This is a genomic window from Cupriavidus sp. 10L43_2, assembly GCF_056395265.1.
In genome coordinates this window covers 113,828-165,007 of record NZ_JBFTJE010000014.1, presented here as the reverse complement: position 1 = coordinate 165,007, position 51,180 = coordinate 113,828, and the positions used below count along the sequence as shown (strand labels likewise).

General features: G+C 68.3%; 43 protein-coding genes and 1 pseudogene (1 of these 44 running past the window's edge). 17 read left to right on the top strand and 27 right to left on the bottom strand.

Annotated elements, in window-relative coordinates; genetic code table 11:
* The 6 genes and pseudogenes from AC1DEL_RS19610 to AC1DEL_RS19585 all read right to left on the bottom strand — a co-directional run.
* Positions 1 to 1,385: T6SS effector BTH_I2691 family protein (locus tag AC1DEL_RS19610; RefSeq protein WP_477126146.1), on the bottom strand; the 1,385-nt coding region annotated here is incomplete at its 3' end.
* A 5-nt stretch (positions 1,386 to 1,390) separates the two neighbouring features.
* Positions 1,391 to 2,242, bottom strand: coding sequence for a DUF4123 domain-containing protein (locus AC1DEL_RS19605; protein WP_477109055.1), 852 nt, complete (start codon positions 2,240 to 2,242; stop codon positions 1,391 to 1,393).
* A pseudogene (locus AC1DEL_RS19600) lies at positions 2,239 to 4,586 on the bottom strand (type VI secretion system Vgr family protein). Before AC1DEL_RS19600 ends, AC1DEL_RS19605 begins: the two are co-directional and overlap by 4 nt.
* Before the next feature lie 224 nt (positions 4,587 to 4,810).
* Complete coding sequence (locus AC1DEL_RS19595) at positions 4,811 to 5,281, bottom strand: MgtC/SapB family protein (protein ID WP_092298156.1); 471 nt, start codon at positions 5,279 to 5,281, stop codon at positions 4,811 to 4,813.
* Between the two features lie 102 nt (positions 5,282 to 5,383).
* On the bottom strand, positions 5,384 to 6,079 hold the full coding sequence (locus AC1DEL_RS19590; RefSeq protein ID WP_092298159.1) for a transglycosylase domain-containing protein: 696 nt from the start codon (positions 6,077 to 6,079) through the stop codon (positions 5,384 to 5,386).
* A gap of 108 nt (positions 6,080 to 6,187) precedes the next feature.
* Positions 6,188 to 7,699, bottom strand: a complete 1,512-nt coding sequence (locus AC1DEL_RS19585) for a DASS family sodium-coupled anion symporter (protein ID WP_477126145.1) — start codon at positions 7,697 to 7,699, stop codon at positions 6,188 to 6,190.
* A gap of 290 nt (positions 7,700 to 7,989) precedes the next feature.
* Here AC1DEL_RS19585 and AC1DEL_RS19580 point away from each other — a divergent pair, with 290 nt between their 5' ends.
* Complete coding sequence (locus AC1DEL_RS19580; RefSeq protein ID WP_477159157.1) at positions 7,990 to 8,751, top strand: tyrosine-protein phosphatase; 762 nt, start codon at positions 7,990 to 7,992, stop codon at positions 8,749 to 8,751.
* An 18-nt stretch (positions 8,752 to 8,769) separates the two neighbouring features.
* Here the strand turns inward: AC1DEL_RS19580 and AC1DEL_RS19575 are convergent, their stop codons facing one another.
* Together AC1DEL_RS19575 and AC1DEL_RS19570 are read right to left on the bottom strand one after the other, a co-directional pair.
* The gene (locus tag AC1DEL_RS19575) at positions 8,770 to 9,993 is read right to left on the bottom strand and encodes an acetate/propionate family kinase (RefSeq protein WP_477108492.1); all 1,224 of its coding nucleotides are present in this window, start codon (positions 9,991 to 9,993) and stop codon (positions 8,770 to 8,772) included.
* A 40-nt stretch (positions 9,994 to 10,033) separates the two neighbouring features.
* Entirely contained in the window at positions 10,034 to 11,002 is a 969-nt protein-coding gene (locus AC1DEL_RS19570) for a phosphate acetyltransferase (RefSeq protein WP_092298171.1), read from the bottom strand.
* A gap of 275 nt (positions 11,003 to 11,277) precedes the next feature.
* Here AC1DEL_RS19570 and AC1DEL_RS19565 point away from each other — a divergent pair, with 275 nt between their 5' ends.
* The 4 genes from AC1DEL_RS19565 (at position 11,278) to AC1DEL_RS19550 (ending at position 15,533) form a co-directional block, all read left to right on the top strand.
* Positions 11,278 to 13,566 carry a DUF3141 domain-containing protein gene (locus AC1DEL_RS19565; protein ID WP_477159156.1) on the top strand — a complete coding sequence of 763 codons (2,289 nt, stop codon included), beginning with the start codon at positions 11,278 to 11,280 and terminating at the stop codon, positions 13,564 to 13,566.
* Between the two features lie 13 nt (positions 13,567 to 13,579).
* Positions 13,580 to 14,359: an enoyl-ACP reductase FabI gene (fabI, locus tag AC1DEL_RS19560; RefSeq protein ID WP_092298177.1), complete on the top strand. Its 780-nt coding sequence runs from the start codon at positions 13,580 to 13,582 to the stop codon at positions 14,357 to 14,359.
* Positions 14,360 to 14,398: 39 nt separating this feature from the next.
* A complete protein-coding gene (locus tag AC1DEL_RS19555; RefSeq protein ID WP_092298180.1) occupies positions 14,399 to 14,641 on the top strand; it encodes an RNA-binding protein in 243 nt (80 codons plus the stop codon).
* 85 nt (positions 14,642 to 14,726) lie between these two features.
* Complete coding sequence (locus AC1DEL_RS19550) at positions 14,727 to 15,533, top strand: TOBE domain-containing protein (protein ID WP_441644509.1); 807 nt, start codon at positions 14,727 to 14,729, stop codon at positions 15,531 to 15,533.
* On the opposite strand, the gene AC1DEL_RS19545 is transcribed toward AC1DEL_RS19550, so the two are convergent.
* From AC1DEL_RS19545 to modA, 3 genes are read right to left on the bottom strand one after another with little or no spacing between them, the layout of a single operon-like run.
* A complete protein-coding gene (locus tag AC1DEL_RS19545; protein ID WP_092298186.1) occupies positions 15,534 to 16,259 on the bottom strand; it encodes an ATP-binding cassette domain-containing protein in 726 nt (241 codons plus the stop codon).
* 13 nt (positions 16,260 to 16,272) lie between these two features.
* A complete protein-coding gene (gene modB / locus AC1DEL_RS19540; RefSeq protein WP_441591826.1) occupies positions 16,273 to 16,989 on the bottom strand; it encodes a molybdate ABC transporter permease subunit in 717 nt (238 codons plus the stop codon).
* Positions 16,990 to 17,016: 27 nt separating this feature from the next.
* Entirely contained in the window at positions 17,017 to 17,775 is a 759-nt protein-coding gene (modA, locus tag AC1DEL_RS19535; protein WP_477126143.1) for a molybdate ABC transporter substrate-binding protein, read from the bottom strand.
* A gap of 251 nt (positions 17,776 to 18,026) precedes the next feature.
* Here modA and AC1DEL_RS19530 point away from each other — a divergent pair, with 251 nt between their 5' ends.
* The 3 genes from AC1DEL_RS19530 to AC1DEL_RS19520 are packed head-to-tail and all read left to right on the top strand — an operon-like array spanning position 18,027 to position 21,541.
* On the top strand, positions 18,027 to 20,105 hold the full coding sequence (locus tag AC1DEL_RS19530) for a bifunctional 2',3'-cyclic-nucleotide 2'-phosphodiesterase/3'-nucleotidase (protein ID WP_477126142.1): 2,079 nt from the start codon (positions 18,027 to 18,029) through the stop codon (positions 20,103 to 20,105).
* Positions 20,105 to 20,932 carry a tetratricopeptide repeat protein gene (locus AC1DEL_RS19525; RefSeq protein ID WP_454756854.1) on the top strand — a complete coding sequence of 276 codons (828 nt, stop codon included), beginning with the start codon at positions 20,105 to 20,107 and terminating at the stop codon, positions 20,930 to 20,932. Before AC1DEL_RS19530 ends, AC1DEL_RS19525 begins: the two co-directional genes overlap by 1 nt.
* Positions 20,933 to 20,989: 57 nt before the next feature.
* Positions 20,990 to 21,541 (top strand): nucleoside 2-deoxyribosyltransferase, encoded by a 552-nt coding sequence (locus tag AC1DEL_RS19520; RefSeq protein WP_092298200.1) that lies wholly within the window; start codon positions 20,990 to 20,992, stop codon positions 21,539 to 21,541.
* A gap of 14 nt (positions 21,542 to 21,555) precedes the next feature.
* Here the strand turns inward: AC1DEL_RS19520 and AC1DEL_RS19515 are convergent, their stop codons facing one another.
* From AC1DEL_RS19515 to AC1DEL_RS19490, 6 genes are all read right to left on the bottom strand, one after another.
* Positions 21,556 to 22,161 (bottom strand): PqiC family protein, encoded by a 606-nt coding sequence (locus AC1DEL_RS19515; protein WP_092298202.1) that lies wholly within the window; start codon positions 22,159 to 22,161, stop codon positions 21,556 to 21,558.
* On the bottom strand, positions 22,158 to 23,810 hold the full coding sequence (locus tag AC1DEL_RS19510; RefSeq protein ID WP_092298205.1) for a PqiB family protein: 1,653 nt from the start codon (positions 23,808 to 23,810) through the stop codon (positions 22,158 to 22,160). Before AC1DEL_RS19510 ends, AC1DEL_RS19515 begins: the two co-directional genes overlap by 4 nt.
* On the bottom strand, positions 23,797 to 24,477 hold the full coding sequence (locus tag AC1DEL_RS19505) for a paraquat-inducible protein A (RefSeq protein ID WP_477159155.1): 681 nt from the start codon (positions 24,475 to 24,477) through the stop codon (positions 23,797 to 23,799). Before AC1DEL_RS19505 ends, AC1DEL_RS19510 begins: the two co-directional genes overlap by 14 nt.
* Positions 24,474 to 25,166, bottom strand: a complete 693-nt coding sequence (locus tag AC1DEL_RS19500) for a paraquat-inducible protein A (protein ID WP_092298211.1) — start codon at positions 25,164 to 25,166, stop codon at positions 24,474 to 24,476. Before AC1DEL_RS19500 ends, AC1DEL_RS19505 begins: the two co-directional genes overlap by 4 nt.
* Positions 25,163 to 26,266: an AI-2E family transporter gene (locus tag AC1DEL_RS19495; protein WP_092298214.1), complete on the bottom strand. Its 1,104-nt coding sequence runs from the start codon at positions 26,264 to 26,266 to the stop codon at positions 25,163 to 25,165. Before AC1DEL_RS19495 ends, AC1DEL_RS19500 begins: the two co-directional genes overlap by 4 nt.
* Before the next feature lie 271 nt (positions 26,267 to 26,537).
* The gene (locus AC1DEL_RS19490; RefSeq protein ID WP_092298217.1) at positions 26,538 to 27,668 is read right to left on the bottom strand and encodes an HPP family protein; all 1,131 of its coding nucleotides are present in this window, start codon (positions 27,666 to 27,668) and stop codon (positions 26,538 to 26,540) included.
* Positions 27,669 to 27,777: 109 nt separating this feature from the next.
* On the opposite strand from AC1DEL_RS19490, the gene AC1DEL_RS19485 reads away from it, so the two are divergent.
* Positions 27,778 to 29,583 (top strand): chloride channel protein, encoded by a 1,806-nt coding sequence (locus AC1DEL_RS19485; RefSeq protein ID WP_477126141.1) that lies wholly within the window; start codon positions 27,778 to 27,780, stop codon positions 29,581 to 29,583.
* Here the strand turns inward: AC1DEL_RS19485 and AC1DEL_RS19480 are convergent.
* Positions 29,571 to 29,993 (bottom strand): Lrp/AsnC family transcriptional regulator, encoded by a 423-nt coding sequence (locus tag AC1DEL_RS19480; protein ID WP_144197369.1) that lies wholly within the window; start codon positions 29,991 to 29,993, stop codon positions 29,571 to 29,573. The two genes, AC1DEL_RS19485 and AC1DEL_RS19480, sit on opposite strands and share 13 nt — an antisense overlap.
* 143 nt (positions 29,994 to 30,136) lie before the next feature.
* Here AC1DEL_RS19480 and AC1DEL_RS19475 point away from each other — a divergent pair, with 143 nt between their 5' ends.
* Both AC1DEL_RS19475 and AC1DEL_RS19470 read left to right on the top strand, forming a co-directional pair.
* Complete coding sequence (locus tag AC1DEL_RS19475) at positions 30,137 to 31,015, top strand: dimethylarginine dimethylaminohydrolase family protein (protein WP_092298225.1); 879 nt, start codon at positions 30,137 to 30,139, stop codon at positions 31,013 to 31,015.
* 13 nt (positions 31,016 to 31,028) lie between these two features.
* Positions 31,029 to 32,078 carry an ornithine cyclodeaminase gene (locus tag AC1DEL_RS19470; protein WP_477126140.1) on the top strand — a complete coding sequence of 350 codons (1,050 nt, stop codon included), beginning with the start codon at positions 31,029 to 31,031 and terminating at the stop codon, positions 32,076 to 32,078.
* A gap of 96 nt (positions 32,079 to 32,174) precedes the next feature.
* Here the strand turns inward: AC1DEL_RS19470 and AC1DEL_RS19465 are convergent, their stop codons facing one another.
* The 5 genes from AC1DEL_RS19465 to AC1DEL_RS19445 form a co-directional block, all read right to left on the bottom strand.
* The gene (locus AC1DEL_RS19465) at positions 32,175 to 32,774 is read right to left on the bottom strand and encodes a helix-turn-helix domain-containing protein (protein ID WP_092298228.1); all 600 of its coding nucleotides are present in this window, start codon (positions 32,772 to 32,774) and stop codon (positions 32,175 to 32,177) included.
* A 466-nt stretch (positions 32,775 to 33,240) separates the two neighbouring features.
* Positions 33,241 to 34,560 (bottom strand): sigma-54-dependent transcriptional regulator, encoded by a 1,320-nt coding sequence (locus AC1DEL_RS19460; protein ID WP_092298445.1) that lies wholly within the window; start codon positions 34,558 to 34,560, stop codon positions 33,241 to 33,243.
* A 31-nt stretch (positions 34,561 to 34,591) separates the two neighbouring features.
* On the bottom strand, positions 34,592 to 36,514 hold the full coding sequence (locus tag AC1DEL_RS19455) for a sensor histidine kinase (RefSeq protein ID WP_477126139.1): 1,923 nt from the start codon (positions 36,512 to 36,514) through the stop codon (positions 34,592 to 34,594).
* 207 nt (positions 36,515 to 36,721) lie between these two features.
* Positions 36,722 to 38,032, bottom strand: coding sequence for a dicarboxylate/amino acid:cation symporter (locus tag AC1DEL_RS19450; RefSeq protein WP_441591841.1), 1,311 nt, complete (start codon positions 38,030 to 38,032; stop codon positions 36,722 to 36,724).
* A 423-nt stretch (positions 38,033 to 38,455) separates the two neighbouring features.
* Positions 38,456 to 41,200: a diguanylate cyclase gene (locus AC1DEL_RS19445; protein WP_477126138.1), complete on the bottom strand. Its 2,745-nt coding sequence runs from the start codon at positions 41,198 to 41,200 to the stop codon at positions 38,456 to 38,458.
* Between the two features lie 324 nt (positions 41,201 to 41,524).
* On the opposite strand from AC1DEL_RS19445, the gene AC1DEL_RS19440 reads away from it, so the two are divergent.
* The 4 genes from AC1DEL_RS19440 (at position 41,525) to AC1DEL_RS19425 (ending at position 45,826) form a co-directional block, all read left to right on the top strand.
* Positions 41,525 to 42,406, top strand: coding sequence for a c-type cytochrome (locus tag AC1DEL_RS19440; RefSeq protein ID WP_092298237.1), 882 nt, complete (start codon positions 41,525 to 41,527; stop codon positions 42,404 to 42,406).
* Between the two features lie 220 nt (positions 42,407 to 42,626).
* Positions 42,627 to 43,085: a (2Fe-2S)-binding protein gene (locus AC1DEL_RS19435; RefSeq protein WP_092298240.1), complete on the top strand. Its 459-nt coding sequence runs from the start codon at positions 42,627 to 42,629 to the stop codon at positions 43,083 to 43,085.
* 13 nt (positions 43,086 to 43,098) lie between these two features.
* Entirely contained in the window at positions 43,099 to 45,357 is a 2,259-nt protein-coding gene (locus AC1DEL_RS19430) for a xanthine dehydrogenase family protein molybdopterin-binding subunit (RefSeq protein ID WP_477159154.1), read from the top strand.
* Positions 45,358 to 45,541: 184 nt separating this feature from the next.
* The gene (locus AC1DEL_RS19425; RefSeq protein ID WP_477126137.1) at positions 45,542 to 45,826 is read left to right on the top strand and encodes a winged helix-turn-helix domain-containing protein; all 285 of its coding nucleotides are present in this window, start codon (positions 45,542 to 45,544) and stop codon (positions 45,824 to 45,826) included.
* On the opposite strand, the gene AC1DEL_RS19420 is transcribed toward AC1DEL_RS19425, so the two are convergent.
* The gene (locus AC1DEL_RS19420; protein ID WP_477126147.1) at positions 45,823 to 46,656 is read right to left on the bottom strand and encodes a DUF1653 domain-containing protein; all 834 of its coding nucleotides are present in this window, start codon (positions 46,654 to 46,656) and stop codon (positions 45,823 to 45,825) included. The two genes, AC1DEL_RS19425 and AC1DEL_RS19420, sit on opposite strands and share 4 nt — an antisense overlap.
* Before the next feature lie 257 nt (positions 46,657 to 46,913).
* On the opposite strand from AC1DEL_RS19420, the gene groES reads away from it, so the two are divergent.
* Positions 46,914 to 47,204 (top strand): co-chaperone GroES, encoded by a 291-nt coding sequence (gene groES, locus AC1DEL_RS19415; protein ID WP_008644494.1) that lies wholly within the window; start codon positions 46,914 to 46,916, stop codon positions 47,202 to 47,204.
* 37 nt (positions 47,205 to 47,241) lie between these two features.
* A complete protein-coding gene (groL, locus tag AC1DEL_RS19410; protein ID WP_092298252.1) occupies positions 47,242 to 48,885 on the top strand; it encodes a chaperonin GroEL in 1,644 nt (547 codons plus the stop codon).
* Between the two features lie 107 nt (positions 48,886 to 48,992).
* On the opposite strand, the gene AC1DEL_RS19405 is transcribed toward groL, so the two are convergent.
* From AC1DEL_RS19405 to AC1DEL_RS19395, 3 genes are all read right to left on the bottom strand, one after another.
* Entirely contained in the window at positions 48,993 to 49,781 is a 789-nt protein-coding gene (locus AC1DEL_RS19405; protein WP_092298255.1) for a metallophosphoesterase, read from the bottom strand.
* 175 nt (positions 49,782 to 49,956) lie between these two features.
* The gene (locus tag AC1DEL_RS19400) at positions 49,957 to 51,006 is read right to left on the bottom strand and encodes a TadG family pilus assembly protein (RefSeq protein WP_255370924.1); all 1,050 of its coding nucleotides are present in this window, start codon (positions 51,004 to 51,006) and stop codon (positions 49,957 to 49,959) included.
* A gap of 27 nt (positions 51,007 to 51,033) precedes the next feature.
* Positions 51,034 to 51,180: the 3' end of a TadE family protein gene (locus tag AC1DEL_RS19395; protein WP_092298258.1), read on the bottom strand. Its footprint extends 321 nt past the window's final position; only the last 147 of its 468 coding nucleotides appear in the window; its start codon lies off the right edge, out of view — the gene reads right to left on this strand; it ends in the stop codon at positions 51,034 to 51,036.

Here is a 51,180-nt window from a genome sequence, read left to right as displayed (position 1 = left end):
AAGGTCTCCGCGTAGGCGTCGCCGCTTAGCGCATTGCTCCCATCGTGCGTGCAGTCGAGCTTGTTGGCGAGCAGGTTGCTCCGCATCCACGCGGCGTGGGCCTTCGCCAGGGGTTCGACGTGCTGGGCCTGGAGCGCGTCAGACTGCGTTTTGAACTCATTGCGCCACGCGCTATGGAGTTCCGGCTTGAAGCGGCGCAGATATTCGCCCCACGATTCATTCTGGGCAGACTGGATCGTCTGCGGCGAAGGATTCCGGATCGCCGCATCCATTTCCTGTTTTCTCTTGACGTCTTCCGGTGTGTCCGGCGGTGCGGCCATTCCCCCGCGCGACGCCGTGTCTTGGCTCGCAACTTCGTAGCTGACCTTGAGGTAGTCCGCAAGGACATCCGCCTTGTGGAACACTTGGAGTTTCACCTTTTCATCATTGGATTGCCGGAATGACTTGATGGCACCATCCAGTGCAGCCAGATTCCGGTGCGTGGTGGGATAGTTGCCGTAGCCGTTTTTCTTGTCGTACTTGCCGGCTGGCACGTACGTGTCCAGCAAGCGCTCCTGATGCCAGTGGATCAGGGCGGCGAGGTCCTGCGCAACGCCGGCCGGGTCGTCCAGTGCGATGATCGCGGCCTGCATGTCCGGGCTGCGACGCCGACAAGCTGATTGGGTGGCATCGGTTCGCCCTACGCGCCCACTAAAGTTGGGCGCGGAAGGCGGCATGAAGGCGCGGGGGCCGATGGGTGCCGATTTGGCGATAGCTACGTAGTCGGCCACGGTGGTGGCCAGGGCGCCGATCGGCACCGCATGGGGCGTGTTGCCCCGGGCGTTGCCGGCTGGCTTGCCTGGTGAGGTTTGGTGCGCCTTGGCCCACGCGCCCGCATCGAAGGCACGCATATGCAGTTCACGCAGCGGCTTGCCGGCGGCCCCCCTGTGCGCGTCCATGACGCTTCGCGTCCATTGCACGTCGGAGTAACCGAACCAGACGATGCCTGCCTGCGTGGCGTCCGGGATGCCGATGCATCCGGCGAGTTCCACGTGTCCGGCGTCACTGCAAGGCTTGAGCGATCTTGAGCTTTCCGATACGACGGTCGCCGCGGGAATGCTCCTGTAGTAGCCATCCTCTGAGATCCAGTAAGCGTCCATTCGATCGCGTTTTTCGTCATACACATACAGGTAGCCGCAGCGTAGCAAGCGGGTCGTGTAGCGCGCGCTGCCATGCAGCGTCAGGTCCTGCTTCTGGCCTTTGCCGACGCTACGGGCGGTGTCTTCCACCTTCAGTGGCGCGGTGACCGCCGGTAGCCCCATGTCGATGGGTGCTATCGCATAGCGCACGGGCAGGATGAGCAGGCCACGCTTGTCGCAGTAGCCGCATGTTTTTTCGATGGCCATAGACGTCAGGTCCCCAAGGTTCGAGTGTTCGAGGTATCGGCTGGCGGCAGGGGCTCGGTGATCATCGCGTGCCGCTGGGCCAGGTGGTCGTAGTCCTCGGGCGTCAGCATGACGGCGAGGTCCGGCTCAATGCGCATCGCTTGCGCCGCACGCTGCGCCCAGGAGAGGTCTCGCGGCAAAGCCAGGCGTGCGAGGACCTGGTTGACCAGGGCGATGCGCTGGGCGCGCGCCCATAGGTCGATCTCGATGGGCGTGAACCCGGCGATCCGTTCTTGCGGGATCTCGTCTAGCGTAGACCCGCCATTCGCCGCCATGTCGATGGCAAACCAGTTGCCAAACCATGGGAACGCCCATGTCGAGACCGGCGCGAGCAATACCGCCAGTTGGTCCGGATTCAGCAGCCAACAAAGATTGGCGAACACCCGAGGATCAAAGAATCGCCATAGCGCCCCCTGCCCAGACCGATTGCGAGTCTTGTCGATCGGCAGCACGAGCATCTGATTCGCCAGGTGAGACGCGAGCGCATCTACGGGAACGGGCGCCTTGAGATGCGCACAGATGCGCGGTCGCGACAGCGGCTCAAGCTGTTGAGCTTCGTACTCTTCGCCCACGATGGATTCCAGCCACTGCACTTGCCGTTCACCACACTGGCGCAGATCTATCAGCATCGGCAAGCCGGTGAGATCGCCGCTCCAGTTAGTCGGAACGCAGACACGTCCGTGGAGCGGAGTCAGCTCTTCGGTGGCGCGAAACGCGCCGGGGTCGAGCAACAGGTATCCACCATGGAAAAGTGAGGGCGGCTGGCATGTGGAAATTGCGCCGGCCGAAGGCGGCATGGTCTGGTTGGGGGTCGTCATGTCAAGGCCACACTGTTCTCACCCGCTCCCGCAGCGGCGTCGGCCGATTTACTACATGCGGAAAACCCAGGAAACTTTCCGGCGATGCTATCGGGGCCGTCCCACTTGAAGTTGGCCATCTTGATGGTCACCTGCGCTGGCGAGGCGATCGTCACGTTGCCGTTCTCCAGCTTGATGTAGGCGCCGCCGCCGTCGGTCAGCGTGACGGACTTCCTCGCCTGCAGCACGACGTGCCCCTCGCTGCTGCTGATGGTCATGTTTTGTTGAGAGACGAGTTCCATTTCGTCGTGTTGCGCCTGGATCTGGACCTTTCCCTTGCTCGCGAACAGCTTCAAACCCATCCTTTGCGCGAACAGCGAGATGGACTCGCCTGCCRCCACCGTGAATCGGCGTAGCGCACCGACGTCGGCATTCGCGCCCGCTGTCATCGTCAGGTCGGTGCCTGCGCTTTGCAGGATGGCGTCGGGGGTGATAATGGCGATGGAGGCGTTGGCCGAAAGCAGCATGACCGCCTGCTGCAGATCCTTGATCTGGGTCTGGAGCACCTCCTGCATTGCCTTCGCATCGGCGGCATCCGCCTGGGCAATCTGCGCGGCCTGCGCCAGTCCCTCCACGCGGGCCTGCGCGTCGCCAAGGCGCTTCATCGCCTCCTGTATGTCGAGTTGCGCCCCACCCGCTTTCGGTTGGTCATCGGTTGACAGCAGCAGCCCCTTCCCACCCCGTATCGCGCCCCAACCCGACGTGCGAAGCTCGAAACCCTCCCCGCGCGTCTTCCTCTTGCTATCCACCAGACACCCAAGGTTCAACTGGCTCTTGCCCGCATACTCGGTGGAAAGCTTGATGCCTTCCTGTCCCTCCCAGTCCTCGAAGCGCAGCTTGTTGTTGCTCTGCGTGCGGATCACGTTGCGCGAGAGCCAGCGGTCCTGGTTGGTGATCAGGTCCCCGTGCTGGCTGTTGTGCTGCACATGTGCGATGTAGGGCTTGTTGGGATTGCCGTCACGGAAAGCGACGTCCACGTAGGTGCCGTCCACCAGCGGGAAGTGGAAACCGGTCTGCCGCGCGCCGGCGAACGGCTTGGCCAGCGCCAGCGGCACGCTTTCGCCGCCCTTGGGCCATGCGTCGAAGTCGAAATCGAAGCGGACGATGTAGTGGCCGTGCTGGGTCAGGTAGGCGTACTTGTAATCGCCCGGCGATGTGACGCGCGCGCTCAGCGTGCCGGCAATGCGCGGCCATTTCGCCTCGTCCATCGGCAGCCGGAAGCGCCGGTCGGAAGGAATCGCCCGATACGTATTGCGATAGGCGGCGTCGCGGGCGCCGGTGTGGATGACCTCGGTGATGACCTGGCCATTGGGCGCGTCGGGCAGGGCCATGTCCATGCGCAGGATGCGCGCCGGGCAGAGCGCCAGCACGTTGCTCTCGCCGGCGTAGACCAGTTGTTCGGCAACCTTTGCCTCATGGCGCAGTTGCGCCTCCCATTTGGCATCGTCGAAGTCGAGGTGATGGGCACCGTAGACATAGGATTCGCCGTAGGTCGTCTTCTCCTTGCGTGCGACGTTGGCGTCGCCGGTAGGTCGTTCCCAGGCCTTGTCGGGGTTGAAGTCCGCCACCCGGAACGATGCTGGGATGGTCTTCGCATGGTCTTGAGCGCGAACACCGTTTCCTGCCCGGACTCCAGCCCCGCCGTCTCCCGGTACGGCACCCGCAGTTCCGGCTGGTAGAGGTAATGGTCGATGTCGTCACCGAAGACGATCATCTCGCCAAACTTGCCCGGGGTGAAATAGGAATAGATGCCGGATTGCTCCATCAGCAGCCGGATGTAGTCCCAGTCGGACATCCGATACTGCATGCGGAACGCAAGCTGCGGATACTTGCGCCGCAGCCGGAAGATGAACTGGTGACCCTTGAGTTCGTGCCGGCGCAGGATCGCCTCGATGATCTCCGGGAAGGTCTGCCGCTGGTAGATGCGGCTGGCCTGCGTGAGGCGCAGGCGTGCAACAAGGGGCTCTACCACGATCTCGTAGCCACAGAAATCGTGCGTCTGGCGGGTCTTGCTGAACTGCGTGATGCAGCCGGCGAATTGGCGTGGCAGCGCGCCGTCGGCCGGCTCGATGGAAAACGTTGCCGCTTTGCCCAGGTAGTCGGCCTGACTCAGTTCGAGCGGGTGCGTGAGCTGGATGGTGACGGCGTAGGGCTCGCCCAGGCGTTCCACGGCCTTGAAGGAGACCACGGACAGCCCCGCCGCGCTTGCCGCGCCGGGCACCGCCAGGAAATAGGCCTGACGCCCGGTCAGCCCCTCGTCCAGCGCGCCGCCGTAAGCCTTCAGTTCTTCCCCAAGATCCGCCATGCCTTTGCGCTCCGTTGTCAGCCTGATAAAGCCTGCTGCAAGGACAACGCGTCGTGCGACGCGTGCCTTGCGCGCCGCACGATAAACGGATTCTCAGGGGGTGGAAATGCTTTGGCTGGGGTAACTCAGAGGCGTTTGATCAAGGCTCAATCGCCATGCAGATTCAGGGTTCTTCTATATCTCTAGCCCGCCGTGCATGCTAGCGGGCGCGAAAGATCATCGTGCTACTTCTTGAGCCGATAGAGCACCTGCAGGATCACGAGCCCGAACAGCGTGCCGACCACGGCCGTGCTTTCGCGGCCGAGGCCGCAAGCCACGCCGATGGCGGCCACGGTCCAGATGCTGGCGGCCGTAGTCAGGCCCTGGATGTTTTCCTCGCTGTTGAGCTTGATGATGGCGCCCGCGCCCAGGAAGCCGATGCCGGACGCCACGCCCTGAAGCACGCGGCTCATGTCCGCGACCTCCATGCCCGCCATCAGCGGCACGAGCACGAACAGCGCCGATCCCAGCGCCACGAGCATGTGCGTGCGCAAGCCGGCGGCCTTGCCGGCCGCTTCCCGCTCGAACCCGATCAGCCCGCCCAGCACGATCGCGAGCGTGAGCCGCGTGAGAATGCGGGTCAGTTCCGCGACATCGGGGATATCGGCAAATTCCGAACGCAGCGTGCTGTAGACCTCTCCCCAGATCCCATCCATGGCAGGCTCTCCGTGATCGTCTTGCGGGGAGGCTAGCATGCAGGGCGCTGCGCGCGCAGTCGGGCGCCGGCTGACAGCGGAAGTGCCGAGGTCAGCCCAAATTCAGCGCAGGCGCAGCGGCTCGAGCAGCGCGGCGTCGTACTGGGCGCGCGATATACGGCCCAGTTCCATCATCCGTAGCAGGATATAGGTCTGCCGCTGCCGCGCCCGGCGCGGGTTGACCACGGGATTGTTGGCCGATGGCGCCTTGGGCAGGCCGGCCAGCATCGCGCATTCGGCCAGCGAGAGCTGGGCCACGGGCTTGGCGAAGTAGGTCTGGGCGGCCTCGTCGAAGCCATAGGCGCCCTGGCCGAGGTAGATCTTGTTCAGATAGATCTCAAGGATCTCGTCCTTGGTCAGCGCGCGCTCGATCCGGTAGGCCATCAGCACTTCGTAGAGCTTGCGCGTGTAGGTCTTCTGGCGCGACAGGAAGAAGTTGCGCGCCACCTGCATGGTGATGGTGGACGCCCCTTGGGAGAGGTCGTCCGAGAGATTGGCGATGCCGGCCCGCATCACGCCGACGTAGTCCACGCCGTCATGGAGATAGAAGCGGTCATCCTCGATGGCCACCACCGCCTCGCGTAGCGCCGGCGGGAACTGGCGTAGCTCGACATAGTCCGGCGTCTTGCGGAAGGCGGTCAGGGAGTCGAGCGACGGAAGCTGGCGGTCGGCCACCAGTACCGCGAAGGCGATGAGCAACGCACCGCCGAGTACGGCGAGCAGGACGAGTTTGACGAAGGCGGACCAGAGGCGTTGCATGGCGCATATTTTGCCATGGGTCCGATGACGATTCGGAAATTGCCGATCGCCCGCCTTAATTCGGGCACGGGTTTCGTGATGGGGGCGTCTTGTTGGCGGGGACGGCGGTCAGACCCAGCCGAGCCAGCGCCAGTACGTGGCCGCGAACAGCAGCATCAGGCCATAGCCGATGATCGTCAGCGGAATGCCCACGCGGGCGAACTGTCGGCCGTTGAAGGTGTCCGTGCCGAGGCAGACCATGTTCTGCGGCGCGTTGATCGGCAGGATGAAGCCGAAGCTGACCGTGAAGCCGAGCAGCATGGTCATGCCGACCTTGTTGATGTCGCCCGGCAGCGTCTGGAGCACCGAGATCAGGATGGGCAGCAGCGCGGCGGTCAGCGCGGTGGCGCTGGCGAACCCCAGATGGATCAGGATCAGGAACGCGGACAGCACCGCGAAGACCATCAGCACGCCATGGTCGGCAAGGCCGGAATGCGTGACCACGAACTTGCCGAGCCACTGGCCGGCCTGCGTGGTCAGCAGCGCGGTGCCAAGGCTGATGCCGACGCCGAACACGATCAGCGTGCCCCACGGCGTGCGCGCCTGCATGGTCTTCCAGTCCATCACGCCAAAGCGCGGCAGCATCAGGATCACCAGGCCGACGAAGGTGATCGTCGCGGTGTCGAAGCTGTGCAGCTTGCCCTCGGTCGCCCAGAACACCAGCAGGCCGATGGCGACGGCGGCGAGACGTTTCTGCGGGCCGGTCATCGGCCCGAGCGCGGCCAGTTCGCGCTGCACGGCTTCCTTGCCGCCGGCAATCGCATCGGTTTCAGGCGGCAGCAGCCAGCGCACGAGGAAATAGAGCACCGCCGACATGATGAGCGCCCACGGCGCGCCGGCGATCAGCCATTGCAGCCAGGTCACGCGCTCCCCGAGCAGCTTGTCCATGAAGCCGGCGGTCAGCAGGTTCTGCGCGGCGGCGGTCTGGATACCGACGTTCCACACGCTGGTGGCCATCGCCACCATGATCATGATGCCGGCGGCGGTATTGGACTTCTTGTCCACGCCGAACGCGGCAATCACGCCCATCATGATCGGCACCGTGCAGGCGCTACGCGCGGTGGCGCTGGGTACGACCAGGCTGAGGATGATCGTGACCGCGATGGTGCCGATGAGGATGCGGCGCGTGCTGGTGCCGATGGCGGAGAGCGTGACCAGCGCGATGCGCCGGTCGAGTCCCGTCACGGTCATCGCAGCCGAGATGAACAGCGCGGCCGCCACCAGCGCGAGCGCCGTGTTCGAGAAGCCGGCCAGCGCCATGCCCAGCGCGCGCGAGGTGCCGTAGTTGACCGTGGAATCGGCCACCGTCGGCGCGAAGCCGATCAGGCCCGCCATCAGCGAGGTGATCATGATCGCGCTGGTCTCGTAGGTCACCGCCTCGGTGATCCACACGACCACGGCGAAGGCGAGGATGGCGAGCATGCGCTGCCCGGCGATGGGAAGCCCTTCGGGCGTAGGTATCAGGAGTACCGCGGCGAGCACGGCGAGGGCGAGGTACAAGCCCCAGTGGAGGGTCACCTTGGGGGTGACGGGCGCCGACTTGGCGGCGGCAGGTGCAGCAGAGATATGCGAGTCAGGCATCTTGACTTCCTAAGTGGATGAGCCTGTCGACGCGGTCGTCACGCAGGGTCGCCGCGGTCGACCCACGCATTATGAGAAGCGTGCCTGCCCATGCCAAGGCACCGCGTCAGCGCGATTTGTCCAGGATCAAGCCTCTGCAAGATCAGGCATCGGGGGCGACACACGGTGCGTCACGGCGGCGCAACGGATGGCGGACATTGGGCGATTCCCGATGGCGCCGCGTGTCCTCGATCTGAAATAATTGGGGACGATGTTGAAAACCCTTCGATCACCCTTAACCGGACACCGACATGGTGACTCACGCAACACACATTCGTCCGTGCCTACCGCTGGAGACGATCAGCAACGCACGTGACCTCGGTGGCCTCGTCGGCGCGCATGGGCGCCGCGTGCGTCACGGCAAGCTCTTTCGCAGCGGCAATCCGGCGCTGGCCAGCGTGGCGGACCTGGATCGCCTGCATGCGCTGGGCCTCGACATGGTCATCGACTTCCGCTCGACTGGCGAGAAGTCCCCGYAGGAGGCCGCCTTCGGTGAGCGCTTCCGCTGGATTCCCGTGCCGGTGCTGGAGGGCAGCATGGCGATGGACGTGCTGATGCCGCGCCTGCGTGACAGCACGCCGGCGCAGGTCCACGCCTTTATGGTCGATGTCTACCGCGATTTCCCGGTGCGCTATCGCGACGCGTTCGGCGGCTTCCTGCGCAATGCGGAGACAGGCGGCACGCTGTACTACCACTGCACGGCCGGCAAGGACCGCACCGGCTTTGCGTCGCTGCTGCTGCTGTCCGCGCTTGGCGTGGCGCGGGACGACATCGTCGCCAACTACCTCGAGTCCAACCACTGGAACCGCCGCTTCAACGAGGCGATCCTCGCGCGAACCGAGGCGCTGGGCGTGCCGCCCGACGTCATCATGCCGTTGCTCGAGGTGCGGCCGGAATACCTGGAGGCGTCGATCGCCGCCATCGAGCAGGCGCACGGCGGCCTGGAGGCTTATCTGGCCGATGGTCTTGGCGTCGATATCGACCGCCTGCGCGGCCACTATCTCGAAGCCTGAGCCCGGCCGCCGCCGCTACTACAGTCCGCCGCGCTCGCGCAGGATGCGCGCGGTGGAGAGCGCAATCATGCCTTCCTCGTCGGTCGGCAGCACCAGCACGGGCACGCGGCTGTCGTCGCGGCTCACGCGCTGGGTGTTGGCGGCATTGGCCTGCTCGTCAAGGCGGACGCCGAACAGCCCGTCGAGGTAGGCGCAGATGCGCGCACGCACCTCGGCGGAGTTCGCACCGATGCCTGCCGTGAACACCAGCGTATCGAGCCCGCCCAGCGTGACGGCCAGCTTGCCGATCTCCTGCGCGGCGCGATAGGCGTAGAAGTTCACCGCCAGCACCGCACGCGGCTCGTTGCTGGCCAGCAGCACGCGCATGTCGCTGCTGATGCCGGAAATCCCCTTGAGCCCCGACTGGCCGTACAGCATGGCCTGGATCGCATCGGCTTCCATGCCTTGCGCGGCGAGCCACAGCACCGCGCCCGGATCGATATTGCCGCAGCGCGTGCCCATCGGCATGCCATCCAGCGCGGTCAGTCCCATTGTCGATTCCACACTCCGGCCCTCGCGCATCGCGCAGAGGCTGGCGCCGTTGCCAAGATGCGCCACGATGACACGGCCTTCGGCGAGGTCCGGCGCCACCTGCCGCAGCCGGCGCGCGATATACGCATACGACAGCCCGTGGAAGCCATAGCGGCGGATGCCGCGCTCGTAGTACTCGTACGGCAGCGCCATCAACTGCGCGAGCGGGTCGTGGCCGGCGTGGAAGGCGGTGTCGAAGCAGGCCACCTGCAGCAGCTCCGGCACGGCGGCGCGCACCGCACGGATCGCGGTCAGGTTATGCGGCTGGTGGAGCGGGGCGAGCGGGACGAGGGCCTCCAGCCGCTCGATCACGTTGTCGTCGATCGCCACCGCATCGGCGAAGTCTGCGCCGCCATGCACCACGCGATGGCCGACCGCCACCGGTGGCGTATCGCGCAGGCCCACGCTCAGCGTCAGCCGAATCAGGCGGAAGGCGGCATCGTGGTCGGCCACCTGCTCCACGGGAAACTGCTCATCGGCCACGACGCGGCCGTCGGCCATGCGCGCGGTCAGGCGCGGCGCCACGCCGATGCCCTCGATCTGCCCGTGCGCGGCCAGTTCGGGCTGGATATCGACATTGTGATGCGCCGACTCGGGCACCACGTAGATGGAAACCTTCACGCTCGATGACCCGGCGTTGACAACGAGGATCACGGGATGGACGGTACTCAAGATGATTCTCCTGGCGACTGTCTTGGCGCTGGCATCGCGCTCAGGCGGGCACAGCGGCGGCGGTGCGGCGCGCATGCGCAAGCAGCACGGCGATGGCGCAACTGCCGATGCGCGCGCGCACGCTGTCGGCACGGCTCGTCAGGATGATCGGCACCCGTGCGCCCAGCACGATGCCGGCGGCCTCGGCGCCGGCCAGGAAGGTGAGCTGCTTGGCGAGCATGTTGCCGGCCTCGAGGTCCGGCACGAGCAGGATGTCGGGGTCGCCGGCCACCTCGGAGTGGATGCCCTTGGTGTCCGCTGCGGCCTTGCTGATCGCGTTGTCGAAGGCCAGCGGGCCGTCGAGGATGCCGCCTTCGATCTGGCCGCGCCGGCTCATCATGCAGAGCGCTGCCGCGTCGATGGTCGACGGAATCTTGTCGGTGACGGTTTCCACGGCGGAGAGGATCGCCACCTTGGGCGTCTCGATGCCGAGCACGCGCACCAGGTCGATGGCGTTGCGGACGATGTCGGCCTTCTCGTTCAGCGTGGGGAAGATGTTGACCGCCGCGTCGGTGATGAACAGCGGCTTGTGATAGGTGGGCACGTCCATCGCAAACACGTGCGAGAGGCGCCGGCCCGTGCGCAGGCCGCTCGCCGAACTGGCCACCGCGTGCATCAGCTCGTCGCTGTGCAGGCTGCCCTTCATCAGCAGTTCGGCCTCGCCGGCACGCACCGCTTCCACGGCACGCGCGGCGGCGGCGTGGCTGTGCGGGACGTCGAGGATGCGGGTGCCTTCCAGCGACAGCCCGTGTTCCGCCGCGACATGGCGGATGCGGACTTCGGGGCCGACCAGCAGTGGCACGATCAGGCCGAGCCGAGCCGCCTCGAGCGCGCCATCGAGCGAACTGTAGTCGCACGGATGGGCCACGGCGGTGGGAATCGGCGGCAGGCCCGCGCAGCGCGCGAGCAGCATGGCGTACTTGTCGCCGGTCGGCGGCAACGCGGACGGGTCCAACGTAGGTGTGAGCATGGGCAGCGTTCCCTGGAACCAATATTCTGGAGTCGGGCAGGCATCCCCCGGGGGCCAAGGATGCTGCATTGCGCAAACGGCATCTGCGAGTATAGGTCGGGCGACGATGACACGCCAGCGTCATATCCGGCGCGGAAATTGCACGAATCTGCGCCATCGGTTGTCTTCGTCCGCCGAGGCTGGTAGATTTTTACTTGCTGCATCGCAACAGGCGCCTAGTACGCCGCTGCGACCCGTCTGACCACCTCCACACCTTCCCAGAGGGGAGAATCGGAATGAATGCACGCCAACCCGCCGGGAGCGGTCCCGCTCCCGCGCAAGATGAATCCGCATCGCCTCCGCCGTTCCCAGATCTCTCGGCAATCTCCGCTTACGCTGCCCATCCCCTGGCCCAGGCCGCCTGGGAGTATGGCGTCGACGCCTGGCAGCGCAGCATCCTCTTCCTCGACATCCTGCGCCGGCGCGGCAACGAGACGGCCGAGCACGAGCGCGGTGGCATGCCGCCCGTGCTGGTGTTCGAACATGAATTGCTGATGGACGGGCGCACGATGCCCAAGCCCGTCAATTACGCGCTGCTGCGCATCGTCCCGCCGGAGGCCAATCCGACCGATCCCGACAAGCGCCCCTTCGTGGTGATGGACCCGCGCGCGGGCCATGGCCCCGGCATCGGCGGCTTCAAGGCCGACAGTGAAATCGGCAACGCCATCCGTGGCGGCCATCCGTGCTACTTCATCACCTTCTTCCGCGATCCCTGCCCGGGGCAGACCATCGAGGACGTGGCGCGGCTCGAAGCCACCTTCCTGCTAGCGGTGGCCGAGCGCCATCCGAACGCGCCGGGCAAGCCGTTCGTGGTCGGCAACTGCCAGGCCGGCTGGGCGCTGCTGATCCTGGCCGCCGCCGCGCCCGACGTGACCGGCCCGATCCTGCTGGCCGGCGCGCCCGTGGCGTACTGGGCCGGCGTGCGCGGCAAGAATCCGATGCGCTACAGCGGCGGCCTGCTCGGCGGCTCATGGCTCTCCTCGCYGGCCGCCGACATGGGTAACGGCCGCTTCGACGGCGCGTGGCTGGTGCAGAACTTCGAGAAGCTCAACCCGGCCAACGCGCTCTGGGAAAAGCTCTACAACGTCTACGCCAAGGCCGATACGGAAGGCCCGCGCTTCCTCGAGTTCGAGCGCTGGTGGGGCGGCCACTTCCTGATGAACCGCGAGGAGATCGACTGGATCGTCCAGAACCTGTTCGTCGGCAACCACTTGACCGCCGGTGAGATCCACAGCGCCGATGGCGAGACCGTGATCGACCTGCGCAACGTGCGCTCGCCCGTGATCGTATTCGCGTCCTGGGGCGACAACATCACGCCGCCCCAGCAGGCGCTGAACTGGATCCCCGATCTCTACGCCAACGTGGACGAGATCGTGGCCAACCAGCAGACCATCGTCTACTGCCTGCATCCGTCGATTGGCCACCTCGGCATCTTCGTCTCGGCCAGCGTGGCCAACCGCGAGCACACCGAGCTGTTCTGCGCGCTCGACCTGATCGACGTGCTGCCGCCCGGGCTCTATGAAGCGAAGATCGAGGACGTGGCGCCGGGGACCTCGCACCGCGACCTGATCGAGGGCCGCTACCTGGTCCGCTTCGAGCGCCGCACCATCGACGATATTCTCGCGCTCGACGATGGTCGAGACGACGAGCGCCCGTTCGAGGTGGTGCGCCGCGTGGCCGAGATCAACCAGCATCTGTACGACACCTATGCGTCGCCGTTCGTCCGCGCCGCCGCCACCGAAGTCACCGCCGAGGCGATCCGCGAGACCCATCCCTCGCGCATGGAGCGCAAGCTCGCCAGCGACACCAATCCGCTGATGGCCTGGGTCGGCGCGCTGGCGCCGATGGTGCGCGAGCATCGCCAGCCGGTTTCGGCCGACAACCCGTTCATGGCGATGCAGACGGCGATGTCCGACCAGATCGTCACGATGCTGAACCAGTACCGCGACGTGCGCGATGCCTGGCAGGAGCAGTGGTTCGAATCGCTCTACGCCACGCCGTGGCTGCCGGCGATGCTCGGCATGGAGACCACGGCGCGGCGCGCGGAGTCGCCGGCCATCCACGCGCTGCGCGCGGAGGTGGCCGAACTGCGCAAGCGCGAGGCGCTGGCGCACGTGGGCGAGGGCACCGCGCTCGACGCCTTCACGCGCATCCTGGCCTACGTGACGGAGGGCAAGTCCGCCATCGAGGAGCGGCCGTTCAACCTGCTGCGCAAGCTCGCGCGCGAGAACCCGCCGGAGAAGCGCGTGACGCTGGCGCAGTTCAAGGACGCGGTCTGGCGCCAGAGCTATGTGGTGAGCCTCGATGCCGCTGCGGCGCTGCAGGCGCTGCCGGCGCTGGTGCCGGACATGAAGGAGCGCCGCCGCGTGATGGTGCTCGCGCATCGTGTGCTGACCGTGGGCGGGCCGCTCGATGACGACTGGCTGGCGCGCTATCGCCAGGTGGCCGCCGTGCTCGGCGCGGACCACAGCAGCCCGGCCACGCGCGACGCCGAGGCCGGTGCGGCCACCGATTCCGCCACCTGAGGAGGGCCGCGCCATGGTGCAGGTACCCAATCCGCCGCTGGCCGGCGCCCGTGTGCTGGTGGTGGGCGTGGCCAATGAAGACTCGATCGCCTGGGGCTGCGCGCGCGCGTTCCGCGAGCTGGGCGCCGAGATCGCCATGACTTACCTCAACGACAAGGCGCATCCGCACGTGGCGCCGCTGGCGGCGCAGGTCGCCGCCCCAATCTTCATGCCGCTGAACGTGGAGGACGAGACGCAGATGACTGCGCTGTTCGCGCGCATCGCCGAGGACTGGGGCCGGCTGGACGCCGTGGTGCATTCGGTGGCCTTCGCACCGAAGGCGGACCTCCAGGGCGGGCTGCTCAATTCGTCCGCCGAGGGCTTCGCCCGGGCCATGGATGTCTCGTGCCACTCGTTCATCCGCATGGCGCGCCGCGCGGTGCCGCTGATGACCGAAGGCGGCACGCTGTTCGCGATGAGCTACGACGGCGCCAACCGCGTGGTGCCGAACTACAACCTGATGGGGCCGGTGAAGGCCGCGCTCGAGGCCAGCTGCCGCTACCTCGCGCACGAGCTGGGGCCGCAGGGCATCCGCGTGCATGCGATCTCGCCAGGGCCGCTGAAGACGCGCGCGGCTTCGGGGCTCAAGGACTTCGACCTGCTGCTCGCGGAGGCCGCCGGCCGCGCGCCGCTTGGCGAACTGGTCGACATCATGGACGTGGGCTTCGCCACGGCCTACCTGGCGACGCCCTACGCGCGCCGGCTGTCCGGCAACACGGTCTACGTGGACGGTGGCGTGCACATCATGGCGTAGCGCGGCGGCGCAAGACTTTGGTAACCAGGAGAGGCTGTAATGCAGGTACTGATCCGTGGGCTGCATCGGGATGTGACCGAGGACATGCTGCGGGACAAGCTCAAGGGCTACGCGCCCGTGAACTCGGTGGAACTGGTGCGCGATGGCGATCCCAATCACCCGTGGGCCTGGGTGGACCTGGCGGTGGACCCCTTCACCGCATGGCGCCTGCTGCGCCAGCTCGACAAGCAATACTTCGCCGGCAGCGTGATGCGCTGGTACATCCCGGCGCACCAGAGCTGAGGAGGATGGCGGGGAGGGCGGGGAGGTCGCCGGGGGAACCGCTTCGCAGTACCATAGCCGCACCTCGGCAACCGTACACCTCCACATGCTAGAACTCCAAGGCGCCATCTGGTTTCGCGCCGGCACGCAGGACTGGGGCGGACGCGACCGCATCGCGCTGCTGGCCGCCATTGGCGAGCGTGGCTCGATCACCGCCGCCGCGCGCGCGGTGGGCATCAGCTACAAGGCCGCGTGGGACGCCATCGACGCCATGAACAACAGCGCCGGCGAGCCGCTGGTCTCGCGCGCCGCGGGCGGCAAGGGCGGCGGCGGCACGCGGCTGACCGAACGCGCCGAGCGGCTGATCCGCACCTACCGGGCGATGGAAACCGAGCACGCCCGCTTCGTCGCCTATCTCGACAAGCTGGGCGGGGCGATTTCCGACGCCAATCCCGATGACATCCACCTGATGAGGCGCCTTATGATCCAGACCAGTGCCCGCAACAAGCTGTTCGGCCGCGTGGCCGCCGTGCGCAGTGGCGCAGTCAATGACGAAGTCACGCTGACGCTCTCGGGCGGCCAGCAGGTAGTGTCGACGATTACCCACGAGAGCGTCGAGACGCTGGGCCTGGCGCCCGGCGCCGAGGCGTTCGCGCTGGTCAAGGCGTCGTCGGTGCTGATCGGGCTGCCCGATCCGGGCATGCGGCTGTCCGCCCGCAACCAGTTGCCGGGCGTGGTGGCCCGCGTGGTGCCGGGCGCCGTCAATGCCGAGATCGTGCTGGACCTCGACGGCGGCGGCACCGTGGCGGCCATCATCACCAATGGGTCGCTGGCGGATCTGGGGCTGAAAGAGGGCGTCCGCGCCCTGGCGATCTTCAAGGCCTCCAGCGTGATCCTTGGGACGATGGCCTGACTAGATGGCGTGCGCGGGCTGCTGCGGAGCGTAGACCGGCGGATGCTGCCTACCGCGCCCGCCGCCGTGGATGCGGCCGTCGCGGATCTCCAGCACGTGGTCGCCCAGTATTTCCACGTCCTTCGGGTCGTGCGAGATGACGACCATCGGCACGTCCAGGCTCTCCTGCAGCGCGCGCAGCTCGGCGCGCATCCGCGTGCGCAGCGCAGGGTCCAGGGCCGAGAACGGCTCGTCCAGCAGGACGATGTCCGGCTGCGCCACCAGCGCGCGTGCCAGCGCCACGCGCTGCTTCTGTCCCCCTGAAATCTGGATCGGATACTGGTTGACGATCTCGCGCAGCCCGAAGGCATCCACCCAGCGCGCAGCCTCGGGCGGCAGCGCGCGGCGCGCCGGGTTGCGCCAGCCCTGGCTGAGCCCGAAGGCGATGTTCTGCGCCACGGTCAGGTGCGGGAACAGCGCGTAGTCCTGGAACAGGTAGGCCACGCGGCGCTCCTGCGGGCGCACGTCCACGCCGGTCTCGCTGTCGAACAGCACGCGGCCGTTCAGGACGATGCGACCGCTGTCGGGCGCCAGCAGCCCGGCAATCGCGCGCAGCGTCAGGCTCTTGCCGGCGCCGGACGGGCCGAACATGGCGATGCGCCGGCTGTCGGAATCGAAGTCGATGTCGAGCGCGAACTGGCGGTCAGCCGTGACAATGCGCTTGCGGATGGTGACGTGCATGCTCATGGCGATCTCACCGTCAGCGCGTGGCCGGGCCGCGCCGGAAGCGGCGCCGCTCGTAACTATCGCCAAGACCGCGCGCAGCCGGCGGCACCAGCCGGCCGGCAATCACCAGCAGCACCACGCAGGTGACCGACGTCACCAACACCAGCAGGTTGGCGGTGTTGTCGTCGCCAGCCTGCACCGCCTCGTAGATGGCCACGGACAGCGTCTGGGTGCGGCCCGGCAGGTTGCCGGCGATCATCAGCGTGGCGCCGAACTCGCCCAGCGCGCGCGCGAAGGCCAGCAGCACGCCGGCCACGATGCCGCGCAGCGCCAGCGGCAGCGTCACCCGGAAGAAGATCCCGGTCTCGGACACGCCCAGCACCCGGGCGGCGTTCTCAAGCTGGTGATCCACGCCCTCGAAGGCAGCCCGCGCGGACTTCAGCACCAGCGGGAACGCCACCACCGTGGAGGCCAGCACCGCGCCCTGCCACGTGAAGACCAGCGTGATGCCGATCGATTCGAGCCAGGCGCCGAACACGCCGCGCCGGCCCACCAGCACCAGCAGGTAGTAGCCGAGCACGGTGGGCGGCAGCACCAGCGGCAGGGTCAGGATCGCATCGACGACATCCCGCGCCGACGAGCGCCAGCGCGCGATGCCATACGCCGCCGCCACGCCCAGCACGGCGTTGAGCAGCGTCGCCCATCCCGCCACCTTGAGCGAGAGCAGGAGCGGGGTCCAGATGCCATCCATGACGATGTGGGGATCCTGAAAAGGGGATTACGGCTTCTGGAAGCCGTACTTCGCCAGCACGGCCTGGCCGTCCGGCGACAGCACGTACTGCACGAAGCTGGCAGCCTGCGTCGGCTGCTTGGTCTGCGTGGTGATGGCGATGGGGTAGGTCACCGGCGTGCGGTTCGGCACGCGTACGGCCACCTTCACCTTGTCCGGCATGATGGCCGCGTCGGTGGCGAACACGAAGCCGGCGTCGACCTCGCCGCGCGCCACGTAGTCCAGGCTCTGGCGCACGTTCTGCGCCGGCACGCCCTTGGCGGAGACGGCTTCCCAGAGGCTTTCGGCCTCCAGCGCGCCCTTGGTATAGCGGCCCACCGGCACCGACGACGGGTTGCCATAGGCCACGCGCTTCACGTCCGCGCGGGTCAGGTCGCGCAGTGCGCCAATGCCCAGCTTGCTGTCGGTCGGCACGATCAGCACCACCTGGTTGGCGGCGAAATCCTTGCGCGAGTCCGGCTGGATCACCTTCTCGGCCTCGGCCTTGTTCATCGCGTCCTGGTCGGCGGAGGCGAACACGTCCGCCGGCGCGCCGCGCACGATCTGCTGCATCAACACGTCCGAGGCGCCGAAGTTCAGCACGACCTTGGTGTCGGGATGCACCTTCTCATACTGCTCGGCCAGCGTCTTGAACGCATTGGTCAGGCTGGCGGCGGCCGAGACCACGAGGTCGGCGGCAAACGCGGAGGGCGCAGCGCCAAAGGTCAGGGCGGCGGCGAAAACGGTGCGGCGGAGAAAGGGAGTCATATGAGAGGGGTAGGTCGCCTGGACGTCACAGGCGCAATATAAGTTGCTATATAGCGCTGCGTCAATCCGCCGGGCGTATAGCCATCTTCAGCCGGATCGAATAGTCCTGTGGGGCAATATGTGTTGTAAACGACACAAAATGACACAAGGCGGCCCATCCCGCGACTGTCACAGCATTGACGCCTTGGCTCACCAAAATCCCCAGCGCACAGCAGCACAACAAAAAACACGCAAAAAGGGAATCCGAGACCATGTCACACCGCATCTCCCGTCTGCAGTCCGCCACCCTCGCGGCGCTCCTGGCCGGCACGGTGGCCATCGTGGCCGCGTGCGGCTCCGACGACAGCCCCACCAACAACAATGGCGGCAATGGCGGCACCCCGGCGGCCACGGTGCCGGCCGGCACCAAGGCCACACTGGCGCTGCTGGAAACCACCGACCTGCACACCAACGTCCGTAGCTACGACTACTTCAAGCTGGCCGATGACCCGTCGCTCGGCTTCGAGCGCGTGGCCACGCTGATCAAGGCCGCCCGCCAGGAATTCCCGAACAGCCTGCTGCTGGACAACGGCGACACCATCCAGGGCACCGCGCTGTCCGACTACCAGGCGCTGGTGAAGCCGGTGGCCTGCAGCGAGACGCTGGCGATGTACAAGGTGATGAACGCCGCCGGCTACGACGGCGGCGGCATCGGCAACCATGAGTTCAACTACGGCCTGCCGTACCTGAGCCAGGTCACGGGCAGCCGTTTCAATGTCGATGGCCTGCCCGAGCCGGGCACGCAGACGGTCTGCGCCGGGCCGAAGTTCCCGCAGGTGCTGGCGAACGTCTACAGCGTGAAGACCCGCGCGCCGCTGTTCCAGCCCTACGCGATCCTGACCAAGACGGTCACCGCCACGGGCCCGGACGGCAAGCCGGTCACCGCGCCGCTCAAGGTCGGCATCATCGGCTTCGCGCCGCCGGCCATCCTGAGCTGGGACAAGCGCTGGCTCGACGGCAAGGTCTATACCGAAGGCGCGGTGGAAACCGCCCAGAAGTACATCCCCGAGATGCGCGCCAAGGGCGCCGACCTGATCGTGGTGATTTCCCACGGCGGGCTGGACGCCTCCACCTACTCGCCGGACATGGAGAACGGCAGCTACCACCTGTCGAAGGTGGCGGGCGTGGACGCCATGCTGATCGGCCACTCGCACCAGATCTTCCCGGACGCCACCAGCACCGTGCCGCAGTTCAACCTGCCCGGCGTGGACAAGGTCAAGGGGACGGTCAACGGCGTGCCGACCGTGATGGCCAACTACTGGGGCAAGCACCTGGGCGTGATCAACCTCGCGCTGGCCTATGACGGCAGCAAGTGGTCGGTGGACCGCGCCGGCACCACGGTCCAGGCGCGCTCGATCCAGAACGCCGACAAGACCTATGTGGCGGCGGACGCCTCCGTGGCAGCCGCCATCGACACCGAGCACCAGGCCACCATCCAGTACGTGAAGACGCCGATCGGCGCCACGAACTACCGCATGTCGAGCTATTTCGCCGATGTGGGCGACCCCGGCGCGATCCAGATCGTCAACATGGCCCAGGCCCAGTACGTGAAGGACTACCTCACCGTCAACCAGCCCGCGCTGGCCAGCCTGCCGGTGCTGTCGGTCTCCGCGCCGTTCAAGAGCGGCTTCGGCGGCGGCAGCGACTACACCGACGTCTCCGCCGGCAATCTGGCGATCAACAACGCGGCCGACCTGTACCTGTATCCGAACACGGTCTACGCGGTGAAGGTGAATGGCGACGAGGTCAAGGCGTGGCTGGAGACGGCCGCCAAGCGCTTCAACCAGATCAACCCGGTGCTGGCCACGGACCAGCAGTTGATCAGCAGCTTCCCGGGCTACAACTTCGACATGTTCACTTCGGCGGACATGCAGTACGAGATCGACGTCACCCAGCCGGTGGGCAGCCGCATCAAGAACCTGACCTACCAGGGCGCGCCGGTCACGGCAGCGATGTCGTTCATCGTCGCCACCAATAACTACCGCGCCAGCGGTGGCGGCAACTTCCCGGGGCTGGATGGCACGAAGACCGTGTACGCCTCGCCGGACGCCAACCGCGACGTGCTGATCGCCTATATCAAGAACGCGGCGAATGTGACGCGTGCAGCGCACGGCAGCGCGCGTAGCTGGCGCTTCACGCCAGTGACGACGGCTGGCAAGGTCGTGTTCAGCTCGGGCGTGGGCATGCTCCAGCAGGCGGTCGATGCGGGCCTGACCAACATCACGCTCGACAAGGCCGACGATGGCGCGAACAAGAACCTGTCGCAGTACAAGATCGACCTGAGCCTGTGATGACCGCCGCTGCCGCCACTGCCACCGCCACCGCTACCGCCACCTTCCCGCCCGCCTTCCGGCGCCGCCGGGCCCATCCGCTGTTCGCCGCCGCGCTGGTGGCGGTGACGGTGGCCGCAGCCGGCGTGGCCGGTGCCGCCGCGTGGCGCCACCATGCCGAGGCGCGCCAGGCCGAACTGGCGCAGTGGCAGCGCATGGCCAGCATGGCCGCCGATGCCGACGGGCTGTCGCGGCTGGCTCGGGCGGCAGATGCGGGCGAGACCGCCGCCCGCGCCGCGCTGGGCGAGACGCTGCTGGCCCGCCCCGATGCGCTCTCGCGCGCCGATGGCGAGCGCTGGCTGCGCCTGGCCGCCGACAGCGGCAGCGTGCGCGCCCACTTCGTGCTCGGCAAGGCGTCGATGCTGGGGCAACTGTCGGTGCGCCAGCCGGACCTCCCGCGCGCCTGGACCCACCTCGAAGCCGCCGCCCGCGCCGGCGATGCAGGCGCCGCGTACTACCTGGGCCTGCTGTGCCGGGGCGGTTATGGCCGCGCGCCGGACGCCCCGGCAGCCGTGCGCTGGCTCACCGTGGCAGCCGAGGGCGGCGTGGCGCAGGCCATGTTCCTGCTGGCCAACGCCTACCGCGACGGGGAGGGCGTGCCGCGCGACGACGCCCGCGCCGTGGACTGGTACGAAGCCGCGGCTGAGCGCGAGCATCCGGCGGCGCTCCAGGCCCTGGCCATGGCCTACCTCAACGGCGAACTGGGCCTCGCGCGCGACGACAAGGCGTACCGGCAGCACATGGCCGAGGCGGCGCACGCACTGCGGCACCCGGCGCTGACCCCCTGAGGTGGCTGGCATCCGGTAAGCTGGCATCCCACGACGGATGCCCACACCTCACGCCCCATGAAATCGATCTATCTCGCCGGATTCGACGTTTTCCGCAAGGACGCGCTCGCCCACGGCGCGCACCTCAAGGCGCTGTGCGCCCAGCACGGCTACGAAGGGTTGTATCCGCTCGACAAGGCTGCGCCGGCCGGCCTCTCCGGCCCCGACACCGCGCAGTGGATCTATGAGGCCAATCTCGCGCTGATCCGCCGCGCGGACCTCGTCATGGCCAATCTCGATGACTTTCGCGGCCCGGGCGAGCCGGACAGCGGCACGGCGTTCGAAGTGGGTTTCGCGGTGGCGCTCCAGAAGCCGGTGTGGGCCTATTCGGCCGATGCCGGCACGCTGCTGGACCGCGTGCGCGTGGGCACCGATGCCGATGGCGAGGCGCTCGATGCGCGCGGCTACGTGGTGGAGGACTTCGGCCTGTCCAAGAACCTGATGCTGGCCTGCAGCGTGCGGCTGGTGGCTGGCGATGCCGAGGCCTGCCTGGCTGCGATGGGCGAGGCGGACCGGCGCCGCGCCGCACGCCGGGCGCAGGCGCTGGAAGCCGGCGGCCCGGAAGACTGACTAATAGATAAGGGTCAGGGCCGCAGCGATTGCACGCCGGCGGCGATGTCGGCGGCGGTGGTCGCCACGATCTGGCGGTAGGCGGTGACCATGCCGTCCACCTGTCCCGGCGCGGGCAGCTCGGTCTGCGTGCGGCCGCTCAGCACCTTGCCGTCGGGCAGCTTGCGCACGGTCCAGGCGATGGTGGCGGCAGCGCGCTGGCCCAGATCGCCATCGAGCCGCACCACTTCCGTGGTCACGCGGTACACCGGCGTCACTTCCGACAAGCCCTGCTGGTAGGTATCCACCGCGCCGAGCCGCGCCTGCAACTGCTGGGACAGCGCGTCGCGCAGTTCGTCCGGCAGCGGCGACGACCAGCGCGACAGGTCGAGCAGCTTCAGCCCGCCTTCGCTGCCGTCCGCCACCACCAGTTGGGGTCGGTTCAGCCGCTCGGGCACCCGTACCGGGGCCACCTCGATCCAGATCGGAGTCGTGGCCGCCGCAGGCGCCGTGGCTTCGCCGTTCGCCAGCGTGTAGTAGCGCGGCTCGGGCGAGGCGCAGCCTGCCAGCACCGCCAGCGCGGCGAGAGCCGCCAGCACGGCCGGCGCCATCCTCATCTTGTCAGCAGATCGCTTCATCATGGTTTCTCCGCCTTGCCGCGCAGCAGCGCCTCGGGGTGGCGTTCCAGGTAGTCGGTCAGCGCGCGCAGGGACACAGCCGTGCGCGTCAGTTCCTGCAGCATTCGGCGCGTGTCCTGCTGCAACGGCGCGTCAGAGGCCAGCGTGCCGTTGGCCGCCGTCAGCGTGCGGCGCGCGTCCTGCAGCGCGGCCAGCACCTGCGGGGCCACGTCGCCGTTGAGCTGGGCCACGAGCTTGTCGGCGGAGGCCATCATCGCGTTCATCGAGGCCATGGCCGTGCGCAGGTCCTGCCCGATCTGGTCGAACGGCACCTTGTCGATGCGGTTGACGATATCGCCCAGCTTGGCCTGCAGGGCGTCGAACGTGCCCGGCGTGGTCGGCAGTTCCGGCATCGCCGCATTGAGGTCGATGTCGGTCGGCGGCGGCGCCTTCGGGAAGAAGTCGAGCGCCACGTAGAGCTGGCCGGTCAGCAGGTTGCCGGTACGTAGCTGCGCGCGCATGCCCCGCTTGACCAGCCCCTGCACGATGGCGCGCTTGCGCTCCTCGTCGGCCACGTCGCGTTCACGGAAGCCCATGCGCGACGGATAGAACTCCACCACCACCGGCATGCGGAACGCCTTCTTGTCGCGCACGTACTCGATGCCGATGGAGCGCACCGTGCCCACCACCACGCCACGGAAGTCCACCGGCGCGCCCGGCGTCAGCCCGCGCACGGACTGGTCGAAGTTGAGCACGGCCAGCGCGGGCGCCAGTTCATCAGGCTCCTTCATGGCCTCCGACTGATCGCCGGCGAGCAGGTATTGCGTGTTCTCGGCGGCGGCAGTGCGGGCCGAGGAGTTGTCGGGCGACTGGAACGCCACGCCGCCCAGCAGGACCGTCACCAGCGACTGCGTGGAGAGCTTGAGCCCGCCCGCATCGAGCTTCAGGTCCACGCCGCTGGCGTGCCAGAAGCGGGTATCGGCGGTGACGAGCGTGTCGTACGGCTTGTTGACGAACACCCGCAGCGTGATGTCGCGCCCATTCGGCTCAAGCTGGTAGGCCACCACCTGGCCCACCTGCACGCGGCGGTAGTAGACCGGTGAGCCGATGTCGAGCGAGCCCAGGTCCTGCGCGCGCAGCACGAACTGCCGGCCGGAGGCATCGGTGGTGACCACCGGCGGCACCTCCAGCCCGGTGAAGCTGCGCGTGCTGGACTGCGACTTGCCGGCATCCACGCCGATATAGGCGCCGGACAGCAGCGTCTCCAGCCCGGACACCCCGCTGACCGCGAAGCGCGGTCGCACCACCCAGAAGCGCGTGTCGCTGACGGCGAAGTTCTCGGCATCCTTGGTCAGCTCGATGATGGCCACCACGTGCGAGCGGTCCGGCGCCAGCCGCACGGACTTCACCAGCCCGATATCGACATCCTTGTAGCGCACGGCGGTCTTGCCCGGCGTCAGGCCCTCGGCGGTGCGGAAGGTCACCGTGATGTCGGGCCCGCGCGAGGCCAGCGTGTTGATCAGCAGCGAGATGCCCACCACGGCGGCGACGATCGGGATCAGCCAGACCAGCGAGGGCAGCCAGCGCGCCGGCTTGCGCCGCGCGGGCTGGGGCAGGCCGCCGGGGGGCGGCGGGGGCGGAAGGGGTGGAGCGGCGTTGTCAGTGTCGGGCATCGTTGGATTCCGGCAATTCGAGTGAGTCCCACAGCAGGCGCGGATCGAAGCTCAGCGACGCCATCATGGTCAGGACGACCACGGCGCCGAAGGCCATCGCGCCGCCGCCCGGGATGATCGTGGCGAGCGCGCCGGCGCGCACCAGCGAGGCGAGCAGCGCCACCACGAAGATATCGAGCATCGACCAGCGGCCGATGATTTCCACCAGCCAGTACAGCCTGGTCTGCTGGCGGATGCGCCACGACGTGCGCAGGTGCACCGAGACCAGCAGCAGCGTCAGGATCATCATCTTCAGCAGCGGCACGACGATGCTGGCGATCAGCACCACGCCGGCCAGCAGGTGCGAGCCGGACACCCAGAGGTAGATCACGCCCGAGAGGATCGTGTCGCGCTGGGTGCCGAGGATCGACTGCGTGACCATCACCGGCAGCAGGTTGGCGGGAATATAGAGAATATAGGCGGCCAGCAAGAACGCCCAGGTGCGCGCCAGGCTGGCCGGCTTGCGATGGTGCAGCGTGGCGCCGCAGCGTGGGCAGGGCTGGCCTTCCAGCGTACGCGGGCTGACCAGGTCGCAGGCGTGGCAGGACACCAGCCCGCGCGAGGTGGCCGTGGGCACCTGGGGCAGCGGTGCGTCGTCGTCGTTGTCGGGTAGCMTGAACGTCTTCATGGCGCTGGGCTCCGGTCACGGGGCGGCACCTCGTCCGCGCCGGGCGGCTCGAGGTAGTGCCACAGGTCGCGCGGATCGAACGACAGCATCGCCGCCAGCACGATCACCAGCGCGCCGAACGACCACAGCGCCACGCCGGGCAGCACCTGCGCCATGGTGGACAGCTTCACCAGCGTGACCAGCACGCCGATCATGAACACCTCGATCATGCCCCAGGGCCGGGTCTGGCGGATGCCGCGCACGATGCGGTCGAACCCGGGCGGCATCTGCCGGCGCGACATCGGCACCAGCAGGTAGCCCATCATCAGCATCTCGGAGAGCGGGAACAGGATGGTAGTGGCGAAGACCAGCAGCGCCACCGGCGCCATCTGGTCCGCGAACAGCGCCTGCACGGCGCCGATCAGCGTGGTCTGGGTGCGCACGCCCTTGAGGTCCATCTCGACGATGGGGAAGGCGTTGGAGATCAGGAACAGGATCAGCGCCGTCACCACCAGCGGCAGCAGGCGGCGGTAGGCGCGCGAGCTTTCGCGGTAGAGCGGGCCGCCGCAGCGCAGGCAGGCGGCGCGCTCGCCGGGGGCCAGCGCGGTGCGTTCGTAGAGCGCGTCGCAGTATTCGCAGGCCACCAGCCGGTGCAGATCCGGGGGCAGGTCCTGCGGGGTGTCGGGAGGAGCGTGCGGCGCCGGCGTCATGCGTCCGGAGTGAGGGTCTTGGGCGGCGTGGCCGTGACGGCGGTCATCGGCGGCCGTTCCTGCGTGCCGATGGTCCAGTCGCGCAGCAGCGCGTAGGCCACGGCCAGCACGGTCGGGCCGATGAACACGCCGAGGAAGCCGAAGGCCAGCGCTCCGCCCAGCACGCCCATCATGATCCAGATCAGCGGCAGGCCGGTGCCCTTGCTGATCAGCAACGGCTTGACCACGTTGTCCGCCATGCCGACCACGGCGCCGCCCCAGATCACCATGAAGATCGCCCAGCCGGTGTGGCCCGAGTGGTAGAGCCACAGCGCGGCCGGAATCCAGATCAGCGGCGGGCCCATCGGCACCACGGAGAGGAAGAAGGTGATGAAGCCGAGGATGGCGGCGCCGGGCACGCCGGCAATCCAGAAGCCGATGGCGGCCAGCACGGCCTGGATGAAGGCGGTGCCGAGCACGCCGTAGACCACGCCCTTGACCGTGCTGCCGGCCAGCGCCAGCAGGTGGTCGGCGCGCTCGCCCGCCACGCGGCGCATGCCGCCGCGCAGCCACTGCACGGCCAGTTCGCCGCCGGTATAGAAGAAGAACGCCAGGACGATGGAGAGCGCCAGCTGGCCCAGCCCGGCGCCAATCGACAGGCCCGCGCCCAGCAGCACATGACCGACCGGCGCGATCAGCTTGCGCAGGTTGGCCACCATCTCGGAGTCGGCGGTGATGACCTCCTGCCACGCGTTGGCGAGCTGGTTGCCGACGAAGGGCAGGCTGCTGAGCCATTCGGGCAGTTGGGGAATGCCGTGCTGGGTATAGCGTTCGACCAGCGCCTGGAGATCGTCCAGATGGCCGGAGAGGCTGGCGCCGGCATAGACGAACGGGCCGAGCACGATGACCGTGGAAATCAGCACGCAGATCAGGGCGGCGATGCCGCGCCGGTTGCCGAGCCAGCGCGTGAGTACGGTATAGGGGTACCAGGAGGCGTACGCGAGGATCGCGCCCCACAGCAGCGCGGTGGCGAACGGGGCGAGTACCAGCAGCGAACCGCCGATCAACACGATCAGCGCGAAGACGGCGGCGAGCTTTTCAATCAATTGTCCGGAACTCATCGGGCAGATCTCCAGGGGCGGCCGTGTGACGGAAACGCCGTAAGCATAGCGGAAATCGATGACAGCGCCGCCGGGGGCGCTGGCCTGGATGAGTGTAATGGGAGGCGGGATGTGGGGCGGAGACTTCGTGGAGAGGCTGGCCCTCTCCCCCGGCCCCTCTCCCGCAAGCGGGCGAGGGGAGACCCCAGATAGCGCTTGAGATGCCGGTGGTTGGCTCCCCTCTCCCTTTGGGAGAGGGGCCGGGGGAGAGGGCCGGCGCCTCAAGCCGCCATCACGGCTCCGTCACGCCCCGGCGCAGCAGGGCCGCCACGAGGTCCGTCTGGGTGACCATGCCGACCACGCAGCGGTTGTCGTCGATCACCGGCACATGGTGCAGCCCGCCGTCGGAGAAGGCGCGGCCCAGGTCCACGATGGGCTGGTCGGGGCGCGCGGTGACCACCGCGCGGGTCATCAGGTCGCGCACGGTGCCGTTCACGCGGCGCGAGTGCATGCGCTGGGCGCGGAAAAAGTCGGTCTGGGTGAGGATGCCGAGCAGGCGGCGCCGGCCGTCCACCACGGGCAGCGCCTTGATGTGATGGCGCGCCAGCAGCGCGGCGGCGTCCGCGGCGGCCTGGCCGGGGCGCACGGCCACCACGTCCCGCGACATGATGTCCCCGCACGCCACATCGCCAAAGCGGCGCCGATAGGCGCGCAGCTCGGCCTCCACGATGATGGCCTCGAGATCGTCTTCCTCGATGTCCAGGAACTCGCCGCGCGCGGCCAGCACGGCGTCCAGGTCGGCGCGCGTCACGCCCACGCGCTGGCTTGGCGGCACGTCGCGGGTGTGATGCTGCGTGGCGGCTTCGGGCGGCCGATGCGGATAGCGCCGCCGGGCGAAGTTGTTGAAGGCGAGGGCGGCCAGCAGCAGCAGCATCGAATTGATGGCCACCGGCATCACCACGAAGCCGAAGCCCAGCGCCTGCACAGCCGGGCCGCCCAGCACCGCTGTGACGGCGACGGCACCGCTGGGCGGGTGCACGCAGCGGAGTTGGAACATCAGGGCGATGGCGCCCGCCACGGCCACGCCGGCCGCCAGCCCAGGGTCCGGAATCCAGCGCGCGCAGGCCACGCCCACGGTGGCGGCGACCAGATTGCCGCCGATGATCGACCACGGCTGGGCCAGCGGGCTGGACGGCACGGCGAACAGCAGCACGGCCGACGCGCCCATCGGCGCGATGAACCACGGGTTGAAGCCCTGCAGGAAGCGGCGGCAGATCCACTCGGTCAGGAACAGGCCGATCAGCGCGCCAAGGCAGCTTTTCAGGCGCTCGCCAAGGCTCGCGGCGATCGGCATCGGCACGAAAGTGCGCAGCCAGGCACGTGCCTTGGCAACGGGTTGGGAAGTGTCGAATGCGGCGGGCATCGATATCGGGGAGCAGGGGCGCTCAGAATGCGGGGGGTCCGCAAATATATCATCGCATGATATATTGCGCCGGCCTCCGGACTGCGCCCCCCTGCCCCCGCTCCCCCTTATGCCTCCCTCATCACATTCCGACCCCGTCCCGTTCGAGAAACGCGACTACGCCGCCAACGGCCGCCTGCCCATGCTGGCCGGCATCGCGCTGGCCATCGGCGCGATCAGCACCGGCGCCGCCTTCGTGCTGGTCAATCTGATCCGCTTCTTCACCAACCTGTTCTTCTTCCAGACGATCTCCTTCGCGGAGCGCTCGCCGGCCAGCCACGCGCTGGGCCCCTGGGTAATCGTCGTGCCGGCCATCGGCGGGCTGATCGTCGGCCTGATGGCACGCTACGGCAGCGACAAGATCCGCGGCCACGGCATCCCCGAGGCCATCGAGGCGGTGCTGTTCGGCAAGAGCCGCATGTCGCCGAAGGTGGCCGTGCTCAAGCCGCTGTCGTCCGGCATCGTGATCGGCAGCGGCGGGCCGTTCGGGGCCGAGGGGCCGATCATCATGACCGGCGGCTCCATCGCCTCGCTGCTGGCCCAGTACCTGCACCTGACCGCCGCCGAGCGCAAGACGCTGCTGGTGGCGGGCGCCTGCGCCGGCATGACGGCGATCTTCGGCACGCCGGTGGCCGCCGTGCTGCTGGCCATCGAGCTGCTGCTGTTCGAGCTGCGCCCGCGCAGCCTGCTGCCGGTGGCGCTGGCCTGCGCCGTGGCGGGCTTCCTGCGGCCGTTCGTGTTCGAGGCCGGCCCGCTGTTCCCGCTCCAGACCGCGCCGGCCAGCACACTGGCGCTGGGTTCGTGCGTGCTGGCCGGGCTGCTGTGTGGCGTGCTCGGCGCGGGGCTGACGCTGGCGCTCTATCGCACCGAAGACGCGTTCGGCAAGCTGCGCCTGCACTGGATGTGGTGGCCGGCCATCGGCGGGCTGGTGGTGGGCATTGGCGGCTATTTCGAGCCGCGCGCGCTGGGCGTGGGCTACGACGTGATCGGCGACCTGCTCAACAACCGCCTCGCGCTGGAGGTGGCCGTGGCGCTGCTGGCCGTCAAGGCCGTGATCTGGATTGCCGCGCTGGGCTCGGGTACCTCGGGCGGCGTGCTGGCGCCGCTGCTGATGCTCGGCGCCGGRCTGGGCGTGGTGTTGGCGCCGGTGTTGCCGGGCGGCTCCCCGGCGCTCTGGGCGCTGGTCTGCATGGCCGGCGTGCTCGGCAGCGTGCTGGGCGCACCGCTGACCGCCATCGTCTTCGCCTTCGGCCTCACGCATGACAGCGAGGCGCTGCTGCCGCTGCTGCTGACCACGGCGGTGGCCTACGGTTTCTCGGTGCTGACCATGAAGCGGTCGATCATGACCGAGAAGATCGCCCGGCGCGGGCTCCATATCTATCGGGAGTACGGCGTGGACCCGCTCGAACGCGCCCACGTGGATGAACTGATGACGCGCGACGTAGTGACCATCGACGCCGAACTACCCGTGGCCGACGCCCTGCCGCGCTACTTCGGTGACCACGCCGCCCATCGCGCCTACCCGGTGGTGCGCGCGGGCCGGCTGGTCGGCATGCTCCATCGCACGGCCATCGTCGCGGCCCATGCCGGGGACGATGCGGGGCTGCGTTGCGGGGATCTGGTGGCGGGGCAGGGCGATGCCGCGCCCGCCGCGCTGCTGCCCGCGCTGACTGGCCGCGCCGCCGCCGGCCGCATGGCCGAACTGAGCGTGGCGCGCCTGCCGGTGGTGGAGAGCGTGGCGACGATGCGCATCGTCGGCATCGTCGCGCTACGCGACCTGCTGGCCCCGAGCGGCCATGTGATGCACGAGGAAACCCGCCGCGAGCGGCTGCGCGGGGCAGTGCGCGCGGTGCGCGGGGTCGGTCAGAGCTTGTAGCTGGTCAGCAGGATGCTGGTTTCGGTGGCCGAGATCCCCTCGATCAGCCGGATCCGGTCCAGCGTGCGGTCGAACTGCTCCAGCGTGTCCGCGCGCAGTTCGGCGATGATGTCCCAGCGGCCGTTGGTCGTATGCAGGGTCTGCACATTGGGCTCGCCGCGCAGGGCCTGCAGCACCTGCCGGGCGCGATTGCCCTCCACGGCCACCGTCATCCAGGCGCGGATGCGGTGCGGCTCGGCCTCTGCCTTGAGTCGCACCGTGTAGCCGACGATCAGCCCTTCCTTCTCCAGTTTGTCGATCCGGTTCTGCACCGTCGCGCGCGAGACGCGCAGCGCCTTGGCCAGCGCCGTCACGGGCGTGCGGGCGTTGTCGCGCAACAGGCTCAACAGTTGTTGGTCGGTGGCGTCCATCGGGGGCTCCTCTGGCGATTTGTCGCCTTATGCTGGCGAATTGTCGAATCGTGCGCGCATTTTGTCCATCTTGCTGACTATTTGTTGGCGCGGGCGGGCACCACAATGCACGCACGGCAGCCACAACAGACAAAGGAGCCCCCGTGACCGACCGCCCGACCATCCTCCTCATCGCCCCCACGTTCTATGACGTGTCCTACAGCATCAACCCGTGGATGGACCCGGCAGCCTGGGCGCGCGACCCGCGCGGCATGCATCGCCAGGCCCGGGCGTCGTTCGACGCGCTCCACGCCGCGCTGACCGCCGCCGGGTTTGCCGTCGAGGTGGCCGAAGGGGCGCCGGGCCAGCCCGACATGGTGTTCCCGGCCAACGCGGCGGTCGTGCTCGACGGCAAGGCCGTGCTGGCGCGCTTCCGCTACCCGCAGCGCCGGGGCGAAGAAGCGCCGTTCGCGGCAATCTTCGACGCGCTGCGCGCGCGCGGTCTGCTCGACAGCGTGATCACGCTGCCCGAGGGCTGCTATCAGGAAGGGGCGGGCGACTGCATCTGGGACGCGCAGCGCGGCCATTTCTGGGCCGGCTTCGGTCCGCGCTCCTCGCGCGAGGCCGCCGATGCCGTCGGCGCGCAGTTTGGACAGGAGGTGGTGGCGCTGGAACTGGCCACCGAGCAGAGCTATCACCTCGACGTCTGCTTCTGTCCGCTGGCCGGCGGCGAGGTGCTCTATTACCCGCCGGCGTTCTCGGCGGCGGCGCTGCGCACCCTGCACGCGCGCGTGCCGGCGGCACTGCGCATCGAGGCCACCGAGGACGACCTGCGCCACTTCAGCGTCAACGCCGTCAATCTGGACGACCACGTGGTGATGACCCGCACCACGCCGCATCTGCGCGGCGAACTGGGCCGGCGCGGCTACCGGCTGCACGAGGTAGACCTGTCGCCGTACATGCTCTCCGGCGGCGGGGCTTACTGCATGACGCTGCGCCTGGATCGCACCAGCACGCCCGCGCGCCGCGCCGTGGCCGCATGACCAGGAGACCGCCATGACGGCCAAAATGACAACCTTCCTGGATGCCGCCGACGCCGCCACGCTGGTGCGCCGCATCGGCGTCGCCCGGGCCATCGGCGAGGTCGCCGAGCACGTCCGCCAAGACTTTCTGCGCTGGCCGGCCTTCGAGAAATCGGCGCGGCTGGCCAGCCATTCGCCGGTGGGCGTGATCGAGCTGATGCCGGTCAGCGACGGCGCGCAGTTCGCCTTCAAGTACGTCAACGGGCATCCCGGCAACGCGCAGCAGGCGCTGCCGACGGTGATGGCCTGCGGCATGCTGGCCGATGTGCGCACGGGCTTCCCGCTGCTGCTGGCCGACCTGACGCTGGCCACGGCGCTGCGCACGGCCGCCACCTCGGCGCTGGCGGCGCGCGCCATGGCCCGGCCCGGTGCCCGCACGATGGCGCTGGTCGGCAACGGCGCGCAGGCCGAATTCCAGTCGCTGGCCTTCCACGCGATGCTCGGCGTGCGCGAGATCCGCGCCTACGACATCGACCCGGCGGCCACCGCGCGGCTGGTGCACAACCTTGCCGGCGTGGCGGGCCTGTCGATCGTGCCGGTGGGGTCGATCTCGGCCGCGCTGGCGGGGGCCGACATCGTGACCACGGTGACGGCCGACAAGACCCACGCCACCATCCTCATGCCGGACATGATCCGCCCCGGCATGCACCTGAACGCCGTGGGCGGCGACTGCCCGGGCAAGACCGAGCTGCACGCGGACATTCTGCACGCCGCGCGCATCGTGGTGGAGTACGCCCCGCAGTCCCGCATCGAGGGCGAGATCCAGCAATGGCCCGAGGCGCCGGTGCATGAGTTGTGGGAAGTGCTGTCAGGCGCCGCGCCGGGCCGGGTGTCGGCGGACGATGTGACGATCTTCGATTCGGTGGGATTCGCGCTGGAGGACTACGCCGTGCTGCGCTGGCTCCATGCCGCCGCGCGCGCCCATGGGGTGGGACGGCCGATCGCGCTCGTGGCGCTGCCGCCGGACCCGCGCGACCTGTACGGCTGGATGATGGCGTCCTGCCAGGAAGCCGTGGCGGCCTGAGGGGAAGGGGAGCGGGAGTGTACGGGGCTCTTACTTAATACCGGACGCGTGGTCTTGCTCCCCTCTCCCGGAAGGAGGAGGGGAGCCAGCCTGCGCTCAGGCGCCCACGCGCCCCATCATCAGCTGCGCGCGCAGGAAGCCCTTGATCTCTTCCAGCGACGGCGTCTTCAGGAACACCATGATGCCCCATTGCTGGAGTGCATCGGCCACGCCGTCATAGGCCTGGCGGTTGGTGATCACGGCGAAGATCACGCGTTGCCGCGCGAAGAAATTCTGGAGCTTCTCGATGGTCGCCGACTCGGCGTCGTTCAGCTCCTCCACGTAGTAGAGCACCACGCGCGGCCGGGCGTCGACCGAGGTGATGACCGTGTCGACCACGTCCTCGAGCACCTGGCTCTTGAGCGGCAGCGACCACTTGCCCAGCTGGGCGCTGATGCGCTGCGCTTCCTGGTGGTTCGGGTGAAACACCACAAGGTCGAGGTCGTGCTCGGCGGCCATGTCAGGCGTGGCGCGGCTCGCCAGCAGGCGATGGACGGTTTCCTTGTGAATGCGCCGATGGCCGCCGTTGGTCTTCCACGCGCCCAATTCGCCGCGTTCGACCATTTTCTGGACGGTGCCCAACGAGACGTTGAGAAGTTTTGCCGCGGTCCGCGTGCTGTAGTAGGGCTTTTCAGCCAGTTCCGGATCCAGTTTCATCCAATCACCCGTAGTGTCGATCGGCAGCACGGCGCCAGTTGCTCGCCGCGTGGCACCCTCGGACGCGCCACGCCGTTTTGATCCGGGCTGCCGGATTTACTGACCCTGACATTTGCGACCCGCTCCCCGGCCGGTCTTTGTTGCTTTTACGCGTGCGTGGGCTCAGGTGCCCGCGCGCGCGGTTGGAACCTGGCAGTCTGTGCCGCCTGTCGGTAGGGTTCCGCCATGCCAATAGTATGGCTTCATCGCGCTGTGCCGCCACAGGGAAACCCGTGGTTGGCGTCACACTTTTGTTGTTTAACGTACATCGGGCAGCTTCGGTGGACGGCACCAACGCTGCCGGTTCGCATTCTCGCCGGCATTTTTGCCCGCGTGCCAGTCCCAGCGCACCTCTCAAGGGACAGGTGCCAGGCGCGGCAGTTCCCCCGCTCGTACATTCGATACATTGCCGTCGACGGCGTGACGGTCAGTTCAGCCCGTACTTCCTCACCTTGTCGAACAGCGTGGTCTTGGCCACGCCCAGCGCCTCGCCGGCGCGGCTCAGGTTGCCATCGTGGCGGCGCAGCGCATCGGCGATCAGCGCGCGCTCGAACTGCTCCACGGCCTGGGGGAGCGGCAGCGCGTGCGGCGCGGCGCCACCCTGGGCGGGGTCGCAGCCCAGGCCGAGCACGTGGCGTTCGGCCAGGTTGCGCAGCTCGCGCACATTGCCGGGCCAGGGGTAGGCCACCAGCCGGGCCAGCTCGGCCGCCGTGGCCGGCACGGCCTCGCGCTCGAAGCGCAGCGCGGCCTGGGCGACGAAATGCTCGAATAGCTGCGGCACGTCCTCGCGCCGCTCGCGCAGCGGCGGCAGGGCCAGCGTCACCACGTTCAGCCGGTAGTACAGGTCGGCGCGGAACTGGCCGGCATCCGCCAGCGCGCGCAGGTCCGCCTTGGTCGCCGCCACCACGCGTGCGTTCACCGGCACCGGCAGGTTGGAGCCCAGCCGCTCCACCACGCGCTCCTGCAGCACGCGCAGCAGCTTGATCTGCATCGGCATCGGCATGCTCTCGATCTCGTCGAGGAATAGCGTGCCGCCGTCGGCATGCTCGATCTTGCCGATGCGGCGCCGCGCGGCGCCCGTGAACGAGCCGGCCTCGTGGCCGAAGATCTCCGATTCGAACAGCTGTTCGGGCAGGCCGCCGCAGTTGATCGGCACGAAATGGCGCGCCCGCCGGCCGCTGGCTTCGTGCAGGCAGCGCGCCACCAGCTCCTTGCCGGTGCCGGTCTCGCCGTGGATCAGCACGTTGGCGGCGGTGTCGGCCAGGTCGGCAATCATCTGGCGCAGCCGGCCGATGGCCGGGGAGTCGCCGATCAGCCGGGCGGACAGCGTCTCGCGCCCGGCCAGCCGCGCGCGCAGCTCGGCCACTTCCAGCGCCAGCCGGCGCTTGTCGAGCGCGCGGCGGCATGTGGCCACCAGCCGCTCGGGCGAGAACGGCTTCTCGAGGAAGTCGTACGCGCCTTGTTTCATCGCCTGCACGGCCAGCGACACGTCGCCGTGACCGGTGATCATGATGACTGGCAGCGCGGCGTCGCGCGTCATCAGCTCGCGCAGGAGCGCCATGCCGTCGGCGCCGGGCAGGTGGATGTCGCTGACGACGATGCCGGCGTAGCCGGCCTGCACCTCGCGCAGCGCGGCCTCGGCGCTGGGCACGCCGCGCGTGGCCATGCCTTCGAGCCGCAGTGCCTGCTCGCAGCCGAGCCGCACGTCCGGGTCGTCCTCGACGATCATCACCGTCATCGTCGTCATGCCAGCCGTCATGGCGTCCGGCTGCTGCACCTCAGCCGACATGCCGCGCCTCCGGCCCGGCCTCGGGCAGGGCGAGCGTAAAGCAGGCGCCGCCCTCGGGATGGTTGATCGCGGTCAGCGTGCCGCCGTTCTCGTTCAGGATGCCGGCGGACAGCGTCAGGCCGAGGCCCAGCCCCTCGCCAGCCGGCTTGGTCGTGAAGAACGGCTCGAACAGCCGCGCGAAGGCCGCCTCGGACAGCCCCGGGCCGCTGTCGCGCACGGTCAGGTGCACCAGCCCGCCGCTCTGGTAGGCGTGCAGCGAGAGCCGGGGCGCCGTGCGGCCGGCCATCGCGGTCATTGCATCGAGTGCATTGCCGACGAGGTTGACGAGCACCTGCTCGAGCCGGTTCGGGTCGCAGGCCACCATCAGATGGGGGTCGATGTCGCGCTCGATGGCCGGCGCCACCGCCGCGATGCGCGTCTCCAGCAGGAACAGCGCGTTGTCCACTGCCTCGGCCAGGCGGGCCGTGCCGCGCTGGCCCACCGACGGGTTGCGCGCGAAGGACTTCAGCGCGCCCGTGATGCGCCCCATGCGGTCCACCAGCCCGATGATCTTGCCGAGGTTTTCCTGCGCCGTGGCGTGGTCGCCGCGTTCGAGGAACTTGCCGGTGTTGCCCGAGAGCGTGCGCAGCGCCGCGAGCGGCTGGTTCAGTTCATGGGCGATGCCGGCCGACATCTGGCCCACCGCCGCGAGCTTGCCGGCCTGCATCAACCCGTCCTGCGCCTGGCGCAGGAAGGTCTCGGTGCGGGTGCGTTCGGCCACTTCGGCATGCAGTTGCTGGTTCGCGGCGAAGAGGTCGGCGGTGCGTTCGGCCACCTTGCGTTCGAGTTCGCTGTTGGCCGCCTCCAGCGCCGTGCGCGCCGCCAGCCGCTCGCTGACGATGCGCCGCCGCACGTTCCAGGCCGCCCCGAGCAGCAGCACGAACGCCGCCAGCACGCCGGCCAGCGCCGCGCTGTTGAGCGCGGCCACGCGGGCCTGCGAGGTATTGGTCAGCAGGGTCAGGTTCCAGTCGGTGCCGGGCAGGGCCAGGTGCTGGGCCAGCATCGGCGGGCCCTGGCGCAGCCGTACCAGGGCGTCGCCGCCCTCGCTGGGGCCGGGGCCGAGTTCGCGCACCGTGGTCAGCGCCAGCGGGGGCAGCGGGGCGCGGTTGTACTGGAGCGAGCGGTCCAGCTTCTCGCGCTGGGCCGGCGCCAGCGGCCGCGTGGCGGCCAGCTTCCAGGACGGGTCCGAAGCGAGGATCACCACGCCGTTCTCGTCGCTCAGCAGCATCTGGCTGTCGTTGCCCTGCCAGCGGTTCTCGAGCGGCTCCAGGCCGATCTTGACCACCGCCACGCCCACCGGCTTGTCACGGTCGCCCAGCGGGGCGGAGAGGTAGTAGCCAGACTCGCTGCGCGTGGTGCCCACGCCGTAGAAGCGGCCGAGCTGGCCTTCGATGGCGCTGCGGAAGTAGGGGCGGAAGCTCAGGTCTTCGCCGAGATAGCTGTCGGGACGCTGGAAATTGCTGGTCGCGAGGACCTTGCCGCGCGCGTCGAGAATATAGACCACGCGGGTGCCGGCCCGGCCGTTCAGCGCGGCGAGGTAGGCGTTGGCGGCGGCCACGCGCTCGGGGTTGCCCGGCTGGCGCAGCAGCCCCTCGATGCGGGCATCGAGCGAGAGCAGGCTCGGCACGTAGTCGAAACGGGCCAGTTCGCTCTCCAGCGCCTGGGCGTACAGGCGCATCTGCACCTGGCCACGTTCGGCCTGGCGGTTCAGCGCGGTGTCATAGGTAAAGCGATAGCCGAGCCAGCCCGCGGCCGTCACCAGCGCGGCCAGGGCCAGCAGGGCGACGATCGGCGCGGCGCGGCGCCAGGGCGAGGTGCCGCCGCCCCCGCCAGGAGCGAGGCCGGTATCGGCGGAGGACAGGGGGCCGGTCATGAGGAATTCTGTGAGGCGGATGCACAGCCGTCGGGTGACGCCGACGCCGCATGCTGCTGGCGCGGTGCGGGCCGGATCCGCGGCGAGGCCCACGTTTTACCACACCCCATGCAAGTGCCGGCCAAATCGGACAGGTCAGACGTCCCGGTAAACGCAAAAAGGCCCGGCCGCCTGATCGGCAACCGGGCCCTGGCACGCCTGGCCGGCTTACTTGCTGGCCAGCGCCTGAGCGGGTGTCAGGCCGGTGTTGCTGTCCGCCGAGGTGTCGTCCTCGTCGGAGAGATCCGGCGCGCCGATCGCGCCTTCGCTTTTGGCGACGACGGTCGTGGCAATGGCATTGCCCAGCACATTGGTGACGGTACGGCCCATGTCCAGGATGTGATCGATCCCCAACACGAGCAGGATGCCGGCCTCAGGCAGGCCGAACATCGGCAGCACGGCGGCCACCACCACCAGCGAGGCGCGCGGCACGCCCGCGATGCCCTTGCTGGTCACCAGCAGCACCAGCAGCATGGTGATCTGCTGCGTGAGCGAGAGCTGGATGCCGTACACCTGCGCCACGAACAGCGCGGCGAACGAGGTGTACATGATGGAGCCGTCCAGGTTGAACGAGTAGCCGAGCGGCAGTACGAAGCCGGTAATGCGCGGCTTCACGCCGAAGCGCGTGAGCTGCTCGATCACCTTCGGGTAGGCCGATTCGCTGCTGGCCGTGGCGAAGCCGATCATCAGCGGCGCACGGAGCTGGCGGATCAGGCGGAAGATGTCACTTCCCAGGAAGTAGTAGCCGCCGGCGATCAGCGCCACCCAGAGCAGCGCCAGCGACAGGTACAGGCTGCCCAGCAGCTTGGCGTAGACGGTCAACACGCCCAGGCCCTGCGCCGTGATCACGGCGGCCACGGCGCCGAACACGCCAGCCGGCGCGAACGCCATCACGTAGTTGGTGACCTTCAGCATGACGTGGCCGAGGCCGTCCACGCCCTGCAGCACCGGCTTGCCGATGCCGTCCTTGAGCGTGCCGAGCGCGAAGCCGAAGAACAGCGAGAACACCACGATCTGCAGGATCTCGTTGGTGGCCATGGCCTCCACGAAGCTCTTGGGGAACATGTGCGCGATGAACTCGCGCAGGTTCAGCGCCCCGGTCTTCAGGTTCGAGGCGGCGTCCGCGGCTGGCAGCGGCAGGTTCATGCCGTGGCCCGGCGCCAGCAGGTTGGCCATCACCAGACCCAGCAGCAGCGAGGTGATCGATGCGCCCAGGAACCAGGCCATCGCCTTCAGGCCGATGCGGCCGACGGCCTTGCCGTCGCCCATGCCGGCGATGCCGGCGACCAGCGTGGCGAACACCAGCGGGCCGATGATCATCTTGATCATCCGCATGAAGATGTCGGTGAGGATGGCGAAGTGGTCCGCGATCGATTTCGCGGTGGCGGCGTCGGGCGCCAGGTGGTGGGCAGCGGTGCCGGCCAGAACGCCGAGCAGCATCGCGATGAAGATCAGTGTGGGCAGTCGCTTCATTGTCATCGTCAGTACATCCTCCTTGGGGTCGGGCACGTAGGCGTCGCGCCCTGACAGCGGCGCCTAGGTGTGCACGAGGCGTGCCAGCGCGGCGGCGCCTGGGGGAGGGGGTAAGTCGATGAATAGAAAGGGAATTTACGCGCGCTGGCGGCGCGGCGTTCGGGAATCCGGACGGATGGGTGGGGAGGCCGTTCGGAAATCCGAACGGCCATGTGATGTTTTGCTCCCCTCGCCCGCTTGCGGGAGAGGGGTTGGGGGAGAGGGCCGGCGCTGGCCGAAGCCTGCGCGCTGGAGCACACCGAGGGCCCCGCTGTGTGTGGTCGCTTGCTAGACCACCCCTCTCCCCGGCCCTCTCCCGCTGAGGGGAGAGGGAGAAACGGTGGTGTCGATGTGCGCCTGGGCGTGGTTTGTGGTGTCGCCGTTAACAGGTCAGGCCGCGTCCGCCTCGTGCTCCCACGCCTCGAGCAACTGCTCCACCGGCACCGGCCGGCCGATCACATAGCCCTGGGCGTAGTCCACGCCGATCGCGCGCAGCGTGCCCAGCGTTTCCTCGTCCTCCACGGACTCGGCCACGGTCTGCACGCCCAGCCGGTGGCCGATGTCGTTGATCGAACTGACGATCTCGCGGTCCACCACGCTGCCGGTGAGGTTGCGGATAAAGCTGCCGTCGATCTTGAGGTAGTCCACCGGGAACTGCTTCAGATAGGAAAACGACGAAAGGCCGGCGCCGAAGTCGTCCAGCGCCACGGTGCAGCCGGTGCTGCGCATCTCGGCCACCAGCCGGCTGGCGGCGGTCATGTTGTTGATCAGCGCGGTCTCGGTGATCTCCAGCCGGATGCGGTTGGCGGGGAGCACGGAGTCGCGCAGGGCGTCGTGCAGGAAGGGCAGCAGGAAGGGCTCGCCCAGCGAGTTGGCCGACAGGTTGATCGACACCGACAGCCCCGGCACCGCCGCCAGCCGCCGCCCGTACTGGTGCAGCACGTTGCGGATCACCCAGCGGTCGATGTGACCCATCAGGTCGTAGCGTTCGGCGGCCGGGATGAACGCGCCGGGCATGATCAGCGCGCCTTGCTCATCGACCATGCGGACCAGGATCTCGACGTGCCGGCCCTGCTCGCCCTCGCGCAGCGAGCGGATCTCCTGGGCGTAGAGGCGGAAGCGGTTGGCGTCGAGGGCCGAATGGATGCCGGCGGCCACTTCCAGCTCGCGGTGATGGCGCCGCGCGTCGCTTTCATCGCGCCGGTAGACCGAGACCCGGTTGCGGCCGGCAGCCTTGGCGGCGTAGCAGGCCACGTCGGCGCGGCTCATCAGCTCGCCTACCGGCGGGGTGTCCGCGTCGATGGCGGCGATGCCGATGCTCGCGCCCACGTCGTAGACGCGGCCTTCCCACGGGAAGCGGCGCTCGCGCACGGCGTCGATGACCTTCTGGCACACGTGCTCGGCTTGGTCCACCGAGCAGTCCTTGAGCAGCAACGCGAATTCGTCGCCGCCCAGCCGGGCGAGCAGGTCGTCCGGGCGCACGTGGTGGCGGATCACGTAGCCCAGTTCGCGCAGCAGCACGTCGCCGGCGCCGTGGCCGGCGGTGTCGTTGACGATCTTGAAGCGGTCCAGATCGATAAAGCACAGCGCGGCGCGGTGGCCGTGCAGCCGGGCGGCCTCGCAGGACTCGCGCAGGCGCTTTTCGAACCAGGCGCGGTTGGGCAGGCCGGTCAGGGCGTCGTGGGTGGCCGAGTGGGCCAGTTCGCGCTGCAGCGCCCGGGAGGTCGTGATGTCCTGGAACACCAGCACGGCGCCGAGCACGCCGCCGTCATTGGTCAGCACCGGCGCGGCGGAGTCCTGCACGTCGTGGCGCTCGCCGGTCAGGCTTTGCAGCACCGCGCCTTCCTGGAGGTAGGCCGGGCGCAGGGTTTGCAGGCACTGCTCCACCGGGCTGGGGATGGTCACCCCGGTGATTTCATCGACGATGCGGAAGACCTGCTCGAGCGGCTGGCCCATCGCGGCGTCCATGCTCCAGCCGGTGAGCTGCTCGGCGATCGGGTTCATGAAGGTCACGCGCATCACGCGGTCCGTGCAGATCACCGCGTCGCCGATCGAGCGCAAGGTGATGTGCAGCCGCTCCTTTTCCTCGAACAGCGCGCGGTTCAGACGGCGCTGCTCGGTGATGTCCCAGTTCGTGCCGACCAGGGCGCGCGTCATGCCGCGGCGCGTGGGGGTGCCTGCGCTGGCGCCGCCGCCGCCATCGTCGTCGTCCTCATCGTCGTGGTGCGAGACCATGGCCATGGCGCGCACGTGGCGCACCTCGCCGGTGGGGCAGACCACGCGGTATTCGGTGTCGAAGCGATGCACGCCGCGAATCGCCTGGCGCATCTCGGTGCTGACCCGGCTCACGTCCTCGGGGTGCAGCATGGCGATCCACTGCGCCAGCGTGGGCGCGCCCAGCTCCACCGAGGTGCCGTGCAGCGCGTGCATGCGGGCGTCCCAGGTGATGGTGGCGTTGGTGAAATCCCATTCCCAGATGCCCACGCCGCCGGCTTCCACGGCCAGTTCCATGCGGCGTGCCAGTTGTTCCATGCGCTCGTGGTCCGTCTTGCGGCTGTGGATATCCTCGATCTGGGAGATGTAATGGTCCGGCTGGCCGGTCTGCTGGTTGCGCACCATCGACACGGCCAGCAGCGCCCAGCGGTAGCGGCCGTCCTTGTGGCGGTAGCGCTTTTCCATGCGGTAGGCGTCGATCTCGCCGGCGGTCAGGCGTTCCAGCTGGCGCAGGTCGGCGTCCAGGTCGTCCGGGTGGGTCATCCGCTGGAACGGAATCTCCCGGAACTCCTCGGGCGTGTACCCGAGCAGCTCGCACATGGCCCGGTTCACCAGTTGCCAGCGCCCGTCCAGCCCGACCAGCGCCATGCCGATGGCCGAATGCTCCAGCGCCTGCCGGAAGCGCTGCTCGCTGCTGCGCAGGTTGGCGCGGCTCTTGCGATTCTGCGCGCTCATGAAGGCGATGCAGGCCGGGAAGATCGCCACCAGCGCGGCCGAGACCAGCAGTTCGTGGCCAGCCCAGATGGCCGCCACCCCGGCGAGCGTGCACAGTGCCAGCAGCGCGCCCTGCAGCCGCCGCCGCCAGGGGGCAGCCGCCGGGGGCGGGGGTTGGAGGGGGTTCGCGGCCGTCTCTGGCGTCATGTCTTGTGTTGTCGATGGCTGCCCCTGTGCATCAGGAGGCGGTCCGGGGTACGGCGGGTGCCGGTGCAACGGTCGCACCCCTGCCCAGCGTATGGCGCAATGTAGTCGTTCTGCGGGGCGGACGAGCCCCGAGATACGGGGCATGGCGGGGCGTTGTTGGGGCTGGCGCTCGGGCGCATTTTTTGGTAGGGGGTGGGGAAGACCCGATGCCGCGGGCGGTCGGCGTCTGTATCATCGCGCACAGAATCCGCGCCCCGATCCGGCTGCAATCAGGCCGGGGCGGGCCGCGCGGCGGCCGTGCCTCCGCCACGGAGAGGGGAACCCATGGATATTGCGCGATTCTTCCGCATCGCCAGTTCGGCGTCGATTACCTTCGTTGTCGTGGTGGTGGTGGCCGTGGGCAGTACCTATTGGTGGGGCGGACGCAAGCTCGCGCGGACCGTGAAGGTCAACGTGACCCCGGTGACGATTCCCACCGACACCGCCGCCATCGCCCATGGCAAATATCTCTACGAATCGCGCGGCTGCATGGACTGCCACGGCGCCAAGGGCGCCGGCAAGCAGGTCTTCGACGAGCCCAACGGCCTGCGCGTGCGGGCGCCGGACATCACCCAGGCCAACCCCGACGTCGCCAAATACCGCCCGGAGGACTGGGACCGCGCCATCCGCCACGGCGTGGCGCCAACGGGCCGGCCGCTGCTGATCATGCCGAGCGAGGATTACAACCGGCTTTCAAACGAGGACTTCGGCGCGCTGGTGGCCTACGTGCGCAGCCTGCCGCCGGCCAACGGGCAGCCGGCCGAAGTGCGCTTCCCGTGGTTCGCGCAGGGGCTGTACGGCGCGGGCGTGATCCGGGACGCCGCCGAGAAGATCAACCATGACCTGCCGCCCGCGCCGGCGATTGCCGCCGCGGTGACGCCGGCCTATGGCCAGTACATGGCCAATGCCTGCATGGGCTGCCATGGCGGCGACCTGCGCGGCGGCCATATCCCCGGCGCGCCGCCCGACTGGCCGCCGGCTGCCGACCTGCGCCCGAACGGCGTGATGAAGCGCTACCCCCAGCCGGACCAGTTCGTCGCCATGATGCGCACCGGCAAGCGGCCCGACGGCACCGACGTCAGCCGGGTCATGCCGTTCTCCTCGTTCGCCAAGATGAACGACACCGACCTCAACGCGCTGCATCTCTATTTGTCCGCGACTAAATAGAAGGGGCGCTACTTAATTAGCAGGGCCCAGAAACTTTCGTTTCGCCCCATCCCGGTGCACGCCCACCCGTGTGCGTAGGGCGGCGCACGTTTCTCGAATTTGTTCTATCCTCCGTGGGCGCCGCCGGGTGGCCAGGGATCCCGTGCCACGTTGCTTGCCAACGAGCCCGGCGGTGCGATGCAAGAAGACTAAGGGCAACGCACCCAAGGAGTTCCCCGCAATGACTACCCTCACCCTCAACGGCAAGACCGTGGACGTGGACGCCGATCCGTCCACGCCACTGCTCTGGGCCCTGCGCGACAACCTCGGCATGACCGGCACCAAGTTCGGCTGCGGCATGGCCGCCTGCGGCGCCTGCACGGTCCACATCAACGGCCAGGCCACGCGTAGCTGCGTGATGCCGATCTCGGCCGTGGCCGGCAGCAAGGTCGGCACCATCGAATCGATGCCGGACGACAAGATCGGCCGCGCCGTGCTCGACGCCTGGCTGCGCCACGACGTGGCCCAGTGCGGCTACTGCCAGAACGGGCAGGTGATGAGCGCCGTGGGCCTGCTGCGCAGCAAGCCGCGCCCCACCGACGCCGACATCGACCAGGCCATGGCTGGCAACATCTGCCGCTGTGGCACCTATCAACGGATTCGCGCGGCCATCAAGGATGCCGCCCGGGCCATCGCCTGAGCGGGGAATCATCATGCGAATTCGTGGCATTGAAGCACTGGCCGGCGGCAGCGGCGCGCCGGTGAACGAGGCGTCCGCGCCGGCAGAAGGCATCGCCCCGCTCTCGCGGCGCAGCTTCCTGAAGCTGGGCGGGCTGGCTGGCGGCGGGCTGGCGATCGGCATCGGCGGGCTCAGCGCGGTTGCGCAGGCCCAGGAAGGCGCCCCCAAGGCGCCGTCCGCGCCGCAGGCGTTCCTGATCATCGGCCCGGACAACACCGTGACGGTGGCCGTGAACCGGCTCGAGTTCGGCCAGGGCGTGCACACGGCCCTGCCGATGGCGCTGGCCGAGGAACTGGATGTGGACTGGAAGAACGTGCGCGCGGTGCTGGCCCCGGCCGGCGACGCGTACAAGGACCCCGCCTTCGGCATCCAGATCACCGGGGGCTCCACGGCCCTGAACCACTCGTTCCAGCAGTATCGTGAGCTGGGCGCGCGCGCCCGGGCGATGCTGATCTCGGCGGSGGCCCAGCAGTGGAAGGTGGACCCGGCGAGCTGCAGCACGTCGCTGGGCGTGGTCACCTCCGGCAGCCATCGCGCGACGTATGGCGAGCTGGCCAACGCCGCCATGGGCCTGCCCGTGCCGGCGCAGGTCACGCTCAAGGACCCGGCGCAGTTCCGCATCGTCGGCAAGCCCACGCCGCGCCTGGATTCGGCGGCCAAGCTGCACGGCGACGCCGTGTTCGGCATCGACACCCGGCTCAAGGACATGGTCGTGGCCGTGGTGGCCCGCCCGCCGCGCTTTGGCGGCAAGGTCAAGACGTTCAACGCCGACCGCGCGCGCAAGATCAAGGGCGTGGTCGATGTGATGCTGGTGCCCGTGGACCGTGGCGGCACCGGCGTGGCCGTGGTAGCCGATGGCTACTGGCCCGCCAAGACCGCGCGCGAGGCGCTGGAGATCGTCTGGGAAGACACCGGCTCGACGGTGAGCACCGCCGCGCTGTTCGACCAGTACAGCAAGCTGGCCACGCAGCCGGGCACGGTGGCCAGGCCGCTGGACGGCATCGACGCCTCGCTCAAGGGCGCGGCGAAGGTCATCGACGCCGAATACCGCCTGCCGTACCTGGCCCACGCGCCGATGGAGCCGCTCAACTGCACCATGCAGGCCGAGGTTGCCGGCAACAAGGCCACGGCGGTGAAGGTGTGGGTGGGCTCGCAGTTCCAGACCGTCGACCAGGCCGCCATCGCCCGCACGCTGGGGCTGGCGCCGGAGAAGGTCACGCTGAACACGATGATGGCCGGCGGTGGTTTCGGCCGGCGCGCGGTGCCGACCTCGGACTATCTGGTGGAAGCCGCCAACGTGCTGCGCACGTGGGTCGGCAACGGCCACACCGAGCCGCTCAAGGTGATGTGGAGCCGCGAGGACGACATCAAGGGCGGCTACTACCGGCCGCTGCACGTGCACCGCGCGCGCATCGGCGTGGACGCCAAGGGCGCCGTGGTGGGCTGGCAGCACACCATCGTCGGCCAGTCGATCGTCAGCGGCACGCCGTTCGAGTCGATGATGGTCAAGAACGGCGTGGACGTGACGATGACCGAGGGCATCGTCGAGAACGACTACGACGTGCCGCTGCAACTGGCCGTGCATCATCCGAAGGTGGACGTGCCGGTGCTCTGGTGGCGCTCGGTGGGCAACACGCACACGGGCTTCGTCAAGGAAACGCTGGCCGACGAGATGGCTACCGCCGCCAGGCAGGACCCGGTGGCGTGGCGCCTGGCCCGGCTGGACCCGCAAAAGCACGCCCGGCACCGCGCCGCGCTGCAACTGGCGGTGGACAAGTCCGGCTACGGCAAGAAGAAGCTGCCGAAGGGGCATGCCTGGGGTGTGGCCGTGCATGAGTCGTTCGGCTCGGTGGTGGCCTATGTGGTGGACGTGTCGGTAGTCAAGGGTGAGCCGCGCGTGCACCGTGTGACCGCCGGCGTGCACGCGAACCGCGTGGTCAATCCGCTCTCGGCCGAGGCGCAGATCCAGGGCGGCTGCGTGTTCGGGCTGTCGATGACCCGGCCCGGGTTTGCCATCGAGATCGAGAACGGCGCGGTGAAGAACAGCAACTTCCCCGACTACCCGCCGCCCCGCATGCCGGACGCCCCGCAGGTGGACGTGTTCTTCGTCCCCTCGCAGGACAACCCGACCGGCCTCGGGGAACCGGGCGTGCCGGCCATCGCGCCGGCAGTGGCCAACGCGCTGTTCCGCCTCACTGGCAAGCGCCAGCGCCAGTTGCCGTTCGTGGTCTGAGGCACGCTGGCCGCGTCGGCCCGGCTGGTCCGGGCCGGCCGCATCGTCCAGGTTAGGCCCCGCAGTTAGGTCTATTTCGCCCCACTTCCCGTGCCAACGGGGGCGGGACGAATGCCGTCGAGGCTTGCGTTTGCCGCGTTACCGCGCTACAAACCACTGCATACACGACGACACGGGGTTGGACATGGCCACTCAGGAAAGCGCGCTGACGTTTGCGCTGCTCGCCGTGCCCGCGCGCGCGGCCATCTGCCGCGCCTTGCTCGAGGCCGGCGATGACGGCCTGCCGGCCGACCAGCTCGCCCAGCTTGCCGGGCTCACCCTCCATCGCGCGGCCCATCATTTCGGCGAGATGGTGCAGGCCGAGGTGCTCGTCCTCGTCATTCGCGACCGCCGGGTCGGCTATGTGCTCAAGGCGCGCCGCGAGGTGCGCGAGGCGCTGGGCTACCTCGACAGCAGCGGACTCGACTAAGCCCGGGGCCGGGCGGCCGCGATCCGGGCGATGTTGTCGCGCGCGGCTTGCTCGGCATCGGCAAAGGCGGGCGTCAGGAACAGCCGCTCGCGCTGCGCCAGCGTAGTGAGGAAGCCCACGCGGCGTGCCATGAAGGCCGCGTGCAGCGCCGCGCCGGCCAGCCCGGTGCGCCGGGCCAGCAGCGCGCGGTTCTCCTCGAACACGGCTTGCGTATAGGCGTCGAACGCCTCGGCGGGGGCCGCCAGCCGGTACAGGTCCAGATCGAGCACCGTGGCCGCGTCGGGCGCCGTCGGCGTGTGCGCGCGGGTGTCCAGCACGATCTGCATGGCCTGACGCAGCACGTCGGCATCCACATCCCCCACCATCGTTTCGATCAACGCCGCCGAGGCGGCCTCGTTGTGCTCGCAGCCGGGCACGTACACCGCGTCATGGAACAGCACCGCCAGCGCCTGCGCCGGGTTCAGCGCGAGGCCCCGGGCGTGCGCCACCTCGAACATCTCGAGCACATGGGTGCGGTCGTGGTAGCGGCGATAGGGCGCCTCATAGAGCGCCAGCGCCTGGAGCACGGTCTGGCGCGGCAGGAAGTCCAGGCAGGCCAGCGCGGCCGGCCAGTCCGGCGCGAAGCGGGGCATCTCGCCCGCGTCGGTCCGCACTGGCTCGGTGAAGACTTCCGCCGTGCGCACCCACAGGATCGAGCGGTCGCGCATGGACTCGTAGACCACCACGGGCGCCAGGTCGGCCTCGAAGCGGCCCAGGCCGGTCACACGGTAGGCGCCGCCCTTGTAGTGGCGGTAAGGCATGCCCGGCACAAGGTCCGGGTCGTTCGGCATCGGTATCGACTTCGGAATGGGATTCGCCAAGATATAGACTCCACGGTTGCGGCGGATCATAAGCCATAGGGTAAACCCTTGTGTAGGGAAACCCCGTATTCAGCCCCTGTCTTGAAAACGACAACCCTCGTCCCTATAATTAGCACTCCCCGGGGGTGAGTGCTAACAGAGCCCTTGCGGTACCCGAAAACCGTTGGCCGTCGCCTTCAGACGGCCATTTGTGAATCAAAACTCACTTTTTGTACCTAGGAGTCCGTATGAACCTGCGTCCTCTGCACGACCGTGTGATCGTGAAGCGTCTGGACAATGAAACCAAGACCGCATCCGGCATCGTGATTCCCGACAATGCTGCCGAGAAGCCCGATCAAGGCGAAGTCCTCGCCATCGGCCCCGGCAAGAAGGATGACAAGGGCAACAACATTGCCCTCGACGTCAAGGTGGGTGACCGCGTGCTGTTCGGCAAGTATGCCGGCCAAGGCGTGAAGGTGGATGGCCAGGAACTGCTGGTCATGCGCGAAGAAGACATCATGGCCGTGGTCAACAAGTAATCCACGCGTCACTCGTACAGATCAGGAGAAACAGAACATGGCAGCAAAAGACGTAGTGTTCGGCGACGCCGCCCGTGCCAAGATGGTCGAAGGCGTGAACATTCTCGCCAACGCAGTGAAGGTGACCCTGGGCCCGAAGGGTCGCAACGTGGTGCTGGAGCGCAGCTTCGGCGGCCCGACCGTGACCAAGGACGGCGTGTCCGTGGCCAAGGAAATCGAACTGAAGGACAAGCTCCAGAACATGGGCGCGCAGATGGTCAAGGAAGTGGCTTCCAAGACCAGCGACAACGCCGGTGACGGTACCACCACCGCTACCGTGCTGGCCCAGTCGATCGTCCGCGAAGGCATGAAGTTCGTTGCCGCCGGCATGAACCCGATGGACCTGAAGCGCGGCATCGACAAGGCTGTCGGCGCTGCCGTGGAAGAGCTGAAGAAGCTGTCCAAGCCCACCACCACCAGCAAGGAAATCGCCCAGGTTGGCGCGATCTCGGCCAACAGCGACGCCTCGATCGGCGAGCGCATTGCCGAAGCCATGGACAAGGTTGGCAAGGAAGGCGTGATCACCGTGGAAGACGGCAAGTCGCTGGCCGACGAGCTGGAAGTCGTGGAAGGCATGCAGTTCGACCGCGGCTACCTGTCGCCGTACTTCATCAACAACCCGGAAAAGCAGGTTGTTGCCCTGGACAGCCCGTTCGTCCTGCTGTTCGACAAGAAGGTGTCGAACATCCGTGACCTGCTGCCGGTGCTGGAGCAAGTGGCCAAGGCTGGCCGTCCGCTGCTGATCATCGCCGAAGACGTCGAGGGCGAAGCCCTGGCAACGCTGGTGGTGAACAACATCCGTGGCATCCTGAAGACCGCTGCCGTGAAGGCCCCGGGCTTCGGCGACCGCCGCAAGGCCATGCTGGAAGACATCGCCATCCTGACCGGCGGTACCGTGATCGCCGAGGAAATCGGCCTGACGCTGGAAAAGGCGACCCTGAACGACCTGGGCCAAGCCAAGCGCATCGAGATCGGCAAGGAAAACACGATCATCATCGACGGCGCCGGCGACGGCTCGGCCATCGAAGGCCGTGTGAAGCAGATCCGCGCCCAGATCGAAGAAGCCACTTCGGACTACGACCGTGAAAAGCTGCAAGAGCGCGTGGCCAAGCTGGCCGGCGGTGTTGCCGTGATCAAGGTTGGCGCTGCCACCGAAGTCGAAATGAAGGAAAAGAAGGCACGCGTGGAAGACGCGCTGCACGCCACCCGCGCTGCCGTGGAAGAAGGCATCGTCCCCGGCGGTGGTGTGGCCCTGCTGCGCGCCCGCGCTGCGATCTCGGGTCTGCAAGGCGAGAACGCCGACCAGAACGCCGGTATCAAGATCGTGCTGCGCGCCATGGAAGAACCGCTGCGCCAGATCGTGCTGAACGCTGGTGAAGAGGCTTCGGTCGTGGTGGCCAAGGTGATCGAAGGCAACGGTAACTACGGTTACAACGCTGCCTCGGGCGAGTACGGCGACCTGGTGCAAATGGGCGTGCTGGACCCGACCAAGGTGACCCGCACCGCGCTGCAAAACGCCGCTTCGGTTGCTTCGCTGATGCTGACCACGGACTGCGCCGTGGCTGAATCGCCGAAGGAAGAGTCGGCTCCGGCCATGCCGGGCGGCATGGGCGGCATGGGCGGCATGGACGGCATGATGTAAATCACGCCGGACCAGACGAGGCCTTCGGGTCTCGTCGACGTCTGACAAAAACCCCCGCGGGCGCAAGCTCGCGGGGGTTTTTGTTTGGGGGCGGAGGGGGCGGGGGTCTAGATCTCCACCACCCGCCCCCAATCAAACACCGGGTTCTCCGGGTTGCCCGTTCGTCTCGATATATACCCGCGCGGGTTGCAGACTACGCGGGACTGGTCGATCCAGTARTCGAAGCTGGTGTGGGTGTGGCCGTGGATCCAGAGGTCGGCYTGGGCCACGAGGTCGGGGCGGCGGGAGAGGAAGCCGGCGGAGACGATGTCGTGGGCGTAGCGGGGGTCCAGGCTGCCGAGGTCGGGGCCGTGGTGGGTGACGACCACGGTCTTGCCGTCGAAGGGTTCGGCCAGGGTGTCCGTCAGCCAGGCGGTGGCGGCGCGGTGGCGGGCCAGGGCGTCGGCGGGGGTGTAGGGGCGATGCTGGCCGGCCTCGTCGGTGGTTTCGATCAGCCGGTGGTCCACCACCACGCGGGCGCAGGCCTGCATGGCGTCGTCGATGCGGTCGGTGCCGTAGAGGCAGTAGTCGGTCCACCAGGTGGTGCCGATCACGCGCACCGGGCGGCCGTCGCCATCGGCGTACTCGGCCACGGCGCCGTTGAGCAGCGCCACGTTGGGCGCCGCCTCCGCCGCTTCGGCCATCAGGCGGTCCACGGTGTCGAAGTTGTTCTCGTAGTACTCATGGTTGCCGGGCACGTAGACCACCGGCACATCGAAGGTGCGGGCGGCCCAGTCGATGCCGTCGCGGCCGTTGGCGATGTCGCCGGCCAGGATCACGAGGTCCGCCGCGCACGCGGGGATCGCGTCGGTCTGGTTGTGCTCCAGGTGGATGTCGCTGAGGATGCGCAACTTCATGGGGGCTCCCGGACTCGCCATGTTGGTGTGCGATCGATTCTTCAAAAAAAAGACAGCCTGGTCAAGACCAGGCTGCAAAAGAGGAGCCAGGGGGGCCTCGGCGCTGCTCATGGGGGGCAGCGCGAGGGGCTGGCCGTGCCCGGAGGCCCGGCCGTGCCACTGGCTCCTTTCCTGGCTAGTGGGCCAGGCGCGGGGGGACGTAGCCGCCGTAGTACGGCCCGACGCCGCCGCCGCTGTTCGTGACCTTGAAGTTGGGGATGAAGTAGCCCTCGATGTACTTGCCGCTGCCGCCCACCGAGGCGGTGATATGGAACGCCGCGAATGCGGTGATCGGGCCGAGCGAGCCCGGGTTGAGCGACGAGGTGACCGGCAGCAGGTAGTCCTGGTTGACCCCCACATAGTTGTAGTTCGAGGTCTTGGTACCGTCCTGCATCCAGATCTTGTCGCCGATGGCCACCGGCGACGGGTTGCCGCTCTGGAGCAGGTCGCGCGTGGCGGTGGCGCTGTTGTCGGTGGACTTGAACGTAGTCCACTGGCCCGATTCGCACGGCCCGTAGTGGTAGGCGGACCCGATGCGGAACAGGTAGGGCTTCTTGGTCGCCGGATCGAGCTTGGGCTGGTTGGTGGCGCTGTCCCAGAAGTTGTTGTACAGGCACTGGCTCAGGGCCACCGGGAACAGCCCGCCGTTGCCGATGATGCCCGGCGCTGCGATCACCGCCACCGCGGTGGCGGTGGTGCTTGCCGCGGCGCCATCGAAGACCTGCGCCAGCAGGGTCGGCACGGGCCCGCCGTTGCTGCCCGCCCCCCGGCTGATGGTCACCTGCACTGCGGGCACGTCATTGGACGTCGGCGTGATGTCCTGCGGCTGGAGCCCGGCCGGCGTGCCGGTCAGGTTCCAGTAGCCGGCCTGCACCGTGCCGCTGGTCAGCGTGACGCCGGCGGCCTTGTTCAGGCTGATGGCGTTCGTGCCCTTGGTGACGCCCGCGGTCCAGGCGGGCTTGGGATTGGCCGGGAACAGCCCGGCCGCCCCGGCCAGCGCGGCGGCATCGGCGGCGTTCTGCAACTCGTTGCGTACGATGGCCAGATGGGCGACATCCACCGCCAGCGCGCCCACTGACAGCACCGAGATCAGCATGAACGGCATCATGATGCCGATGGCGCCGCGCTGGCGGTGCCGACGGGTCAGTCGGGCTGGCGGGTCCTGCCGCAGGGTTTCCTGGCGCATGGCACACCTCCTGTCTCTAGATTTGGGCTACTCGCATAGCATGGTGGTGAGCGCGTTGATCGTCAGCGGCCCGGTGAAGGGCCGGATCAGCGGGCCGAGCAGCAGGCCGTTGAACGTGTACGACACCTGCACGGTCAGCGCGGTCCCGGTCGACGCGCACGGCGAGACGGTCAG

Bases quoted from the DNA above. Each gene is read 5' to 3' on its own strand.
- AC1DEL_RS19605 (WP_477109055.1), bottom strand. From the start codon at position 2,242: ATGACGACCCCCAACCAGACCATGCCGCCTTCGGCCGGCGCAATTTCC.
- AC1DEL_RS19595 (WP_092298156.1), bottom strand. From the start codon at position 5,281: ATGGATGGGATCTGGGGAGAGGTCTACAGCACGCTGCGTTCGGAATTT.
- AC1DEL_RS19590 (WP_092298159.1), bottom strand. From the start codon at position 6,079: ATGCAACGCCTCTGGTCCGCCTTCGTCAAACTCGTCCTGCTCGCCGTA.
- AC1DEL_RS19585 (WP_477126145.1), bottom strand. From the start codon at position 7,699: ATGCCTGACTCGCATATCTCTGCTGCACCTGCCGCCGCCAAGTCGGCG.
- AC1DEL_RS19570 (WP_092298171.1), bottom strand. From the start codon at position 11,002: ATGCTCACACCTACGTTGGACCCGTCCGCGTTGCCGCCGACCGGCGAC.
- fabI (WP_092298177.1), top strand. From the start codon at position 13,580: ATGGTGCAGGTACCCAATCCGCCGCTGGCCGGCGCCCGTGTGCTGGTG.
- AC1DEL_RS19555 (WP_092298180.1), top strand. From the start codon at position 14,399: ATGCAGGTACTGATCCGTGGGCTGCATCGGGATGTGACCGAGGACATG.
- AC1DEL_RS19550 (WP_441644509.1), top strand. From the start codon at position 14,727: ATGCTAGAACTCCAAGGCGCCATCTGGTTTCGCGCCGGCACGCAGGAC.
- AC1DEL_RS19545 (WP_092298186.1), bottom strand. From the start codon at position 16,259: ATGAGCATGCACGTCACCATCCGCAAGCGCATTGTCACGGCTGACCGC.
- modB (WP_441591826.1), bottom strand. From the start codon at position 16,989: ATGGATGGCATCTGGACCCCGCTCCTGCTCTCGCTCAAGGTGGCGGGA.
- modA (WP_477126143.1), bottom strand. From the start codon at position 17,775: ATGACTCCCTTTCTCCGCCGCACCGTTTTCGCCGCCGCCCTGACCTTT.
- AC1DEL_RS19530 (WP_477126142.1), top strand. From the start codon at position 18,027: ATGTCACACCGCATCTCCCGTCTGCAGTCCGCCACCCTCGCGGCGCTC.
- AC1DEL_RS19525 (WP_454756854.1), top strand. From the start codon at position 20,105: ATGACCGCCGCTGCCGCCACTGCCACCGCCACCGCTACCGCCACCTTC.
- AC1DEL_RS19520 (WP_092298200.1), top strand. From the start codon at position 20,990: ATGAAATCGATCTATCTCGCCGGATTCGACGTTTTCCGCAAGGACGCG.
- AC1DEL_RS19515 (WP_092298202.1), bottom strand. From the start codon at position 22,161: ATGATGAAGCGATCTGCTGACAAGATGAGGATGGCGCCGGCCGTGCTG.
- AC1DEL_RS19510 (WP_092298205.1), bottom strand. From the start codon at position 23,810: ATGCCCGACACTGACAACGCCGCTCCACCCCTTCCGCCCCCGCCGCCC.
- AC1DEL_RS19500 (WP_092298211.1), bottom strand. From the start codon at position 25,166: ATGACGCCGGCGCCGCACGCTCCTCCCGACACCCCGCAGGACCTGCCC.
- AC1DEL_RS19495 (WP_092298214.1), bottom strand. From the start codon at position 26,266: ATGAGTTCCGGACAATTGATTGAAAAGCTCGCCGCCGTCTTCGCGCTG.
- AC1DEL_RS19490 (WP_092298217.1), bottom strand. From the start codon at position 27,668: ATGCCCGCCGCATTCGACACTTCCCAACCCGTTGCCAAGGCACGTGCC.
- AC1DEL_RS19480 (WP_144197369.1), bottom strand. From the start codon at position 29,993: ATGGACGCCACCGACCAACAACTGTTGAGCCTGTTGCGCGACAACGCC.
- AC1DEL_RS19470 (WP_477126140.1), top strand. From the start codon at position 31,029: ATGACGGCCAAAATGACAACCTTCCTGGATGCCGCCGACGCCGCCACG.
- AC1DEL_RS19465 (WP_092298228.1), bottom strand. From the start codon at position 32,774: ATGAAACTGGATCCGGAACTGGCTGAAAAGCCCTACTACAGCACGCGG.
- AC1DEL_RS19460 (WP_092298445.1), bottom strand. From the start codon at position 34,560: ATGACGACGATGACGGTGATGATCGTCGAGGACGACCCGGACGTGCGG.
- AC1DEL_RS19455 (WP_477126139.1), bottom strand. From the start codon at position 36,514: ATGACCGGCCCCCTGTCCTCCGCCGATACCGGCCTCGCTCCTGGCGGG.
- AC1DEL_RS19450 (WP_441591841.1), bottom strand. From the start codon at position 38,032: ATGACAATGAAGCGACTGCCCACACTGATCTTCATCGCGATGCTGCTC.
- AC1DEL_RS19445 (WP_477126138.1), bottom strand. From the start codon at position 41,200: ATGACGCCAGAGACGGCCGCGAACCCCCTCCAACCCCCGCCCCCGGCG.
- AC1DEL_RS19440 (WP_092298237.1), top strand. From the start codon at position 41,525: ATGGATATTGCGCGATTCTTCCGCATCGCCAGTTCGGCGTCGATTACC.
- AC1DEL_RS19435 (WP_092298240.1), top strand. From the start codon at position 42,627: ATGACTACCCTCACCCTCAACGGCAAGACCGTGGACGTGGACGCCGAT.
- AC1DEL_RS19425 (WP_477126137.1), top strand. From the start codon at position 45,542: ATGGCCACTCAGGAAAGCGCGCTGACGTTTGCGCTGCTCGCCGTGCCC.
- AC1DEL_RS19420 (WP_477126147.1), bottom strand. From the start codon at position 46,656: ATGCCGAACGACCCGGACCTTGTGCCGGGCATGCCTTACCGCCACTAC.
- groES (WP_008644494.1), top strand. From the start codon at position 46,914: ATGAACCTGCGTCCTCTGCACGACCGTGTGATCGTGAAGCGTCTGGAC.
- groL (WP_092298252.1), top strand. From the start codon at position 47,242: ATGGCAGCAAAAGACGTAGTGTTCGGCGACGCCGCCCGTGCCAAGATG.
- AC1DEL_RS19400 (WP_255370924.1), bottom strand. From the start codon at position 51,006: ATGCGCCAGGAAACCCTGCGGCAGGACCCGCCAGCCCGACTGACCCGT.